The 57,671-nt window shown below is 39.9% G+C and carries 42 protein-coding genes and 1 pseudogene (1 of these 43 running past the window's edge); 20 read left to right on the plus strand and 23 right to left on the minus strand.

Annotated elements, in window-relative coordinates; all coding sequences use genetic code 11:
* Positions 1-400: 400 nt before the first annotated feature.
* Positions 401-567: pseudogene (locus Q0976_RS09005) on the minus strand (transposase); the annotation flags it as partial.
* A 223-nt stretch (positions 568-790) separates the two neighbouring features.
* Here Q0976_RS09005 and Q0976_RS09010 point away from each other — a divergent pair.
* A complete protein-coding gene (locus tag Q0976_RS09010; protein ID WP_299493168.1) occupies positions 791-1,090 on the plus strand; it encodes a hypothetical protein in 300 nt (99 codons plus the stop codon).
* 52 nt (positions 1,091-1,142) lie between these two features.
* Here Q0976_RS09010 and mutT read toward each other — a convergent pair whose 3' ends face one another.
* From mutT to Q0976_RS09050, 8 genes are all read right to left on the minus strand, one after another.
* Positions 1,143-1,550 (minus strand): 8-oxo-dGTP diphosphatase MutT, encoded by a 408-nt coding sequence (gene mutT / locus Q0976_RS09015; RefSeq protein ID WP_299493170.1) that lies wholly within the window; start codon positions 1,548-1,550, stop codon positions 1,143-1,145.
* 11 nt (positions 1,551-1,561) lie between these two features.
* Positions 1,562-1,774 (minus strand): DNA gyrase inhibitor YacG, encoded by a 213-nt coding sequence (yacG, locus tag Q0976_RS09020; protein ID WP_299493172.1) that lies wholly within the window; start codon positions 1,772-1,774, stop codon positions 1,562-1,564.
* A 138-nt stretch (positions 1,775-1,912) separates the two neighbouring features.
* Entirely contained in the window at positions 1,913-2,635 is a 723-nt protein-coding gene (gene zapD, locus Q0976_RS09025) for a cell division protein ZapD (RefSeq protein WP_299493173.1), read from the minus strand.
* On the minus strand, positions 2,632-3,249 hold the full coding sequence (gene coaE / locus Q0976_RS09030; RefSeq protein WP_299493175.1) for a dephospho-CoA kinase: 618 nt from the start codon (positions 3,247-3,249) through the stop codon (positions 2,632-2,634). The genes zapD and coaE overlap by 4 nt, the downstream gene beginning before the upstream one ends.
* Positions 3,250-3,273: 24 nt before the next feature.
* A complete protein-coding gene (locus Q0976_RS09035; protein WP_299493177.1) occupies positions 3,274-4,191 on the minus strand; it encodes an A24 family peptidase in 918 nt (305 codons plus the stop codon).
* Between the two features lie 57 nt (positions 4,192-4,248).
* On the minus strand, positions 4,249-5,505 hold the full coding sequence (locus Q0976_RS09040) for a type II secretion system F family protein (RefSeq protein ID WP_299493179.1): 1,257 nt from the start codon (positions 5,503-5,505) through the stop codon (positions 4,249-4,251).
* An 80-nt stretch (positions 5,506-5,585) separates the two neighbouring features.
* Positions 5,586-7,463 (minus strand): type IV-A pilus assembly ATPase PilB, encoded by a 1,878-nt coding sequence (gene pilB / locus Q0976_RS09045; RefSeq protein ID WP_299493181.1) that lies wholly within the window; start codon positions 7,461-7,463, stop codon positions 5,586-5,588.
* Positions 7,464-7,502: 39 nt separating this feature from the next.
* Positions 7,503-8,033, minus strand: coding sequence for a prepilin-type N-terminal cleavage/methylation domain-containing protein (locus Q0976_RS09050; RefSeq protein ID WP_299493183.1), 531 nt, complete (start codon positions 8,031-8,033; stop codon positions 7,503-7,505).
* 591 nt (positions 8,034-8,624) lie between these two features.
* Between Q0976_RS09050 and Q0976_RS09055 the strand changes: the two genes are divergently transcribed.
* Complete coding sequence (locus tag Q0976_RS09055) at positions 8,625-9,278, plus strand: outer membrane beta-barrel protein (RefSeq protein WP_299493185.1); 654 nt, start codon at positions 8,625-8,627, stop codon at positions 9,276-9,278.
* A 179-nt stretch (positions 9,279-9,457) separates the two neighbouring features.
* Entirely contained in the window at positions 9,458-10,147 is a 690-nt protein-coding gene (locus Q0976_RS09060) for an HAD family acid phosphatase (RefSeq protein WP_299493187.1), read from the plus strand.
* A 39-nt stretch (positions 10,148-10,186) separates the two neighbouring features.
* Here the strand turns inward: Q0976_RS09060 and nadC are convergent, their stop codons facing one another.
* Positions 10,187-11,089 (minus strand): carboxylating nicotinate-nucleotide diphosphorylase, encoded by a 903-nt coding sequence (gene nadC, locus Q0976_RS09065; RefSeq protein ID WP_299493189.1) that lies wholly within the window; start codon positions 11,087-11,089, stop codon positions 10,187-10,189.
* Positions 11,090-11,246: 157 nt separating this feature from the next.
* On the opposite strand from nadC, the gene ampD reads away from it, so the two are divergent.
* The 9 genes from ampD to Q0976_RS09110 all read left to right on the plus strand — a co-directional run bounded on the left by ampD (position 11,247) and on the right by Q0976_RS09110 (position 29,764).
* A complete protein-coding gene (ampD, locus tag Q0976_RS09070) occupies positions 11,247-11,843 on the plus strand; it encodes a 1,6-anhydro-N-acetylmuramyl-L-alanine amidase AmpD (protein ID WP_299493191.1) in 597 nt (198 codons plus the stop codon).
* Positions 11,844-11,965: 122 nt separating this feature from the next.
* Positions 11,966-12,817 carry a beta-lactamase regulator AmpE gene (gene ampE, locus Q0976_RS09075; protein ID WP_299493193.1) on the plus strand — a complete coding sequence of 284 codons (852 nt, stop codon included), beginning with the start codon at positions 11,966-11,968 and terminating at the stop codon, positions 12,815-12,817.
* Positions 12,818-13,127: 310 nt separating this feature from the next.
* Entirely contained in the window at positions 13,128-13,880 is a 753-nt protein-coding gene (pdhR, locus tag Q0976_RS09080) for a pyruvate dehydrogenase complex transcriptional repressor PdhR (protein WP_299493195.1), read from the plus strand.
* Positions 13,881-14,002: 122 nt separating this feature from the next.
* Positions 14,003-16,663: a pyruvate dehydrogenase (acetyl-transferring), homodimeric type gene (gene aceE / locus Q0976_RS09085; protein ID WP_299493197.1), complete on the plus strand. Its 2,661-nt coding sequence runs from the start codon at positions 14,003-14,005 to the stop codon at positions 16,661-16,663.
* A gap of 12 nt (positions 16,664-16,675) precedes the next feature.
* Entirely contained in the window at positions 16,676-18,571 is a 1,896-nt protein-coding gene (gene aceF, locus Q0976_RS09090) for a pyruvate dehydrogenase complex dihydrolipoyllysine-residue acetyltransferase (RefSeq protein WP_299493199.1), read from the plus strand.
* 166 nt (positions 18,572-18,737) lie between these two features.
* On the plus strand, positions 18,738-20,168 hold the full coding sequence (gene lpdA, locus Q0976_RS09095) for a dihydrolipoyl dehydrogenase (RefSeq protein ID WP_299493201.1): 1,431 nt from the start codon (positions 18,738-18,740) through the stop codon (positions 20,166-20,168).
* A gap of 686 nt (positions 20,169-20,854) precedes the next feature.
* The gene (locus Q0976_RS09100) at positions 20,855-25,255 is read left to right on the plus strand and encodes an EAL domain-containing protein (protein ID WP_299493203.1); all 4,401 of its coding nucleotides are present in this window, start codon (positions 20,855-20,857) and stop codon (positions 25,253-25,255) included.
* 34 nt (positions 25,256-25,289) lie between these two features.
* On the plus strand, positions 25,290-27,506 hold the full coding sequence (locus tag Q0976_RS09105) for a patatin-like phospholipase family protein (RefSeq protein ID WP_299493205.1): 2,217 nt from the start codon (positions 25,290-25,292) through the stop codon (positions 27,504-27,506).
* A gap of 197 nt (positions 27,507-27,703) precedes the next feature.
* Complete coding sequence (locus Q0976_RS09110) at positions 27,704-29,764, plus strand: M13-type metalloendopeptidase (protein WP_299493207.1); 2,061 nt, start codon at positions 27,704-27,706, stop codon at positions 29,762-29,764.
* Positions 29,765-29,841: 77 nt separating this feature from the next.
* On the opposite strand, the gene Q0976_RS09115 is transcribed toward Q0976_RS09110, so the two are convergent.
* The gene (locus Q0976_RS09115) at positions 29,842-31,341 is read right to left on the minus strand and encodes a glycine-rich protein (protein ID WP_299493209.1); all 1,500 of its coding nucleotides are present in this window, start codon (positions 31,339-31,341) and stop codon (positions 29,842-29,844) included.
* A gap of 453 nt (positions 31,342-31,794) precedes the next feature.
* On the minus strand, positions 31,795-33,024 hold the full coding sequence (locus Q0976_RS09120; RefSeq protein ID WP_299493211.1) for an SGNH/GDSL hydrolase family protein: 1,230 nt from the start codon (positions 33,022-33,024) through the stop codon (positions 31,795-31,797).
* Positions 33,025-33,389: 365 nt separating this feature from the next.
* Between Q0976_RS09120 and Q0976_RS09125 the strand changes: the two genes are divergently transcribed.
* Entirely contained in the window at positions 33,390-34,196 is an 807-nt protein-coding gene (locus Q0976_RS09125) for an enoyl-CoA hydratase-related protein (RefSeq protein WP_299493213.1), read from the plus strand.
* Positions 34,197-34,305: 109 nt separating this feature from the next.
* On the opposite strand, the gene Q0976_RS09130 is transcribed toward Q0976_RS09125, so the two are convergent.
* Complete coding sequence (locus Q0976_RS09130) at positions 34,306-35,883, minus strand: ATP-binding cassette domain-containing protein (RefSeq protein WP_299493215.1); 1,578 nt, start codon at positions 35,881-35,883, stop codon at positions 34,306-34,308.
* A 281-nt stretch (positions 35,884-36,164) separates the two neighbouring features.
* Between Q0976_RS09130 and Q0976_RS09135 the strand changes: the two genes are divergently transcribed.
* Entirely contained in the window at positions 36,165-37,316 is a 1,152-nt protein-coding gene (locus Q0976_RS09135) for a methionine aminotransferase (RefSeq protein WP_299493216.1), read from the plus strand.
* Positions 37,317-37,328: 12 nt separating this feature from the next.
* Here the strand turns inward: Q0976_RS09135 and Q0976_RS09140 are convergent, their stop codons facing one another.
* Together Q0976_RS09140 and Q0976_RS09145 are read right to left on the minus strand one after the other, a co-directional pair.
* Positions 37,329-38,027: an alpha/beta hydrolase gene (locus Q0976_RS09140; protein ID WP_299493217.1), complete on the minus strand. Its 699-nt coding sequence runs from the start codon at positions 38,025-38,027 to the stop codon at positions 37,329-37,331.
* 683 nt (positions 38,028-38,710) lie between these two features.
* Positions 38,711-39,127, minus strand: a complete 417-nt coding sequence (locus Q0976_RS09145; protein ID WP_299493218.1) for a hypothetical protein — start codon at positions 39,125-39,127, stop codon at positions 38,711-38,713.
* 682 nt (positions 39,128-39,809) lie between these two features.
* Between Q0976_RS09145 and acnB the strand changes: the two genes are divergently transcribed.
* Positions 39,810-42,407 (plus strand): bifunctional aconitate hydratase 2/2-methylisocitrate dehydratase, encoded by a 2,598-nt coding sequence (gene acnB / locus Q0976_RS09150; RefSeq protein WP_299493219.1) that lies wholly within the window; start codon positions 39,810-39,812, stop codon positions 42,405-42,407.
* 72 nt (positions 42,408-42,479) lie between these two features.
* Here the strand turns inward: acnB and rsd are convergent, their stop codons facing one another.
* On the minus strand, positions 42,480-42,947 hold the full coding sequence (gene rsd, locus Q0976_RS09155; protein ID WP_299493220.1) for a sigma D regulator: 468 nt from the start codon (positions 42,945-42,947) through the stop codon (positions 42,480-42,482).
* A gap of 480 nt (positions 42,948-43,427) precedes the next feature.
* Here rsd and hemE point away from each other — a divergent pair, with 480 nt between their 5' ends.
* Entirely contained in the window at positions 43,428-44,492 is a 1,065-nt protein-coding gene (hemE, locus tag Q0976_RS09160) for a uroporphyrinogen decarboxylase (protein ID WP_299493221.1), read from the plus strand.
* A gap of 101 nt (positions 44,493-44,593) precedes the next feature.
* Here hemE and Q0976_RS09165 read toward each other — a convergent pair whose 3' ends face one another.
* Positions 44,594-46,345 carry a hypothetical protein gene (locus Q0976_RS09165; protein ID WP_299493222.1) on the minus strand — a complete coding sequence of 584 codons (1,752 nt, stop codon included), beginning with the start codon at positions 46,343-46,345 and terminating at the stop codon, positions 44,594-44,596.
* Between the two features lie 136 nt (positions 46,346-46,481).
* Between Q0976_RS09165 and Q0976_RS09170 the strand changes: the two genes are divergently transcribed.
* On the plus strand, positions 46,482-46,883 hold the full coding sequence (locus Q0976_RS09170; protein WP_299493223.1) for a type III secretion system chaperone: 402 nt from the start codon (positions 46,482-46,484) through the stop codon (positions 46,881-46,883).
* Positions 46,884-47,167: 284 nt separating this feature from the next.
* Here Q0976_RS09170 and Q0976_RS09175 read toward each other — a convergent pair whose 3' ends face one another.
* The 5 genes from Q0976_RS09175 to purH form a co-directional block, all read right to left on the minus strand.
* Entirely contained in the window at positions 47,168-47,911 is a 744-nt protein-coding gene (locus Q0976_RS09175) for a response regulator transcription factor (RefSeq protein WP_299493224.1), read from the minus strand.
* Positions 47,912-48,042: 131 nt separating this feature from the next.
* Entirely contained in the window at positions 48,043-48,771 is a 729-nt protein-coding gene (locus Q0976_RS09180; protein ID WP_299493225.1) for a spondin domain-containing protein, read from the minus strand.
* 11 nt (positions 48,772-48,782) lie between these two features.
* Entirely contained in the window at positions 48,783-49,490 is a 708-nt protein-coding gene (locus tag Q0976_RS09185) for a spondin domain-containing protein (RefSeq protein ID WP_299493226.1), read from the minus strand.
* Between the two features lie 170 nt (positions 49,491-49,660).
* Positions 49,661-50,950, minus strand: coding sequence for a phosphoribosylamine--glycine ligase (purD, locus tag Q0976_RS09190; RefSeq protein ID WP_299493227.1), 1,290 nt, complete (start codon positions 50,948-50,950; stop codon positions 49,661-49,663).
* Between the two features lie 87 nt (positions 50,951-51,037).
* A complete protein-coding gene (gene purH, locus Q0976_RS09195; protein WP_299493228.1) occupies positions 51,038-52,627 on the minus strand; it encodes a bifunctional phosphoribosylaminoimidazolecarboxamide formyltransferase/IMP cyclohydrolase in 1,590 nt (529 codons plus the stop codon).
* 351 nt (positions 52,628-52,978) lie between these two features.
* On the opposite strand from purH, the gene zntR reads away from it, so the two are divergent.
* Together zntR and Q0976_RS09205 are read left to right on the plus strand one after the other, a co-directional pair.
* Positions 52,979-53,458 carry a Zn(2+)-responsive transcriptional regulator gene (zntR, locus tag Q0976_RS09200; RefSeq protein ID WP_299493434.1) on the plus strand — a complete coding sequence of 160 codons (480 nt, stop codon included), beginning with the start codon at positions 52,979-52,981 and terminating at the stop codon, positions 53,456-53,458.
* 44 nt (positions 53,459-53,502) lie between these two features.
* Positions 53,503-54,753, plus strand: coding sequence for an SO_0444 family Cu/Zn efflux transporter (locus tag Q0976_RS09205; protein WP_299493229.1), 1,251 nt, complete (start codon positions 53,503-53,505; stop codon positions 54,751-54,753).
* A gap of 86 nt (positions 54,754-54,839) precedes the next feature.
* On the opposite strand, the gene Q0976_RS09210 is transcribed toward Q0976_RS09205, so the two are convergent.
* The gene (locus Q0976_RS09210) at positions 54,840-55,046 is read right to left on the minus strand and encodes a cold-shock protein (RefSeq protein ID WP_299493230.1); all 207 of its coding nucleotides are present in this window, start codon (positions 55,044-55,046) and stop codon (positions 54,840-54,842) included.
* Positions 55,047-55,561: 515 nt separating this feature from the next.
* On the opposite strand from Q0976_RS09210, the gene Q0976_RS09215 reads away from it, so the two are divergent.
* On the plus strand, positions 55,562-57,671 hold the 5' portion of the coding sequence (locus Q0976_RS09215; protein ID WP_299493231.1) for a hypothetical protein. The gene runs 509 nt beyond the window's last position; 2,110 of the gene's 2,619 nt are visible here — the first part of the coding sequence; its start codon is at positions 55,562-55,564; its stop codon lies beyond the right edge, outside the window.

Below are 57,671 nucleotides of genomic sequence, written 5' to 3' on the forward strand. Positions count from 1 at the left end.
TTTTTAGGTTATCCATAACAAACCATAAAGCGAATGTAATAAATACAATTAGATCATATTTTTACTTAGATTGGTATGACCACTCGAACATGGGAAAATAGAGAGCTCGAACGTAGTGATACCAATCTGCATTAGAACTTGTCACTTTTGCCCAGTTTCTTGAGAATATGCTTTTAACCCTATAAGTACATTCAATAAATGTGTTCCATGCACGACAAACATTATACCAATCTGCACTCAAATATGATCTAATGTAGTACGATTTCATTTCGCTTTTCATTATGCAAAATTATTCTTCTGAACAACTTGTTGTCTTATCTAATACCAATTTGCATTAGAACTTGTTCACTTTTGCCCAGCTCTTTGAGCATATGCTTTTACATTCAATAAATGTGTTTCATGCACTGCAGCATGGTTCAACGATATCGTCATAATTTCTGAAGCATCGATTAGCTAAACAGTGTTGCCTTAACCATTGCCATACTTGCTCAATGGGGTTTAGTTTTTGTAAATAGAGAATGGGGAATAGGACGGGAGCTTTAATATTGATAAGTTATCGAATGATTCTGTTGTTTCATTCGTATGCCAAGCGGGCCATTAGTGATAACAATATTCAATAGATATCACACCAAAGTATATGAATTAAAATGATAATTTTTAATTTTTTTAGAATATTAAAAATAACCTGTCAGTTATCATAATGGTATAAACTTCATGCTTAATGGGATTCTTTTTCGAGTAATTTAGATGAAGAGTCGCTTTAAAAAACAAAGTATTTAACGTCAACTTTATGAAAAAATTAATTATTACTGCAATTTTACTATTACCATTAACTGTATTATCGGCAGCGCAAAATGAATGGTCTGCTGCTGATCAAGCATGTTCAGAGTTGGCAAGGTTTTATGATTACAATGGCTATTATAGTGATATAAAAGTGCAGGTTGCTAAGAAATACAAAAAAGACATTTATATGTGCAAATTCAGCGTGCACGATTTAGATGAAGAAAGAGTAGGACATTTATATCAAGATAAAAGCTCTTTTTATGCGATTTATGATATGGCGACAGGTACCCAAACTAAATTGGATTAAGGTAAAGACCAGTTGATTGAGGCGAGATCAACTGGATTGAAAATAAGATCCTTTAAACTGATATAGAAGAGTCTTCGAGGATCTTTTCGATAATAGGCTTGTTTGCGGCTGGAAAATTGTAGTTTAGCAGCTCATTTTTGTCTATCCAGATGATTTCTTGTGCTTCTAACCCCGTGGCAATACCTTCAAAGTCTTTTACCCAATGAATATCAAGTTGAACTTGTTTGTCTGGGTAATTATGATTAATCTCCATCAAGGGTTGTGTTTCGTTAATATCAATGCCGATTTCTTCTTTTAATTCTCGACTCAAAGCTTGAGTCACAGTTTCACCTTGCTCGACTTTTCCTCCTGGAAATTCCCATTTTCCACCTTGATGTAAATGTGCATGGCGTTTAGCGATTAAGATCTGTTGTGCTTCATTCACAATGACACCAACAGCAACATGTATTCTGTTATTCATATAATTTCGTTTTAGTCCTGTTTAAAAAAATCTGCTTCATCATACCCAAGATCGTCTAATGTCTCAGGATCAAACTCGGGCTTAACAGGGATAGCATGTTTTTCTGAAGCCCAATCACCTAAATCAATGAGTTTGCAACGTTCACTGCAAAATGGCTTGAAGGGAGAAGAGTCATTCCAATTGACAGTATCTTGGCAAGTTGGACAAGTAACGGTAAGTGGCATATTTGGTTAAACTCGATAATCGCAAAAGGACTTTATAAAGGTATTATACCTCAAAATGAGTGAATAGATGAAAAGTGTTGTCAGCTGTTCATCTCACTTTATTATGTTCTGTTAACGATTATCAAATTTTATTTTTTATCAGCAAGTCGCTAACTGAAAAGGTATATTTTCACTAGCATGCTTTTGATTATCAAATTGCATGAAATGAATGGCATAGCGATTTTTATGTCCACTGATTGTTGGATAACACTGATCGTTAGGATCCAGCTTAATGCGAACCAAAGAGAGTGGATGTTCACTGTGTGCTTGAAAAAAGCCATCGTGAGCAGAACACTCTTTATAATGACTAGCATGTCTCGTTAAAGTTAACAGCAATTTGATTGGCGTTAATAAATCAGAAAATTGCTCTTTCCAACCACGGTATTCCATTTGCCTTTGCTCCCAAGGTTTTTCAAGCCAAAAATGTAATTGTGGAAGATCGAAATTACAGCAAGCACCAGGCATATTGTATCGTTGTCGTAGCGTGCTTAAAAAACGATCATTTTTAATTTGTATTCCCGGACGTGGTGCAAGTTTAAGCTTGTTGCGGCTTTCTTTTAGTGAGGTAACGGGATCGGGGATAGAGTCAAGTGTTGGAGCATTGTTCATCGACCACTGGGCTAATTGCCTATCGAGATCTTTTAAGACTTCGCCTCTATAGTCACAACGCTCTGTTAGTTCACATAAAGAAAATAATGGATCAAAACAGCGAGCTTGATGATCTTCTGCTAAATTTTGCTCTAATTGTTGATCTAGGTATTCTAACCGTAAATAGCCACGGATCTTTTCATTTAATGGATGTTCAAAAATTAGTGTATTCATGATGTATGTTCTGCACTGTTTGCTAGCTTCAAATATGTTGCATGTAATTGTGCAACTTGCTCATTGAGTGCAGACTCAGTTCCTTGGTTGTTGATAACATCATGCGCTTTTGACAGCTTTTCAGTTCGACTCATTTGACTTGCGATGATATTGTCTATTTGTGTTTCACTTACATTATCTCGTAATTGGGTACGTTTTTTTTGTAACTCAGGGGGAAGATCGATAACTAAAGTACGATCTACTTTTTTATCTAGATCATTTTCAAATAGTAATGGTGCAACCATAATGACATAAGCTGAATTAGCGTGTTTTATTTGATGTTCCATTTCGCTGCGGATCATTGGATGCAACAAAGTATTCAACCACTGACGTTCAGGTGGATTATTGAAGATAGCGTCTCTTAATTTTCCTCGATTGAGATAGCCTGTCTCTAATAAAATATCATTACCAAAATGTGCACAGATCTCTGCCAATCCTATTGAACCTTTATCGACAACCTGCCTTGCAATAACATCAGCATCAATCAGGCAAATCCCTAAACGGGCAAACAGATTTGCTACAGTTGTTTTTCCACTTCCAATTCCACCAGTTAAACCTACTATAAATTTGGACATAATGAATATTCTTATTTTTATGTATTATGGGTATAAATAGGACAAGTATCTATTCAGTATTGGTGTGCCCCAGATCATGGTTATCCAGCCAGCAATTGCAAGGTAGGGGCCAAAAGGAATCGCTTGGCTATATTGTTTTTGCTTTGTTAGTACCATCATTATGCCCACGATAGCGCCCACAACAGATGATAAAATGAGGATAATGGGGAGCATTTGCCAGCCAACCCAAGCTCCTAATACAGCTAAGAGTTTAAAGTCACCATAGCCCATACCTTCTTTGTTGGTGAGTAATTTAAACCCCCAAAAGACTAGCCATAAGCTGAGGTATCCCGCAATTGCACCAATAATAGAGCTTGATAAAGAAACAAACCCCATGTTTATATTAACAATAATACCTAACCAAAGGAGTGGCAAGGTAATTTGATCTGGTAGTAGCATTTCGTCCAGATCAATCGCAGTTAATACGATTAAACAAAGTGTTAGAATCGCTGAAAAAATAAAGAGGTGAGTTGGACCATAATGCCAAGCGAGAAAGCCAATTAATATTGTACTGGTTAACTCAATAAGAGGATATCGAACAGCTATTGCCTTTTGGCATTGGGCGCATTGACCTTTTAGTATCAGCCAACTGAGAATAGGTATATTATGGTAAGGTTTGATACTGTTATGGCAATGTGGACAGCTAGAAGCTGGTACAGCTAAATTATAGCGTGCAGGGTATGTATCGATTGAGTGGGCTAAATCTTTTGAGTGTTCTTTGACAATATGGGGGAAATATTGGCTCAGGTACTCGTTGCACTCTTGTTGCCATTGCCTTTTCATCATGACGGGCAAGCGATGGATCACGACATTTAAAAAACTCCCTAAAATAGCCGCAAATAAGCAACTAATAGTAATGAAAAGCCATGGATATAGAGTAAGTTGTGTAACCAGTTCAGTCATTATTTTCTTATTTCTAGTTATTAAATTGTTATCAACAGTTCCTAAGAAAGTCTATTCTTAGCTGACAATTTTTCCCATCTGAAAAATAGGTAAGTACATCGCAACAATCAAGCCACCGACTAAGGTTCCGATGACAACCATCATGACAGGCTCTATTAGACTCGCTAGCCCATCAACAGCATCGTCGACTTGCATCTCATAAATATTGGCGACTTTATTAAGCATGTTATCCAAAGAGCCTGATTCTTCACCAATCATGACCATTTGAACCAGCATATCAGGAAATAACCCTGTGGTATGCATTGCTGTATTCATTTGCATACCTGAAACGACTTGTTCTCGCATTTTTAATACTGCATTACGGTATACTGCATTGCCAGATGCGCCTGCAGCAGACTCCAATCCATCGATTAATGGCACTCCTGCACCAAAAGTCGTTGCAAGCGTTCTCGCAAAACGGGCCATGGCCGCTTTATGAAGGATCGGACCAATGACAGGGATTTTTAATACTAAGGCATCTACTTTATCTCTAAAAAATAATGAATGACGATGCATTCGTATAAAAACGATTATACCGATAATAAAACCGACTGCCATGAAATGCCAAGATGCCTGTAGTCCCTTTGATATTTGGATAACGATTTGTGTAAAGCTAGGTAATTCAGCACCAAAGCCGTTAAATATTTCCTCAAACTGGGGAACGACAAATAATAGCAGCATTGAAGTGACGGCAATTGCGACTATGACAACAGTAATGGGATAAAATAAGGCTTTTTTTATTTTAGATTTTAATTGCTCAGCTTTTTCTTTATACAGTGCGATGCGATCAAATACCGTTTCAAGTGCACCAGCATGCTCACCTGCAGCCACTAAGTCGACAAATAAATCATCAAAATAAAGTCGATGAGCACGAAGTGCTTCAGAAAGGGGGGTTCCTGATTGGATATCTTCAAGAATTTGTCCAAGTAATTCGCGCATCTTTATTTTTTCATGACCTCGTGCAATCAGTTCAATACTTGTGACTAATGGCACGCCAGCAGTTAGCATAGTGGCTATTTGGCGCGTCATCATGGCTATATCCATGGCTGAGACTTTAGGTGGAGGAAGTTTAAAAAGAGGTTTTGATTGCCGATGAACGCGTTTAGGCCTTATGCCTTGAGATTTTAGTTTACTGCGGATCTCCGCCATGCTGGTGCCGCGCAGCTCTCCAGAGACTTTCTCACCTTGCTTATTGAGTCCTTGCCATTGATAAATGGTGATTTTAGGAGCAGGCTTGGCTTGACGTTTTGCACTAATACTATTACTTGCACTCATATGTCGTTGTACTCATGTGGCTTTGCTAACATCATTCATCACAGATTACCCATTTAACATGGCAGTTCATTTTAAAAAACTTACCATTGTGTGACTCGATTAATTTCGGCAAGGCTAGTGACCCCTTCGATGACTTTCAGTAATCCCGATAAGCGTAAATCTTGCATGCCCTGTTTTTTGGCCTGATTGGCAATATCGAGTGAATTGCCTCCTTGCATAATGGTGTTGGCAATGGTTTCAGACATAGGAAGCATTTCATAGATCCCAACCCGTCCTTTATATCCTCCCGAACATTGGTCGCAGCCAATAGGGTGAAAGCACTTTATGCCTTGCTTAATTTGCAGTTTATTAAAACCTAAACTCAATAATTCATCTTCTGGAATGGTCTCTTGTTGTTTACAGTGAGGGCACAGTCGCCGTGTGAGTCTCTGGGCAATGATAAGGGTCACAGAACTGGCAATATTATACCCAGGCACGCCCATATTCAGTAGGCGAGTCAATGTTTCAGCAGCAGAATTAGTGTGAAGTGTCGATAAGACTAAATGACCAGTTTGCGCGGCTTTTATTGCAATTTCTGCGGTTTCAAGGTCGCGGATCTCCCCCACCATGATAACATCTGGATCTTGACGCAAAAATGACTTTAAAGAAGAAGCAAAGGTGAGCCCGGCCTTGAGGTTGATATGGACCTGATTGATCCCTTCAAGGTTTATTTCGACAGGATCTTCGGCGGTGGAGATATTGCGCTCCTCGGTATTGAGTCGATTAAGACCTGTATAAAGCGACACGGTTTTACCTGAACCTGTAGGGCCGGTGACTAAGATCATCCCTTGAGGTTTGGCTAGCATGTCTTGGTATAATTGCTTTTGCTTTTGATCAAATCCGAGTTTTTCAATACCTAACTGAGCCGATGAAGAGTCGAGAATACGCATAACGATTTTCTCGCCCCATAGAGTCGGCAAGGTACTGACTCGAAAATCAATAGATTTAGGTTTAGGTTTAGTCTGATTCTTTTTTTGATTTAATGGCAGTTTAATACGGCCATCTTGCGGCAGGCGGCGTTCTGCAATATCGAGTTTTGCCATTACTTTTAAACGGGCTGCAATACGAGAGGCTAAAGCGATTGGCGGCTCGGCAATGAGGTGCAAAATACCATCAATACGAAATCGTATACGGTAACTGTGTTCATAGGGTTCAAAATGAAGATCGGAGGCGCCTCTGTGTATGGCTTTAGCGAGTGTATTATTGAGATAAACCACAATAGGCGCATCATCTTTAGCTTCATCTTTGATGTGATCATTTTCTTCTTGTTCTTGGTGACTACTATGATCATCAAAGGCATCTAAACTGAGTAAGGCTTCTTCATCGACTTGACTTAAGTAGCTGGTATCGGTATCCAGATCTAATAGGCGGTGGATGGCCTGAGTAAGCTTATCCTCCTCCACCAATATCGCTTCTGTATGCATACTCGCACTAAATTGAAAATCCTCTAATGCAGCTATGTTGGTGGGATCGGAGGTGGCGACATAAAGACGATTATTTTGTTTGTACAAAGGTAAGCAATTATGTCTTTCAATGAGTTTTTTATTGAGAATATCCTCATCTAAGCTATCGAGTTCAAGTTCATTAAGATCGTATAAAGTGGTGCCATACTCCTTATGTAACACTTGGGCAATATCATAAGCGCTAATTAACTCATGGTGTACAAGATGACTAATAATAGCTTGCTGTTGTGACTTGGCTTGCTGTTGTGCTTGAATGAGTGTGGATTCATCGCTTAGCTTATGGCGAGCAAACAATCCTACAAGACCGGAAAGAGAAGAAGTTGTTTTGATATTATTTGATGCATCAATTTGAGGTGAAGTATTAGTGTTTGGCGTTGAATTGAATGCAGAAGTGGGCATTGAAGAATACCTGTTATTTGGCAATTCATTTTTAATACTGGCTTGAAGATTACTCAAGCCAGTACTGCTTTATAAAAGATAAGAATATGTTTACTTTTATGCTGGGGTTGGTGCATCAGCGCCAGAACCTTCTTGGCATTGACCATCATCTGCAGCGGCATCTTCACTACTAGCAGTCGCTGTATAAGTTAATGTCCCATCATCAGCGATAATAGCGTTGACGCTACAAGTTCCTTCATCAAAAGTAAGTGTTCCACCACTGCCTTCAGCAAGAGTCGAGGATACGCTCATGGCATCGTTGTCACCGATTTCAGTTGCTAGTGATGTACAAGAAATTCCTGATTGAACACAGGTTACCGCTTTTGTTGTGTAGGATGCGACGCCTTTCATGGCGGCGGCACCGTGTGCTGAAGCGGTGTAATCCCGATAAGCAGGCAGAGCCACTGCGGCGAGAATACCGATAATGGCTACGACTATCATGAGTTCAATAAGCGTAAAACCTTTCTGGTGATGTGGTGGTGGATTAGCGCACTCATGCTCAATATCAGTGGCTATATCAGATGTCTTGAACGGGCGATATGAATGATCAGGTGTGATTTTCCTGTCATCCGTGACGTGTGTACTCATAATCGTCTCTCCAGTTACATTAGCTTCACTGTGTCAGTGAGCGGGTTATTCTGAATCAAGGTTTGGCTCGATATTTATGCTTGTGCTCGATTAAGGTAGGCGACAAGCACTTGAGATAGTATAAAGGTAGTACAAAAAGAGAAATATTGAGCAATTTTATTTATCTAATGATGTATTCAAAGTCTATTCATTGGCTTTTAAAACCAGTTGATAGGGGGATTTTTCGCTATTAGATTGAATTTATAATGAATAGTGATTTTTATACTGGTTAGGGGGGATTTATTACATCTTATTACCGCTTTTTATACCTTATTTGAGATTACCAGCTATTCACTGACTCATTAAAGTCATGTCAACTTGAATGAGTGTTCATTTTATTCATTATAGTTAACCTGAGAATATTTATATTTGTTAATTGATTGTAGTATTTACAGTTTTTTCTATATAAGATCATTAAAAGTAATATATAAAGGTTATTAATTAAACGAAAAATAATGAAGTAAAACGATTCAGAAATAGGTTTGAGTAGGGGAGGAGACAAAAAGTCGTTAAATTAGACGGCCAATATTCAAGAAAGAGAAGAATGGTGTAATGAAATTCAAATTGCTTGTCATGTTACTGCTGATGTGTGTTTCCCTGCCCACTATGGCGAAACCTAGAGGAGATAGCGTTTTGCCACATGGCCCGCACTATGGTCGACAGGTTGCCAATAAGAATACGGGTTTTTATATTGGTACTGAACTGGGTTATTCTAAAAATAGTCAAACCAATGCTTCTTATCAGAGTATTGATAACGCAGATTTAAATTTATGGGGTTCTGATAACCTTGGTGGGCGTTTATTTGCGGGGTATCAATTTACTCAGCATTATGCTTTTGAAGTGGGTTATAACAATACTGTCGATATGGATGGTAGCGCTAGTGTGGGCAATAACAGTGCTAGTTGGCATTATCAGGTTCAAGGTATTGATGGGAGTTTTATTTATTCTTACCCTTTAGCGAATAATTTTAATGTTTTTGCAAAAGCAGGGTTAGGGCTTTATCAAGCCGATGTACATGATGAATATGTGTATTCCGATATGGTTATCGATAAAAATCAAACCCGTATAGTGGGTATTGCGGGGACGGGTGTGGAATATCACTTTAGAAACCATGTTGGGCTAGGTTTATCTGCGACTTATCAAACGGAAAATGATTATATTCCCGCTAATACGCTCATTGGCGTGAGAGCCTCATATCGATTCTAGTTTGGATTAGTTGCACACTTATCTAATCTGAACTCTGGTTATTGAGACATAAAGCGCATTAAGATTAGATTATTAACGAGCTAGTCTTTTTGCTGTTTTTATCTAAGTTAACCCGCCTATGTATCAATTTCACTCTATAGTTTATTCATATCATGCAATCTATAGTCGGTGAATGCGAAATGAAATTTATGTGCCCTGCTTTTTTATCGTTAAGCTTTGTATTTATTTCTATTAACCTCGGTGCAGTGACTCCTGAAAATAGTCATGATTCAATAGCGGCTTTGGTTGAGTATCATGACTCTGGTCAGTACTTGTATGAATTAACGATGGTGGTAGAAAAAGCTGAAAAAAATTTACGAGAACAAATTGAGCAAAAGTACAGTATTTCAAAAAAATTAGCTGTTGTGTTTGATGTCGATGAAACCATGGTTTCAAATTATGACAATATTTATCAGTATTTAAGTGACTTTTCGTTAAATATGGGACTATTACATGACGGTAAAACCATCACCATGTCCTATAACAATAAGATAGCACCTCGTGTTATTCCACCTATTTTAAGGCTTTATAACTCTGTTAAAAATCATGGTATAACAATATTTATTATTACTGGCGATCAAGATACTTATCGCAAATTTGCCACTGAAAAATTAATGCGTTTAGGCTATAGTGGTTGGAAAACGTTATATATGAAACCCAGCGATTATGATAAACCGTCAGTGATCCCTTACAAATCAAAAATTCGCCAGCAAATATTCGATAAAGGATACCGAATTCTTTTTTCTATTGGTGATCAGTACAGTGATTTGTTAGGAGGTTATGCAGATAAAATATATAAATTGCCAAATCCGTATTATTTTATTCCGTAAAAAACCACTTGAAGAACAAGTGGTTTTTTATGTTGATAATTACTCGCTTTGAAGTCTCAGCGATAAATCTAATGCACGAATGTGCTTTGTGAGCGCCCCAACAGAGATATAATCTACCCCTGTTTTGGCAAAATTAGCAATGGTTTCTAAAGTCACATCTCCTGATACTTCTAGCTTTGCTCCTCGATAACTCGATGAATCATCAGTTTTATACTGGCTATTAATTTCAACGGCCTCTAGCATCATACTAATATCAAAATTATCCAGCATAATAATGTCAGCTTGGGCTGCTAATGCCTGACTGAGCTCGGCCATATTTTCAACTTCAACCTCAACCACTTTATCTTGATGTAAATGGCGGGCCGTCGTAACGGCATTCATAATATTACCGCAGGCCATGATGTGATTTTCTTTGATTAAAAAAGCATCATACAAACCAATTCGGTGATTAACCCCTCCGCCACAGGTGACAGCATATTTTTGTGCTGTTCTTAATCCTGGAAGAGTTTTACGTGTATCGAGTAATTGTGCATGGGTGCCTGCTAATTTATCGACATAAGTTTTAGTGAGAGTCGCAACACCTGATAGCGTTTGAATGAAGTTCATTGCCGTACGCTCACCCGTTAAAATGGTTCTAGCAGATCCTGATAATTCACAAAGCACTTGATTAGGGACTAATAAATCACCGTCATCCACGTGCCAAAGTAAAGCTACTTCACCACCTAATTGATTAAAAACTTGTTCTGCCCAAGCCTTGCCACAAAAGACGCCTTCTTCACGAGTGATGAGTTTTGCTTGCGCGTGTTTATCACTTGGGATCAGTTGCGCAGTAATGTCGGCTTGGCTACGGTGATGAGATGATTGATTGTGATGAGCATCTTGATGACCTAAGTCTTCGTCAAGTGCGGCTTTGACTGAAAGTCGAATGTCATTTTCAAGCATGATGGAATGTCCTTGCTGTATTCAAGCATTTGAAGGCGAAATATTGGCTTTAGAGTAGCATAGAATTGATTTGAGTTCAGGGAGATTTATTGTCCTTTTTGTTTTGTTTTGTGTCAGTATTATTGGTAGAGTAATTCAAAATCATTATGGTTTTTTTATGCCTTATTTAACTAAAACCGCCTCTCAGATATCTATTGTGGGCAATTCGATTCATGATAACGTGAAGCATGGCTGGGTGAGCTCTGCTCGGCATATTCATTCCCCTCACTTTAATACAAGACCTTGTGGCGAGGTGAGCTTATTGGTGATACATAATATTAGTTTACCAGCAGGATGTTTTGGCTTGCCCTATATTGATCACTTATTTATGGGATGCCTTAATTGTGAGGACGACCCTAGCTTTGCGGACTTAGATGGACTGACAGTGTCTGCCCATTTTCTTATTCGTCGAGACGGGGAGTTGATTCAATATGTTTCTTGTGACGATAGAGCGTGGCATGCTGGGGTGTCAAAGTTTGAAGCACGCGAAAACTGTAATGATTTTGCAATAGGAATTGAGTTGGAAGGCACAGATGATATTGCTTATACGGAAAAACAATATGGTACTTTGACTCATCTGAGCAACACATTAATGGGAGTTTATCCTAAACTCAATAAAGAACGGATTGTTGGCCATTGTGATATTGCACCTAAGCGAAAAACGGATCCTGGTAACAGCTTTGACTGGAAACGTTATCTAGCTGGTTTAATTTAACAATGAAGTGAACAGTTTATTTGAATCAATTTGCTCTACGGGTTAAATGAGGAATTGTGGATTGTTTAGCAATGTAAATTCAATAGCTCTTTTGACCGTAGTTTTATGGGATAGGTAGCGTTATGACACTATTTGTTTTACTAGTGGCAATTTTGATTGAACGGTTTCAAATTTTGCCTCCTTTTTGGCAGTTTAATCCTTTGATGTCACGATATCATGGAATGCTATTTGGCGATGAACAATTAAAGTCAAAAGTTATGCTCGCACTGGCAGTGATATTTCCAGCATTGGTGGTTGCCTTGATTAGTTGGTTGATCAGTGACTTTTTATGGGGAAGTTTAAACTTACTCTTATGGTTAGTTGTTGCTGTTATTTGCTTTAGTCATCAAGATCAAAGAAAGGCATTCAAAGCTTATATGCAGTCTGCTTGTAGAGACGATGTGCAAGGGTGCTTTCATCATGCTGAGGAGTTAGAGCCGACTCAAAGCTTAGACGCGGTGACTGAATATGAGCTAGGCGCAAAAGTCGGGCAAAGTGTCGCTTGGATTAATTATCGTTATTTTGGTGCGATTGCACTTTACCTTATTGTCTGTGGGCCTATTGGAGCATTATTTTATGGAACCGCAAGGTTTTATAGTGATTTAAATAAGCGAAATGGGCTTAATTTGCCATGGGTAGACTGTTTGTTATTCGTGTTAGATTGGATCCCAAGCCGTGTCTTTGCTTTTGGTTATGTGCTTAGTGGAAAGTTTAGTCAAGGGTTTGCAATGTGGCTTTCCACCACAATGGATGTTAAATGTTCAGCAAGAGATATGGTCACAAAGGTCGCTATGGCGGCAGAAACTGTGGCGTTAGAATCAAAAGAGTCCGTATGTGTTCAATCAACACTTTCGCTTTTACAGCTCAGTAAACGTAATTTTATATTATTAATTATTGTCGTGGCTTTGTTGACTATTTTTGGGGTGATTAAATAGCGCTTAACAATATATCTTGTATTAATGGGTATAGCTCCTATACCCATTTTTATATTTACTTATTATTTTGCTGACTGTTTTAAGCTAATTAAAGTTAAATTTATTCATTTATAATCAACAAGATAGGTGTGTTTATCACTGGTTAGCATAATGGTCGGGCCCCTTTCTTTGCTATAGTCAGTTATTCTTCTGTAATTGAGTGTATTTTCATCAACTCTTCACTCGCTGGACATCACAACCTTGATTTGCTAAAGTTTGCTCAATTCAATTAAATTGGTAAGACCAATTTACAATAGGAGCTGAAAGGCCGATGGCTTATAGTAAAATAAACCAGCCAAAAATTTCAGATGTGATCATGAGCCAGTTGGAGCAAATGATCTTGGAAGGAAGCATTCAACCTGGGCAAAAATTACCTCCTGAGCGAGAATTAGCATTGCAATTTGAAGTGTCTCGTCCTTCATTGCGAGAGGCAATTCAAAAGCTTGAGGCCAAAGGCTTGTTATTACGTCGCCAAGGTGGCGGTACTTACGTGAAGCAACAATTGTGGCAAAGCTTAGCCGATCCAATTGTTGAGCTGATGCATAATGACTCTGAAAGTCAGTATGATCTGCTAGAATTTCGTCATGCAACAGAAGGTATGATGGCATATTTTGCTGCATTACGCGGTACGGATGCCGATATGCAAAGTATTAAGCGATCAATTTTAAAGGTCGAAGCGGCTCAAGAAATCAGTGAGCAAGCTCAGGCCATCGTGCAGTTTCATCGCGCCGTTGCTGAAGCATCGCATAATGTGGCGATGTTGCACCTTATTTTAAGTTTAACGCCTGTACTGCATAAAAATGTGGAACAGAATTTGGCGTTGCTTCGTCGTAGAGAGGAAGCCTCGACGATGGCAAATGAACATAGGCGAGCCTTATTGGCTGCTATTGTTCGTCGCGATCCTGATGCAGCAAGAGCCGCTTCTAATGAGCATTTAAGCTACATTGAAGAAGTGATGCTCTCTGTGCGGGAAGAAGATAGTCGGTTGCAACGTAGTCTGCGCCGTTTAAAGAGCGAAAATTAGTTAATACTTAAGTTATTTGGAAATGTGGCTTCTGATTGAATGAAGTATTTCCAAAGGGTTTGGGTAAACCAAATTTAACTTATTTTCCAATGATAACTCTGTATATAGGAAAGGACAGTGTCATGTCTGAACATATGCTACAAGATTTAGATCCATCTGAGACCCAAGAATGGCTAGCGGCTTTAGAGTCAGTTGTTCGTGAAGAGGGTGTTGAACGTGCACAATATTTACTTGAGCAAGTACTTGATAAAGCACGCTTAGATGGTGTGGATATGCCTACAGGCATCACTACCAATTACATTAATACTATTCCAGCATCCCAAGAACCTGCTTACCCAGGGGATACTACATTAGAGCACAGCATTCGCTCTATTATTCGCTGGAATGCGATTATGATAGTATTACGCGCCTCAAAGAAAGATCTTGAACTGGGCGGGCATATGGCATCGTTTCAGTCATCGGCTGCGTTTTATGAGGTGTGTTTTAACCACTTTTTCCGTGCGCCAAATGAGGTTGATGGTGGAGATTTGGTCTATTATCAAGGTCATATCTCTCCTGGTATATATTCTCGGGCCTTTGTGGAAGGACGTTTAACTGAAGAACAGTTAGATAACTTCCGCCAAGAAGTAGACGGTAAAGGTATTCCATCTTACCCGCATCCTAAATTAATGCCTGAATTTTGGCAGTTCCCAACTGTTTCGATGGGATTAGGTCCTATTTCTGCTATTTATCAAGCGCGCTTCCTTAAGTACCTTGATGGGCGCGGTATGAAAGATACTAGTGCTCAACGTGTGTATGCCTTCTTAGGTGACGGTGAAATGGATGAGCCCGAATCACGTGGTGCGATTTCTTTTGCTGCACGTGAAAAGTTAGATAACCTATGTTTCCTTGTTAACTGTAACTTACAGCGTCTTGATGGCCCTGTTATGGGTAACGGTAAAATCATTCAAGAGCTTGAAGGCCTATTTAAAGGGGCTGGCTGGAATGTCGTTAAAGTTATCTGGGGTAACAACTGGGATTCATTGTTAGCTAAAGATAATTCAGGCAAGTTACTACAACTGATGAACGAAACCCTTGATGGTGATTATCAAACCTTCAAGTCAAAAGATGGCGCTTATGTGCGAGAGCATTTCTTTGGTAAATACCCTGAAACTGCAGCATTAGTGGCCGATATGACCGATGCCCAAATTTTTGCCCTTAAACGGGGTGGTCATCAGTCTTCTAAATTGTATTCTGCATTTAAAAATGCTCAAGATACCAAAGGTAAGCCAACGGTTATTCTTGCTAAAACCGTTAAAGGTTACGGTATGGGGGATGCGGCAGAAGGGAAAAATATTGCCCATCAAGTGAAAAAGATGGACATGACCCATGTGCGCCAATTGCGCTCTCGCCTTGGTTTAGCGCATTTAATCTCAGATGAAGATGTGGATAATTTGTCTTATGTGAAGCTTGAAGAAGGTTCAAAAGAGTACGAATATTTACATGCTCGTCGTCAAGCTTTGCATGGTTATACGCCGCAACGTTTGCCTAATTTCACTCAAGAACTGATTGTGCCTGAAGTGGAAGAGTTTAAGCCGTTATTAGACGCGCAAAAACGTGATATCTCCACGACGATGGCGTTTGTGAGAACGCTCAATATTTTGTTGAAGAACAAAAATATTGGTAAGAACGTGGTGCCTATTATTGCTGATGAGGCGCGTACTTTTGGTATGGAAGGCTTATTCCGTCAAATCGGTATTTATAATCCTCATGGCCAAGAATATACCCCTGAAGACAGAGGTGTAGTGTCCTATTATAAAGAGGCGACATCAGGTCAAGTGCTACAAGAAGGGATTAACGAATTAGGGGCAATGTCATCTTGGGTGGCTGCGGCAACGTCCTATAGTACTAACGATCTACCGATGATCCCATTCTATATTTATTACTCTATGTTTGGCTTCCAACGTGTGGGTGATATGGCATGGATGGCGGGCGATCAACAAGCACGCGGTTTCTTACTGGGGGCAACGGCTGGTCGTACAACCTTAAATGGTGAAGGTCTGCAACATGAAGACGGTCACAGTCATATTCTAGCCAATACTGTTCCTAATTGTATCTCTTATGATCCGACATTTGCTTATGAGGTGGCTGTCATTATGCAAGACGGTATTCGTCGTATGTATGGCGAACAAGAGAATGTCTTTTATTACTTAACCGTAATGAATGAAAACTACGCGATGCCTGCGATGCCAGAAGGCGCCGAAGAAGGGATCCGTAAAGGGATCTATAAACTTGAAACCTATGCAGGTGACAAACAAGTGCAGCTAATGAGCTCGGGTACTATCATGAATGAAGTACGTAAAGCTGCGCAAATTCTTAGCGAAGACTATGGTGTGGGTTCAGATCTTTATTCTGTCACTTCCTTTAACGAAATTACTCGTGAAGGGCAGGATGTTGAGCGTTATAACATGTTACACCCAACTGAGACGCCTAAAGTGTCATATCTTGCACAAGTCATGAATTCAGCGCCTGCGATTGCGGCGACCGACTACATGAAAAACTATGCTGAACAAGTTCGTGCTTTCGTGCCTGCGCAATCATTTAAAGTATTAGGTACCGATGGATTTGGCCGCTCAGATAGCCGCGAAAACCTGCGTCGCCACTTTGAAGTGAATGCGGGTTATGTTGTTGTTGCTGCATTATCTGAATTAGCGAAAACCGGTGAGATAGAAGCCAGTGTCGTTAGCGATGCTATCGCTAAATTTGATATTGATGCAGATAAGCGCAATCCCCTTTACGCATAAGAGGCAAAAAGAATGACAATCGAAATTAATGTACCGGACATAGGTACTGATGAGGTTGAAGTCACTGAGATTTTGGTTAATGTCGGTGATACTGTTGAGTTAGAGCAGGCGTTGATTTCTGTCGAAGGCGATAAAGCTGCGATGGAAGTGCCTGCACCGCAAGCGGGTGTTGTCAAAGAAATTAAAGTGGCTGTTGGCGATAAAGTCGAAACAGGCTCATTTATTATGGTGTTTGACGCTGATGCAGGATCACAAGAGGTTGCTGCTGCAACACCTGCTCCTCAAGTCGCTGCGACTGCACCTCAAGCGATTGCAGCTAGTGCACCTCAAGATATTCTTGTTCCCGATATTGGCGGCGATGAAGTTGAAGTGACTGAAATTTTAGTGGTTGTGGGTGAAACCGTTACTGAAGAACAAGCACTATTAACCGTTGAAGGTGATAAAGCGTCAATGGAAGTCCCGGCGCCGCAAGCGGGTGTCGTAAAAGAAATTAAAGTTAGCCAAGGCGATAAAGTATCGACAGGCTCTTTAATCATGGTGTTTGAAGTTGCTGGTGGTCAAAGCGTGCAAGTTGAAACGCCTGTTGCTGCAGCACCTGCTGCGCCAACAGCGCAAGCCGTTTCAGGTACCAAAGACGTTAATGTTCCAGATATCGGTGGTGATGAAGTTGAAGTCACTGAAATCATGGTTGCCATTGGTGATGTTGTTGAAGAAGAGCAAGCATTGCTCACCGTTGAGGGTGATAAAGCCTCAATGGAAGTACCAGCCCCTTTTGCTGGTAAAGTGACAGACATTAAAGTTGTAGTCGGTGATAAAGTCTCTACTGGATCGTTAATTATGGTCTTTGAAGTAGAAGGCGCAGCCCCAGCACCTCAAGCTGCTATAGCAACAACATCGGCGCCAGCATCAGCTGTTGTGCCAGTAGTATCGGCAATACAAAGTCAGGCTGCATCAAGCAGTGATTTTGTTGAAAATAAAGAATATGCCCATGCTTCACCGGTTATTCGTCGTTTAGCACGCGAGTTTGGTGTGAACCTTGCGAAAGTGAAAGGAACCGGCCGTAAAAATCGCGTGCTTAAAGAAGACGTGCAAAATTACGTTAAAGCAGCGGTTAAGCAAGTTGAATCAGGCAAAGCACCAGCCGGACAAGCTCAAGGTTCAGAATTAGGCTTATTGGCTTGGCCTAAAGTCAATTTTAGTAAGTTTGGTGAAACTGAAGTGAAGCCGCTGTCTAAAATTCAAAAAATATCCGGCGCGAACCTGCACCGTAACTGGGTAAAAATCCCTCATGTTACGCAGTGGGATAATGCCGATATTACAGAGTTAGAAGCTTTCCGTAAGGCACAAAATGCGGCGGAAGCGAAAAAAGACTCCGGCATGAAAATCACACCTCTTGTATTTATCATGAAAGCGGCGGCAAAGGCGCTGGAGGCCTTCCCTAATTTTAATTCTTCTCTATCGGAAGATGGTGAAAGCCTGATTTTGAAGAAGTACGTGAATATTGGTATTGCGGTTGATACACCTAATGGCCTCGTGGTACCTGTATTTAAAGATGTGAATAAGAAAGGTATTCATGAGCTGTCAGCTGAATTAATGGTGGTGTCTAAGAAAGCTCGCCAAGGTAAATTGACAGCGGCAGACATGCAAGGAGGGTGTTTTACTATTTCCAGTTTAGGTGGATTAGGTGGAACGGCCTTTACTCCGATTGTTAATGCACCTGAAGTGGCTATTTTAGGAGTGTCTAAATCTGAAATGAAACCCGTATGGAACGGCAGCGATTTCATTCCAAGGCTAATGTTACCATTATCACTGAGTTATGATCATCGTGTTATCGATGGTGCTGATGGTGCGCGTTTTGTTACATATTTAAATGGGTGTTTATCTGATATTCGCACCTTGATTTTATAGAAAAAAAGGCGTCTCTGTGCAGGACGCCTTTTTAATCATTAGTCAAAGATTGTGATCAGTGTCAAACACAGGTTAAAATGCGGCCACCCTACAAGATTTAGCAATATCTAAATGTCGATATCAGATCTTTGGTGCCGTCAACGTAATGAGAAGAATAGAGGAAAACATGAGTAACGAAATCAAAACTCAGGTAGTCGTACTAGGCGCAGGCCCAGGCGGTTATTCAGCAGCCTTTCGCGCAGCCGATTTAGGCCTAGAGACTGTTATAGTTGAGCGTTTTAGCACCTTAGGTGGTGTTTGCTTAAACGTTGGCTGTATCCCATCTAAAGCTTTATTACACATATCTAAAGTGATAGAAGAAGCGAAAGAAGTTGCTCATCACGGCGTATCTTTTGGTGAGCCAAAAATTGATTTAGATAAACTGCGTGGCTTTAAAGAAAAAGTGGTTGGACAGTTGACTGGCGGACTCGCTGGCATGTCTAAAATGCGCAAAGTGAATAATGTACAAGGCCTAGGTAAATTCACGGGGCCGAATACACTTGAAGTGACAGCTGAAGACGGTACTGTGACTGTTATTCAGTTTGAGAATGCCATTATTGCTGCAGGTTCTCGTCCTATTCAGTTACCTTTTATTCCTCATGAAGATCCGCGTATTTGGGATTCTACTGATGCGTTAGAACTGAAAGAAGTCCCTGGTAAGTTACTGATTATGGGTGGCGGTATTATTGGCCTTGAAATGGGCACTGTTTACTCGTCGCTAGGCAGTCAAATTGATGTCGTAGAGATGCTTGACCAGCTTATCCCTGCGGCAGATAAAGATATTGTTCGTAACTACACTAAGCAAGTTAAAGATAGATTTAACTTGATGCTACAAACTAAAGTGACTGCGGTTGAAGCAAAAGATGATGGTATCTATGTTTCTGTGGAAGGTAAAGGCGCACCTGCCGAGCCGATACGTTATGATGCGGTATTAGTGGCGATTGGCCGTACTCCAAATGGTAAATCATTGGATGCTGATAAAGCGGGCGTGAATGTTGATGAGCGTGGTTTCATCAATGTTGATAAGCAATTACGTACGAATGTACCGCATATTTTTGCAATTGGTGATATTGTGGGTCAACCTATGTTGGCACATAAAGCGGTTCATGAAGCCCATGTTGCTGCTGAAGTCATTTCTGGTCTGAAGCATTTCTTTGATCCAAAAGTTATTCCATCCATTGCTTACACTGCGCCTGAAGTGGCTTGGGTTGGCCTTACAGAGAAAGAAGCTAAAGAGCAAGGTATTGCTTATGAAACGGCTAACTTCCCGTGGGCAGCGAGTGGTCGCGCGATTGCATCAGATGCAAGCGAAGGCATGACTAAGCTAATCTTTGATAAAGAGACTCATCGCGTGATTGGTGGCGCCGTTGTTGGTGTGAACGGTGGTGAGCTATTAGGTGAGATTGGACTTGCGATTGAAATGGGTTGTGATGCTGAAGATTTAGCCTTAACGATTCATGCTCATCCTACATTACATGAGTCAGTGGGATTAGCTGCTGAAGTGTATGAAGGTTCCATTACTGATCTGCCTAACCCTAAGGCAAAAAAGAAAAAGTAATATTGAGTCATAGGAGTTGTTGACCTTTTCAGGTTAAATAGCACCTGACATATACTCGTGTTTTAATCACGGCGAGAGGAGTTGCGCTTTAGTCATTCTAACTCCTTTTTAAATAAAGGGTTTTCTTCGAAGGTCAACACCTTTAATAAAAAGCGCTCTTTGAGCGCTTTTTTCTTATCATATTTCCTTTAATCATTCGTTTTATAGACTATCTTTTGTTTGAAAAACAACCTTTGCTTGAGGATTAATTTTTGTTAACCTTAAAGTTAACTCATAAGATTTGTTAATTATTTGTTTGTTTTTTTTTACGTTGATTTATGTTTGATGCTAAAAATTCAAGTTTTATCATAAGATGACAAAAATTTACGTTGGTGTATTTTAAGGCTAGATAGATTGATTTTTTAGGCTGTTTTTTTTGATGGTAGAAAAATTAATTGAGTTCAAGATTTTGATTATATTACCTATATCCAAATTGTTGATGCGTGCCTTTTTTGAGTGATTATGAGTTTATGGCTGGATTATGCAGGCTTTTAATACTGACTCAATGTTTTTAAAATGTATCTCATATTTAATATAAAGGTGAATAAAGATCCTCTAAATGATACATTTACATAATAGTTAAATCTGCTGTCAGTTGTATGAAAAAAAGAATAATAAAAATAGCACTAAGTTTGATCTGCATTTTTATGGGTCTGCTTAATATTGTACAGGCTGACGATTTAGTGCAGCGAGTGTTTAGTGATCGTGATGGATTGAGCAGCACAACTGTTCGAGATATTAGTTTTGATGTGCACGGGTTTACTTGGCTTGCGACTGAGGAAGGTTTATATCGAGTTAGCAATACTAAGGTTAGGCGCATCGATAAGCGTGAAACAGGGTTAAACTTAGACAGGAATATTTTTTATTTAGTCGAACCATTAAATGAACAATATGTATTGGTGAGTACAGCTCATCAAGTGTATTTATATGATGTTATTCAAGATGGTTTTCTTCGTTTTGGCTCAAAGGCGTTGTTTCCAGAATATCAAGCTGACGGGGTTGTTGATTTTATTAAGCTGTCAGATGGCAGTTATTTATTATTAACCTATGATGGCGAGTTACTTAAATTTTCATGCCAAGATCTTTCCTTAGAGTTACTGAGCTATTTACCTTTTCATCCTGATATTCCTTGGCGTTATATGACGAGTATGGGAGAGAATATCGTTGTCGCGACAGAGCATAGTTTACAGGTCAGAGATAAGTTTGGGGCACGAGAAGCCCAAGTGGGCTGGGATGAGACTTTAGGGGCAATAAAGCAGCTCTTCACAGACTCCAAAGGTCAGGTTTGGATGGCGACAAGTCATGGCTTATATCAGTTTGATAGTCAAAACTACAGCGTTAAACCCATTACTCAGTTACCTTATTATGTGGCAAAAATTACTGAAGATAGCCAAGGTTATTTTTGGTTAGCAACGCGTGTTGGCCTATTAAAGTGGCATCCTAACCAAATCGAAGTTAAGACGTTTAAAGGAGAGTTAAAACAAGCCACTGATTTAGATTATATTTATGCCATTAATATTGATGCAAATGGCCTCATTTGGATTGGTGGCTCAGGTGATGGAGTGGCCATTTTAGCGGAAGCGCCAGACTTTTTATTGGATGTGGTATCCAGTGCGCCACCATATCAGCTATCTAATGAACTTATTTGGTCTATTTTATCCGACGATAGTGCGTTATGGCTTGGGACTGATGGCGGGTTAATTCGTGTTGATAAGCAAAAGCATTCCAGTACAAGAGTGATGCCTAAAGGTTTTAAGATCAGTAATAGTATTTATCAAATCCATAATTTTGTGGATGGACAATTGCTTTTATCGACCACCAATGGCCTATTTGTGGTGGATAAAAATGAGCAGGATAAAAAGAAGAGCCAATGGCAGGCACAGCGTCACTTTCTAGAAAATAAAGTGATTTATAGCACTTATCAAGATCCTTTATATCCTGACAAGTGGTGGATTGCGACGAGTACAGGGTTGTTTTTATGGCAACCCAAATTGACTAAACCGAAAAAAATTAAGTTAGGTTTGTCTGAAAATAATCAGGGACTCTATAAAGTTAATATTGTTTATCGAGATAACAATCGTTTATGGATTGGTGGAGATGATCTGTTTGGGTACTTGGATGAAAATAATGAATTTCATTCCTATTTGAATGAGATATCGATTAATAATATTCCCTCTAGTGTCGATGTTATTGAAGAAATAAGACCGGGTGTGTTGTGGTTAGGCACGGCGGTTAATGGCCTTATTGAATTTCAAGTGAATACCCATAAAGCCAGTTCATTAGAGAAATTATGGGGGGTTTCTTGCCAAAGCGTGTACTTCATTCAGCAAACTGACAAAGCGCGTATTATTGGGTGCTCTTCTTCTATTATTCGTCAAGATAAATCGACTCACGAAGTATTGGTCGTTAATGACAATGATGGCTTGATCAGTAATGAACTGAATCAAGGAGCTTATTTTTATGCCCCCAATGAAGGTTTATATGTGGGGACACCTAATGGCGCTATGCTATTAGATACTCAATTACTGAAAAATAGGGTGCAACAAAGTAGTGCACTAATAGAGTCAATAAATGTGCATTATGATAATCGTGTTCAGTTAAGTTTATTACCAGAGAAAGCGAATGTGATAGCCCCTGGTGCAAAACTGATTACTTTTCAATTGAGCCGTAGTGATTATTTAGATGACAGTTTAATGGTGCTTAAATACCGTTTGATGGAAGTCGGTACGAGTACAAATGGTCATTATTTACTGTTGGAAGGACAACCTCAACTTAATATTTTAGGGCTTAAAGCTGGCGATTATGTATTAGAAGTATTGGTTCAGCAAAATGGAATATGGGCAAGTCGGCCTTTGCTATTTTCTTTTACAGTTGAGGAGTTTTGGTGGCAATCGGCTTGGTTTACAGCGTTTGTGTTATGTATTTTATTGGGGGTCTGTTTAATTGGTTTTGGACTGCGTCGTCAGCACGGTTTAGCATTTAAAAGTGTCAATAATGCATTGCTCGAAAGTGAAGACAGATTACGTCAGTCCTTAAAGGGCAGTGATTCTGAGTTATGGGAATGGCGACGAGAAACAGATTTATTTAGGTTAGGAAATGAAAGTGGGGTGTTAGGGGTTGAACAGAAGCTTGTTTATTTAAAAGAAAGTGAGTTTCCGGTTCATAAAAAAGAAAAACACGCTGTTATTGATGCTTGGCATGATATGTTAGCAGGCAAAAAGGAACGTTTTGATTATGAGTATCGCTATCGGCGTCTTGATCGATCATGGGGGTGGATGAAAGTCCGCGGTCGTCCTGTCGAGTGGAATGAAGCCTCGGGTGAAATTACGCGTGTTGCAGGTATTTTTACCGATGTGACTCAGCAGCGAAAATTAGAAGATGATATAAAATTATTAGCCCAAGCTTTTGAAAATACTTCTGAAGGTGTATTAATTCTTGACAGCCATGAACAGGTTAAAGTCACCAATAAAGCGGCCAAGGAACTCATCGGTGCAGAAGAGTCATTAATGGGATGGTCTTTTTCAGAACTAGTTTTACTTTATAACGGACGATTTGGCACTATTGCAGAGTTGTTATCTCAAAATGTCACTTGGACGGGGGAATGTGAGTTAGTACGTGAGAATAACACTCCTTGTCCTATTTGGCTTAATATTTCAGCAATTATAGGCAGTGGGAATGAGGTAACGCATTTTGTGGCTGTCTTTTCAGATATCACTGAGAGAAAACGGGTAGAAGCAAATTTACGGCAGCTGGCGAATTTTGATATGTTGACAGGTTTGCCTAATCGCGCGTTATTTTCTAATCGATTATCTAAAGCGATTTATCGTGCGCAACGTAAAGATGAAAAATTGGCGTTATTGTTTTTAGATCTTGATCGTTTTAAGCATATTAATGACTCTTACGGTCATAGTATGGGAGATGCATTACTCATTGAAGCAGCCAAGCGATTACAAGCCTGCGTGCCTTCTGATGACTCACTATGTCGCTTTGGTGGAGATGAGTTTGTATTACTTCTGCCTAATATCACTCATATTGATGCGGTGAATCAATTATGCCAGCAACTGTTGAAGGCGATTGCAGCACCTTTTTCGTTGTATGGACGTGAATTTTATATTTCTACTAGCATTGGTGTGAGTTTATGGCCTGAAGATGCCAATCAAGCTGAAACGTTAATTAAAAATGCTGATCTTGCTATGTATCATGCAAAAGAAGAGGGAAGGGGAAATATTCAATATTATTCCGCTGAGCGCAATGATCAAGCACTTTATCATATGGGGTTAGAGATAGATTTGCGTAAGGCTATTGAGCGAAATGAGCTGGAGTTACATTACCAACCTCAGATAGATACAGCAAAAGGGGATAAATTAATCGGCATGGAGGCCTTGTTAAGATGGAAGCATCCTAAAGAGGGGTATATTCAACCAGAACTCTTCATTAAAGTAGCAGAAGGGTGTGGACTCATTATTGATATCGATCGCTGGGTGTTAACTCAAGCTTGTTTGCAATATAGGCGATGGGATAAAAAAGAAAATCACGATGTAAAATTGTCGATTAATATTTCAGGTATTCATTTTTTACAAAGTGATTTTATCGAGTCAGTAAAAGATATTTTTCAGAAAACGCAATCTAATCCATCAAATATTGTTTTTGAAATTACTGAGGGTGTACTGATGAAAGAGCTAAATGTTGCGAAAGCACACTTATCAGCATTAAGACAACTGGGTGTGAATGTGGCCATTGATGATTTTGGCACTGGATATTCATCATTAGCGTATTTACGTCATTTTGATGTCACAAGCCTTAAAATTGATCGTTCTTTTTTAAAGGATATCACCGTTAATAAAGCGGATCAGGCTATTGTGAGTAGTATTATTGAGTTGGCAAAAAATTTAAATTTGAATTTAATTGCCGAAGGAGTAGAAACTCACGAACAGTTACAACAAGTGCTAAGTCGAGGCTGTCATCAGATCCAAGGTTATTATTTTTCTAAACCCTTACCCGTGGATGCAATGCAGGCATATATTAAACAATTTGCATTAACTGCATAAAACTTATTATTTATCAATATTTAAAGACTAATTTATGGTTCTTCGTTTATTGTTGCTCATCGGTTTATTGCCCTATTCATTTTTGTTGTTTGCCCAAGATAGGCCGACAATTGGCTTAGTATTAAGTGGTGGAGGGGCAAAAGGGGCCGCGCATATTGGTGTGTTAAAGGTATTGGAGGCTAACCGCATTCCGGTTGACTATATTGCGGGCACCAGTATTGGTGCTTATGTCGGCGGGATGTATGCGCTGGGGTATAGCGCAGTAGAAATAGAATCGATTATGATGAATACGGATTGGACGAAGGGTTATTCGGATTCAATTCCAAGAGAAGAATTAAGCTATCGCAATAAAGGATTAAGGGATCTATATAATATTCCTATTAATATGGGATATAGTGATGATGAGGCTAAATTTCCTGCTGGTATTTTGCGTGGGCAGAGTATGTCGCAATTACTGAGACAATCAACGAATTTAGTGCAAGAGTTTACAAGTTTTGATGATTTATCTATTCCCTACCGTGCGGTGGCAACAAATCTTGAAACCAGCGATGCGGTGATCTTAAGCTCAGGCAGTATAGTGCAAGCAATGCAAGCGTCAGCTTCTGTGCCCGGCGCATTAGCACCAACAGTGATTGACGGTAAGTTACTTATTGATGGGGGAATTGCCAATAATTTGCCAGTCTCTGTCGCCCAAGCAATGGGGGCTGATATTATTATTGCTGTGGATATTGGCTCTCCTTTGGTGGGCAAGAAAGAGCTGAATAATACGATTGATGTGTTAAGTCAACTATCCACTATGTTAACCAACGCGAGCGCAGCAAGACAAAAGCAATTACTTACAGAAAAAGATATTCTTATTCGGCCTCAAATTGATGATTTGGGTACCGCCGATTTTTCCATAATGCCCACTGCATTATTATTAGGTCAAGAGGCTGCTCGAGGTGAGCTGCAGGATTTACTTGATTTACAAGTGCCAGAAAATGAATATCTCGCTTACGTTGATAATAAGAAGCAACGCAGTACTTTGTGGCGTAAAGAGCTACGTAAACCTGTGATCCGCATTGTGGTTGATAATAATGCACAAGTGAACGAGTCGCTTATTCGAGACACTTTTGATATTAAAATTGGGGAAGATATTACCACTGAACAATTAGATAAAGGTATTGAGCGTGTTTATGCTCTGGACTTATTTGAACGAGTGGATGCCGAATTCAGTGATACTGACGAAGGGCGAGTTTTAACCCTCATTACTCGCGATAAATCTTGGGGGCCAAATTATTTCCAACTGGGATTTAGTTGGGAAGATGACTTTAATAATGACTCCATCATTGAAGTTAATTTGGCGTATACCTTGACCAATTTGACCACGAATGGAGGTGAGTGGCGCAATGAATTGATGCTAGGGTATAACAAGATGTTTGCTTCAGAGTTTTATCAGCCTTTAGATCCTAAAGAGCGTTACTTTAGCCGAGCTCGATTGGAATTTTCATCGACAAATATCCAGTACTACCAAGATAACACTGTCTATTTGGAGTTGGTACAAAAAATCTATAGTGCTGAGATGGGATTGGGAGTTAACTACGCCAATGGTGGCAGTGTCGAGCTGGGTGGATTGGGTGAAATAGGCTCAGTGAGTAATGATACTGTTGATCCTTTTGAACTTGATTATTCCAGCTATGGTGCCTATTTAAAGTTTGGTTTTGATGATCTTGATAGCATTAACTTTCCGACTTCGGGTAACCGCTTTACCCTTGATATGTATTTACGCAAAGAAGATTATCAGCAAAGTTTTGTTGAAAATAATGAAGATTATTCATTTCAAATAGAAGCCAATTGGCGTGGTGCCATTAGGATCAAGAACCATGTTCTTATGGGAAAAGCCTCTTTTGCGACAGTGGATACTGATACCTTTTTTACCGTCAATACCTCATCTTTAGGGGGGTTTTTAAATTTATCGGGTTACCACCAAAATGCGCTAGTAGGGTCGCATAAAGTGTTTAGTGCGTTGGTTTATCAGTATGATCTAGGTCGAGATGTATTAGGCTTGACGCAATTTCCTCTTTATTTAGGGACCAGTTTAGAGTCGGGTAATGTCTGGCAGCAAAGAGATGCCATTGATTTTGGAGATTTAATTTATTCTGGAAGTTTATTTTTAGGGACAGATACCGGAATAGGGCCCACAGCGCTGGGTTTTGGCTTTACCAATACCGGTGAACAAAGTGCTTTCTTGTTTATGGGAAATACATGGTAATTTAATGCTATGTCTCTCCTTCGCCCTTTTTTTGTAAAGTTTTAGTTACATAACTGTAGTTGTTTATTGCATCGCTATGGAATAACATGCGAATAATTTTTTATATGGAAAATATGTATATTTAAGTGATTTAAAACTGATATTGTCAGGTAGCTTAAATATAAAATAGGTAATAGAACAATAAAATTGGGGATGGTATGAAAAAAGTAAGTCGTCTAGCAATATCTGTAGCGTTAAGCTTAGGATTGGTTGCTTGTGGAAGTAGTGGGTTATTCAACACCAGTACTGATAAAAATCAATCTAACTTGGCTTCTGGTATCGATAAAGCTAATTTCGATACCACTATTCGTCCTCAAGATGATTTTTACTATAGTGTTAATGGCACTTGGTTGGCCACGCATCCTGTTCCAGCAGATAAATCAAACTATGGTGCTTTTTCAGTGCTCTATGAGCAAAGCCAAGCTGCATTAAAGGACATTATTGAAAAAAGCGCTGCTAAAAAGAATAAGGTGCCTGGTTCTACTGAGCAAAAAATTGGCGATTTTTATGAAAGCTACATGAATACAGCTTTGATTGAAAATCTGGGTGTTATGCCGCTAAAAAGCTTACTTAAGCAAATCGATATGGCCAAAGATCATGATGCTGTTGCTGGCATTATGGGTGAACTTCTGACCAATGGCGTGACCATGCCCTTCAGCTTTTATGTGGGTAACGACGCGAAAAACTCTACCCAAAATGCCGTTTATTTAGGCCAGTCAGGGTTAACCTTGCCCGATCGGGATTATTATTTAAAAGACACGAAAAAATTCAAACAAAATAGAGCTGCGCTAAAACAATATGTAGAAGATATTATGGCGCAAGCAGGGTATGTTTATTCGGAACGTGCCAGTAAAAGTGTGTCAAAAATTGAAACGTTTATTGCCAAGAGCCAATGGAGCCGCGTGGAGTCTCGTGATGCCCATAAAACCTACAATAAAATGACGGCTAAACAGCTTAATGCTAAGCTCTCGGATTTTGATTTCCCTCAATTTGCTAAGGCCGTTGGATTTAATAAAGCAAAAGACATGATTGTTGAGCAGCCTTCTTATTTTGTCGATTTGGGTAAACACTTTGACTCATTTAGTGTGGAGGAGTGGAAAGACTATATGGCCTTTCATTTAGTGGATGCGTATGCTGAGCTACTGAGTAAAAACTTTGTCGATTTACATTTTGATTTTCATGGCAAAACCCTAATGGGTATCGAAGTGCAAAAACCACGCTGGAAAAAAGCAGTGGACGGTGAAGATGAAGTACTGGGTGAGCTCGTTGGGCAAGAATACGTACAACAGTATTTTAAGCCTGAAGCAAAAGCAAAAATGGAAGTGATGATCCAGAATTTGATCAAAGGCTTTGAAGTCAGTATCAATGAATTAGAATGGATGACGCCTGCAACAAAAGTGGCAGCGCAAGAAAAACTATCTAAATTCACTTATAAAATAGGCTATCCAGATAAGTGGAAAGATTACAGTAAACTGACCATTAAAGCAGATGACTTAGTCGGTAACTATGAGCGTTATGCTAAGTTCGAATACGCTAAAATGATCAGTAAATTGGGTAAGCCTATTGATCGCACTGAATGGCATATGACGCCACAAACAGTGAACGCTTATTACAATCCTGTGATGAATGAAATTGTCTTCCCTGCTGCTATTTTGCAGCCGCCTTTCTTTGACATGAACGCTGATGATGCGGTGAATTATGGCGGCATTGGTGCGGTAATTGGCCATGAAATTAGCCATGGATTTGACGATCAGGGCGCAAAATATGACGGTGATGGTAACCTGCGCGATTGGTGGTCAGATGAAGACAGAGCAGAGTTTAAAAAGCGTGCAGCCAAATTGGCAGCGCAATATTCAAAGTATGAAGCCTTGCCTGATGAATTTGTTAACGGTGAGCTGACATTAGGTGAGAATATTGGCGACTTAGGCGGTTTAACGGTTGCTGAGCGTTCATATCGTTTAAGCTTAAAGGGTGAGCCTTCACCTGTTATTGATGGGTTAACCGGCGAGCAACGCTTATTCATGGGCTGGTCACAAGTGTGGCGCCGTAATTACCGTGAAGAAGAGCTTAAACGTCGTTTGCTGGTGGATCCGCATTCACCGAGTCACTTCCGTGCCATGGGGACGCCAAGAAATATTCCTGCTTTTTATCAGGCCTTTGATGTGCAGCCCAGTGACAAAATGTACTTTCCAGAAGAGCAGAGAGTGAAAATCTGGTAGGCCTTGAAGAATGATTGTTAGGTAGAAAATAAAAAGCGCATTCAATGGAATGCGCTTTTTGCTTGTCAATCATTGGGTTAATTGTAAGCTCCTACTTTCAAGTAACTGTTTTGAATATTACCGTTAAACAGGTTGAACCCTTGGAAATGAAGTCTTTTTTCTAATGGGTCGTAGTCTATTTTATTAAAGTTAGTGACAATCAGGCTGCCAAATGCAGGGGTACAGGAAATAATCGGTGTAGCATTATTCTGTTCCACATCAGAGCGGTTCTCCATGATGAGCTCACCTTTTGCTTGGTATCGTACTACAGGGTTGTTACTGGTAACGATTTCTTCTGCTGCGTTGGTTGTTAATGCTATATCTGCAATTTCCACTTTTTCTGCACATTGAGAAATAATTTCTCTGTATTCATTGATCTGCTCTGGGTATTGCTCTTCACTGTGGTAGAGCATCATAATATCGTTTTCATGATCTAATAATAAATAATTCAGGTTAGTCAAATGGGCTTCTTTAAGAATATCGATATCTCCATTACCTTCTTCATTTGGACCTATAAGTACAGATAGATGACCTTGATCTAAAGTGATGAAGTCGTTGGCAGTTTCTATATTGGCCGATTGAATATGTAAAGGGAAATGCTCGTGCGTGTAATCATTGAATTTAGTATTTAAGAGTACAGATACGTGGCCTTGAGTGGTGGTGTGATCTTGTGAACCATCTTTTCTAACGGTGTTAATGGTGACGAAATCAGGATTAATATAGCTGCTGCCACCTTTACCTGAACCGTTGTTTTCCCTGCCAGACAGACCACCACAATAACCACCGCCACCACCTGAGTGGCAATTTAGACCTGTTACTGCACCACCGCCGCCAAAGCCAAAGCCGCCTTGAATGCGATTACCATCTTTTTGACCTTGACTGCCTGCAGGATAACCACCTAAGAAGCCCTCAACGGAACCGCCGTGTTCACCATATATAGGAATTGAACTACCATCTCGATGACTTAAATCTACGCGACAGACTCGTTGTTCACAGACCCCAAATTTACAGGATGCTTCCCATGCAACGCCATTACCGCCATGGTTTGAGCTTTTATTTGATGGGCCACCGGTTGCGCCGCCACCGCCACCCGCAACGGCAAGAATAATCCAATCTGGATCGGCAACATGTCTTTTCATCAGTAGTGCACTACCACCACCAGCTCCTCCACATGCCGTTCCGAGAGTATAGGCTCTTGAACTTCCCGCTGCTGCGGCAACTAATCGAAGAACGGAGCCTGGATTGATTTCATTATCTTGGTTACCGATGAAGAAGTGGGTTTCTATGGTTGCGCCACCACCACCTTTACCAAACTTACTTTTTATTCCAAAGTTGACGCCATAGCGATAGCCGCCATCTCCACCTCGAAGAGTAACAGTGAGCCCTTTTGCAGTTGTACTTTCCGGAACATAATAATCAACAGTCTTTTCTTGACTATAGAGGGTTAGTTCATCATCTACTAACAGTTTTACTTCATTTGCTTTTAAGCTCGTTGATATTGCAAATAACGCACAACAAGCCGTAATTAATTTAATCATGAGGGTTACCTCTTTAGCTTGGCAATTGATATTACAATGACGCTTGCCAAGCGTATATTGGGTTAATCTTTAGAGTAAAAACTTAATTTTTAGTGTTTAAACTCAATTACTTACCTTGTTAAGGTTTATTTGAGTGTTATTTAAGTCAGAGTGCTTTTCAATATTTTAATTTTGTTTCTAAATGTGTTTTTAAAAGTAAATTAAGCTTTTTTTTGTTAATAAATGATGTAAATTAGTGTTATTTAAGGTTGTTATTTTGTTGTTTTTGGTCAAATTAAATCGACATTAATGTATGTTCATTCAGGTTTTTGGCGGGAGGGGAAGAGAGTTTTATGGGGGTTTTTGTGAAAAAAGCGGTGATGATTGTATTGGGCAATAAGATAAAACAAGCTGATTATTGTTAATCAACTTGCTTTATCTTTTCTAGATTAGCGTTATTTATCTATTTTTTAATTAGAAGGTAAAGCTTTCTAATGCATTATTGAATACATCTTCAGCGATGATTTCATGAATTTTAGTTGTCGGGTGGCTAACGCCCCAAAAAAGGTAACTGTCTGAGCCATTAAGGGCACAATCATCTCTTAGTGCATGGGTTTGTAAATAATTAATAGAAGAGTTTTCATTAATATCTAAACAAGAATCGGTGACATTGTGCAATCCAAAGTTTTCTGGGGTAGTTATGATTTGTTCAAAGAAACTTTCGGTATCGTATAGACTAATGTTAAGTCCTTGTGCTTGAAGTTCGGGCACCAACTCATCAATAAACGTATTAAACTTTTCGATTCTTTTTTGTACTTTTTCAATATCCTCATCACTGGCATATTTAAATTGCGGGGCTGTGCTGGCATCAATAAGATTAAGGAATAGTACATTTTCTATGCCATTATCCATTAATAAATCGATAGCTTGTTCTAAATCTTCACTGACTGCGGCAACGGTGCGATCGTAACTGACAAAATCATTGAGGCCAACTTCTAGAGTGACGAGCGTATTTTGGGGTTGATAATTTTGAGCAACTTGCACTTGCTCTAGGTAAGTTTCAATTTGTCCTGTAATGCCTTTAATAATGACATATTGATCTTCACCCGCTGCACCACCAATGGCCCAAGTATATAAAGGGAGATCGAGAGATTTAGCTAAGTACTCGGTCCAAACAAACCCATTAGAAAAGTGTCCTAAAAACCAAGTACTGTCATTGGGGAAAATCTCTTGAGAGAAGTTATAAAAATTACCCGTGTCTGAAATACTGTCACCAAAGCTGACAATTTTATTAATACTATTTGATTGCTCCGCTGCTTCATTTGTCCAAACGTTATGGTTATGAGAGAAACTACTGTCTGCTGCAAAATATGTGATATCGGCAAAGGAAGCATCGAGGGCTAAGGTCGCTTCACAACGCTCTTGAATTTCACTCTTGGTTGTTTCGGTATAAAAAATATCATTCCAGTCATTAGCCGAGTACCAATAACCTTTTAACTTATAGTAGTTACCATTTTCTTTTAATGCCCATTCCCAATCTGTGGCTGCTTGATCATGGCTATCATCGGTTCTATACCAACATTTTACATAAGTTTTTGTTTCATCTTCTTGAATCGAAGTGATTTCTTTTGTAGATAGGATATTGGTATCTGCATTTGCATAAAAAGACAGACATAAGAGTGGCAGTAAAGAATACTTTTTCATTTATACACCTTCAATCTAACCGAGTTATTATTGGTAAGCCATCTGAGTGACTCTAATTGCCTTCGAAGAATAGGATCCTTGAAGTCATTGTGTGTTTTTTGTAAACACCTTGTTTTCTTTTAACACTAATAATACTTTTAGCGAAGGCTAAATTTAGGATTACTTATTTTATTAATTAGAGTTAACATTCTATAAATATAGAAATTAACATTTGTTAATCAAAGCCAACTTTGGTGGAACTTAATTGATTAAATTTGTTAACAATGTGTGTGGGTAATTGAAGAGGGTATTGTTTAGAGAGGATGATAGGCCTGTTTTTAGTGAGTTTGACTAACGCTATTATTTAAGATTTAAAGGAATATTTTATGGATGTTTTACCTAAGCTTGTTGATTCAATGTTATCGTTTGAAAATCATATACTCACTTTAACGTTCAATCGTGATGATGTGCGTAATGCACTGACTGGAACACATATCGTGGATGATATTGTGCAAGCCATTACTTGGGCTAATGCTTGTGAAGAAGTGGCGGTTATGATCATTACAGGTACTGGTTTAGCGTTTTCGTCGGGTGGCAATGTAAAAGATATGGCGGAGCGTCAGGGGGATTTTTCTGGTAATGTGAGTGAGCTTGAGGTGCGTTATCGACGAGGTATTCAGCGTCTCCCTTTAATGATGGAGCAGGCAGAAATGCCTGTGATTGCTGCGGTGAATGGTGCAGCCATTGGCGCTGGATTTGACTTGGCGAATATGTGTGATTTACGAGTGGCATCTAACAAAGCCAAGTTTGGTGAAACTTTTATTAATCTTGGGTTGATCCCAGGTGATGGTGGGGCTTGGTTTATGCAGCGCTTGATTGGTTATCAAAAAGCAGCGGAATTGACGATGACGGGAAGAATTATTGATGCTCAGGAAGCTAAGGCGTTAGGTATAGTATTAAAGGTTGTTGAATCAGACTCTTTATTGATTGAAGCCAATAAGTTGGCACAGGAAATGGCCAATAAGCCTGCGGCGGCGTTACGATTAACCAAACGGTTGATGAAAACGGCTCAACGCACCCAATTAGCAGATTTTTTGGATATATGTGCTGTTTATCAAGGCATGGCTCATCAAGAACCTGAACATTTAAATGCGGTAAATCTGCTTATTGATAAGATGAACAAATCAAGTTAAGTAATATAGCTAAATTCCTTTTTATGTTGGCTGAGACTCGTATTTAATATTGATACCCCTAAGTGAAATGAAGGTACAGGATAATGTAGGAATAGTGGCCTTTAGGAGGCTATAGATCCACTAATGTGAGTGTTTGTGTGATGCCACATTGTTTAACAAAAGCGTTATCGTGACTAATGAGCATAAAAGCACCTTTATAAGCGGCTAACATATTTGCCAGCATTTGTTTTGACTCAATATCGAGATGATTGTCAGGTTCATCGAGTAACATGAGTGGTTGACGGTCATTTAAGTTGACTGTGAGTAAGGCGAGTTTGACTCTTTCACCTCCACTTAATTGATGGACTGGGCGATAAACAGTGTCTCCTTTAAAACCGATCCCCGCTAAGAGGGTACGGTTTTGTGTTTCATTGTGACTGTGGTTATCGGCTTGAATATATTCTAAGATTGACTGGTTATTACTCATTAAATCAATATGTTGATCTAAAAAATAAAGCGCCGTGTTCATATGCAACTTGCCTTGTTTGAGGTTGATTTTTTTTAGTAATACATTAAATAATGTCGATTTTCCGCTGCCATTGGCGCCTTGTAGGTGAATTTTGTCATTGGAATAAAGACATAGCTGAATGGGGCGTATATCGCCGAAAGGTAATATCCCCCTTTCGATTCTAAGCAAGGAGGTCTTTTTATTTGATGTTTGGGGTAAAGGTAAGTGATGTTCTTGAGGCTGTGCTTGACGGGCATGAAGTTGATTGACTGCTTGTTGCAAAGACTTACTGTGGGATTGATACTGTTTGATGCGACTTGACGCTTTTGAGGTGGCTTTGTCTTTCATTGCATTGAGTAACATTTTTGATTGACTGCCTTTTTTACGGGTTTTATTTCCCATTGCGGCACGTTTATCGGCTTTTTCTTTATTTGATTGATACTGTTTTTGTTCTTTTTTTTGTTGTGTTTGAAGTTGAGATAACTGACGTTCAATCGCACCTTGATCTTGTGTTTTTTGGTTTACATAACAATCGTAATTACCGCCGTATTCAGTTAACCCCAATGAACTGAGTTCCCAAATATGTTCCATTTCTCTGAGTAATAAGCGGTCGTGGCTGATCAATAAAATATGCCCAGAAAAATGCTGTATTTGTTGTATTAACCATTTTTTTGCTTGTAAATCTAGATGATTACTAGGTTCATCCAAAATCAAGAGGCCTGCGTCGGATTGAAACAGTTTCCATAATCGTAAGAAGGAAAGTTGACCTCCACTGAGTTTTTGACACAGCATGCGCGTGTCGCTGGGGAGTTTGAGCTGTAACAGTAAATGTGAGATTTTTTCTTTCAATAGCCAGTTATCACCAATAATATCGAACCATTTTGTATCAATATGACCTTGTTCAATCATGTCGAGTGCATCAAGTATATGTTCTATCTCTAGGAATTGCGCGATGGTGAGGTGAGGTGAAATATCATCCAAGGCGTATTGATGGTAGCCTTGTACTTGAGTATTTAGTGTGACAGAACCTGTTGTTGGAATGCGCTTTTGTGATAATAACTCAGCAAGAATTGACTTGCCTGAGCCATTTCGTCCAATTAAGCCTGTTAGACGTGCCTGTAGACAGCAAGAAATATTGTTGAATAAATATACACCATTCTCAAATTGATAAGAAAGGTGAGTCGCGTGTAATAAAGGCATAGTAATCCTCTTAAATGAGAGAGGATGAGACGCTGACTGATAGGCTCAAATGTTGAGTAAGCATTGTCAGTAAGAGAGTGCTGATGGATAGCGATAAATGAGTGTACAGATCATCACGAAGCAGCGTCTAATCCTATTAGTCCAAATGAAAATTAAAAATGGATAATAGGGTTAGTTGTTCATGTTGGCGTCATCTGTATCGTGGAGTTATCGTTTATTTTAACGACTAACGCGGTTAAAAATCAACCCTAAACAGTGCGGGCATAGAATGGAGAGTTTGGATGGATTTATCACTGGCAAGTAAATTACCCCATGTGGGGCCGACGATTTTTTCTGTGATGACGCAATTAGCTAATGAGCATAATGCGATTAATTTGTCTCAAGGGTTTCCGGATTTTCAGTGTCCAAAGGCATTAATCGAAAGGGTTCATTTTTATATGAAACGGGGTGAGAATCAATATGCTCCGATGGCTGGAGTTCCTTTGTTACAACAACAAATTGCCGCGAAAGTTGACAATTTATATCAATTAAAAATAAGGGCTCAGGAAGAAGTAACAATTACTTCTGGTGCGACTGAAGCGTTATTTTGTGCGATTCAAACTGTGGTGAAACCCAGTGATGAAGTGATTGTTTTTGACCCTTGTTATGACTCCTATGAGCCTGCTATTTGCTTGGCGGGTGGAAAGGTGGTGCACTTAACGCTGGTGAGGCCTGATTATCATATTGATTGGGCGCGAGTGAGGGCATCAATTAATCATCGTACACGGTTAATTATTATCAACAGTCCTCATAATCCAACAGGGGCAATACTGACAGAAGAAGATTTACAACAGTTAGCTGACATTGTCGATGAACATGACTTATTTGTCATATCTGATGAGGTATATGAACATATTGTTTTTGAAGGAGAAGCTCATCAAAGTGTGCTGAGATATTCTAATTTATATCGACGTAGCTTTGCCATTTTCTCGTTTGGAAAAACGTATCATGTAACGGGATGGAAAGTGGGTTATTGTATTGCGCCGCCGATGCTGAGTAATGAGTTTAGAAAGGTACATCAATTTGTTACCTTTGATACTGCCACACCTTTACAATTTGCCTTAGCTGATTTTATGAAAAGCTCTCCGCAGCATTATTTAGCGCTTCCTCAGTTTTACCAGCAAAAAAGAGATTTATTCTGTCGACTATTAAAGGATTCTAAGTTCAAGTTAACGCCATCTAAAGGGACATTTTTTCAATTATTAGAATATAGTGGTATTACTGCAGAGCATGATGTGGATTATGCCAAGCGCTTGACAGTTGATACAGGTATCGCTGCGATTCCTATTTCTGTTTTTTCTCAGCAAGCAATAAAAGACAAGTACTTGCGTTTTTGTTTTGCAAAAGATGATGCGACATTAATTCGAGCGGCTGAAATATTGAATCAATTATAGTATCACTTGTGTTTAAGTGGGCTTAAGCCAATCCATTAAATGGTTGGATAATATTGAAGGTTCTTCCAAGGGAAGCATATGCCCAGATGATTCATTAGGGAGAAGCGTACAATTATGATAACTGTTAGCAAATTTGACTAACCATTCAGTGTTAATTAACGGATCTTGCGTATTGTAAAAAAAAGTAATATTGATTGATAGATCCGTTAGTGCTTCAAATAAGTCCTCTCTGTGTGTTGTCCATTTGAGCTGACTTTTAAGGGTTTTTTCACCTAATTCCATATCCATACGCATGATAGTATCGATAATTTCTTCGTTTTGAGCATGTGTATTTAACATGCTATTGGCCTTTTGACGAGTGATCCCTTTATAACCGTAGGTATTGATGTATTCGAGTGTTTCTTCTCGTCCGGTAATTTCATTGGCTGATAAAGGGCAGGGGCTATTTGAAATGATAAAAACCTTATTAACTCTATGGGGATATTTTGTAGAAAAGTAGGCTGCAATATATCCCCCCACTGAGAAACCCACAATATTGACTTTTTGTTCTTGAATGATTTCTTCTAATGAGTCGGTAATGCTGTCTAAATCGAGCCCACTCAGAATGGGAATATGGAATAAATCATATTCTTTACTCAATAAGCTTGAGAGCTTATCCCATAGTTTGGCATTACACATAGTACCAGGGAGTAAATAAATTTTTTCTTTCATTGAGCCGCCGTTCAAAAAATCTCTGATGTTGCGAGTGGTTATTTTACAATCAATTGGTTGCTTTTGTTAAGAGGTTAAGCGGAGTAAAACAACGCTTACTTGTTTTATCTTAGCAATATTTCATTAAATATGATCAAAATGTATCGATTTATGCACAGGAAAACAGCGTCTTTTAGTAGTAATAAATCATGATTTTATCTTTACTATATTCATGATGGATTTTATTTATTAGATTGAATTAGAAAGTTTTTTAAGATCGGGTGAGGCAGAAAGATAAATTGGATGCTTCTTTTTCATTATGTTATTCGTGATTATGACTAGAGCTTGGAGATCTTTCGTGAGTAAATGATGTTTGAGATAAACGTATTTTATGGCCCCCTTTATTAAAAAAAGGAGGCTTAGAAGACTAGGACGTTCTTAGCTTATTCAATTTTTTTCTAATCAATAAGTAAACAATAAAAGCAAACCAAGAAATAAAAATGATGGCTACAATCCAAGCAATTTTCTCAAATTTGGATAGTTTAGAAGAACAAGCGATAAAGAGAACAGGCGCAATCCATGCGATGATATAAATTAAGGTTAACATTCCAAGCCACTTACCTTGATAGGTTTCCTGTTAGATGATGATATTCCTCAAGCATGAGGAATATTGATTTTATTGAACTTTTATTAAAAAGAAAAGCTTATTTTTGTTTGGTATTTAAAAATAGTGTGATGAACGCGGGTAAATTGATTAACCAAATAAAAATAGTACCAAATGTATAGAGTGTGTTGGGGGAGTTTTCATGTTGGATCACATGAGTGAGATAAGTGTAGAGAATATTTTCAGACAGACAAAATAGACCGATAAATATCCAGCTATAAAAAGAGAATAGTCTTTTTTTGTAAGTATAACTAAATACCGAGAGCAATAAGGCGCTACTGGCTAGTGTATCTAAAATATCAATAAAGCGTGTTTCTTTTCCCATGAGCCCAATATAACCTAGAAATGTCATGCATAAAAAAGCAAAGAAATATACTTTCCAAGCAATGATTCGCTTATGTCCTTTTAAAAAAGAAATACCAGAGGATGACCGAGGTGAAATACGACTATCTAGCACGATAACCCCTTATAGTTATTGTTATATGGATTGATTCAAAAAAGCCGATGAAGCTTGTGCTCTAATTTAGAGTAATGATATCACATTTCGTGTCGACTTTTCATTTTTAGTTTAAATATCGACCATTTAAAGTCAGTCACTTTAGGTCTATGAATAACAAATGTTTAGCTTCTTGTCGTGCATGTGATGGTTAATGAAGTACAGATTAAATTTATTCTAACTGCGGAATATATTGATTTAGCTATCAGATCATATTATTAACGTTTGATTTTTTAACGTATTGGATTGTTAGTAAGAGACAGGGGGTTACATTCCTAGGTTATCTTCACTATAACTTTGGTGAATAGTAGGCTAAAGGGTAAGGGACTATATGTTGCTGATATTGTGTGTTTTTTGAATTCGATGTGTGAATAATAATTTCATTTCCATTTATGCTTCTGTTTTTTATGGTTTATTTTTATTTTGTTGTTACGATTTTTTTGTTTCCTTCATGTTGAACCTGTTCACTGTTTTTATTTACAGAGCTGATCTTCTCTTGAGACCCAAGCAATCCCTTTTCCGACTTTTTAAGTGGAATGTAGTATAATAGTCTCGAAAAGAGTACGAGCCTGTCCGAGTTGATAGAGAATATCAAAGATTACGCAGTATCGTTGTTCGAACGCCAAAAAAGAGGAATGTTGCCGTGCTAGAAGCATATCGCAAACACGTCGCAGAACGTGCTGAAGAGGGCGTAGTCCCTAAACCACTTGATGCTCAACAGGTATCTGAACTTGTTGAATTAGTGAAAAATCCCCCTGCAGGTGAAGAAGCGTTTATTCTTGATTTGCTTGAAAATAGGATCCCACCCGGAGTTGATGAAGCAGCTTATGTCAAAGCAGGTTTTCTTGATGCATTAGCCCGAGGCGATGCACAGTCATCAATCATATCTTCAGCGCGAGCAGTAGAACTGCTTGGCACAATGCAAGGTGGTTATAATATTGAACCATTGATTGCACAATTAGATAATGAAGCTCAAGCACCGCTAGCGGTAGCTGCCTTGTCACAAACACTGTTGATGTTTGATTCTTTCCATGATGTGGTAGAGAAAATGCAAGCCGGTAATGCAGCCGCTAAGCAAGTTGTCGAGTCTTGGGCTAATGCAGATTGGTTTTTAAATCGTCCTAAATTGGCTGAAAAAATTTCATTAACGGTTTTTAAAGTTTCTGGTGAAACTAATACTGATGATTTATCACCAGCACCAGATGCTTGGTCTCGCCCTGATATTCCATTACACGCCTTAGCCATGTTAAAAAATGCCCGCGATGGCATTGTGCCTGATGTCGCCGGTACAGTGGGTCCAATTAAAGAAATTGAAGCGTTAAAAGCGAAAGGTTTCCCATTAGTCTATGTGGGGGATGTTGTTGGAACAGGATCTTCTCGTAAATCTGCTACGAATTCAGTGTTATGGTTCATGGGAGATGATATCCCTAATGTGCCTAATAAACGTGGCGGTGGCTTCTGTTTTGGAGGTAAAATTGCACCTATTTTCTTCAATACAATGGAAGATGCTGGGGCATTACCGATTGAACTTGATGTAAGCCAAATGGAAATGGGGGATGTTGTTGATATTTACCCTTATGAAGGTAAAGTGAAGCGCCATGATTCTGATGAGGTTATTTCAGAGTTTGCATTGAAAACAGATGTATTAATGGATGAAGTGCGAGCCGGTGGCCGTATTCCTTTAATTATTGGTCGTGGTCTGACTGATCGTGCTCGTGAAGTATTAAATTTAGGTGCATCAACAGAGTTTGTTCGTCCTCAAGACGTTGCTGATACGGGCAAAGGTTTTACTCTTGCACAGAAAATGGTAGGTAAAGCTTGTGGTGTGACCGGTATCCGCCCAGGACAATACTGTGAACCTAAAATGACGTCTGTTGGCTCTCAAGATACGACAGGTCCTATGACGCGTGATGAATTAAAAGATCTCGCTTGTTTAGGTTTTAGCGCTGATTTGACTATGCAATCTTTCTGTCACACTGCTGCTTATCCGAAACCGATTGATGTTAATACCCATCATACATTGCCTGACTTTATTATGAATCGAGGAGGGGTGTCATTGCGCCCAGGTGATGGGGTTATCCATTCATGGTTAAACCGCATGTTATTGCCTGATACTGTCGGTACGGGTGGCGATTCACATACTCGTTTCCCAATTGGAATATCATTTCCTGCAGGATCGGGGTTAGTGGCATTTGCTGCGGCAACAGGGGTGATGCCTCTTGATATGCCTGAGTCGGTATTGGTACGTTTTAAAGGTGAAATGCAGCCTGGGATCACTTTACGTGATTTGGTACATGCCATTCCACATAAAGCCATTGAGCAAGGTTTATTGACCGTTGAGAAGAAAGGTAAAGTGAATTTCTTCTCGGGCCGAGTGCTTGAAATTGAAGGTCTTGAGCAATTAAAAGTTGAGCAAGCTTTTGAGTTGTCTGATGCATCTGCAGAGCGAAGTGCGGCAGGTTGTACCATTAAATTAGGTCAAGAACCTATTATTGAATACCTCAATTCAAATATTGTTATGTTGAAATGGATGATTGAGGAAGGTTATGGCGATCGCCGAACCATTGAGCGTCGTATTTTGGCTATGCAAGAGTGGTTAGCAGATCCTGAGTTAATGGAAGCTGATGCTGATGCTGAATATGCCGCTGTTATTGAGATTGATTTGAATGATATCAAAGAGCCAATTCTTTGTGCACCAAATGATCCTGATGATGCCGTGTTACTCTCTGACGTTGCGAATACGCAAATTGATGAGGTGTTTGTCGGTTCATGTATGACTAACATTGGTCATTTCAGAGCAACGGGGAAAATGTTGGATAAGTTTGCCACCAGTTTACCGACTCGCCTTTGGATTGCTCCACCAACAAAAATGGACAGAGATCAACTGACCGAAGAAGGTTATTATGCCATCTTTGGCCGTGTTGGGGCGAGAATTGAGATCCCTGGCTGTTCATTATGTATGGGTAACCAAGCACGTGTAGCAGAGGGAGCGACAGTGGTTTCAACTTCGACACGTAACTTCCCAAATCGTTTGGGTACGGGGGCCAATGTGTATTTGGCGTCAGCTGAGTTAGCTGCTGTTGCTGCATTATTAGGTCGTTTACCGACTACAGAGGAGTATCAAACTTATGCTAAAGAGTTAGATGCTACCGCTGCAGATACGTATCGATACCTTAACTTCGATCAATTACCTGCTTATACAGAAAAAGCCGGTAAAGTGATTTTTCAATCCGCAGTTTAATGTGATTGTGTGATGTAAAAAAGCCTGCTAAACGCAGGCTTTTTTTATGGGAAATCGCATAGACAGGTAAAACTAAGAATATTTTGTGTGTAATACTTCGAGTAATTTATCTTCTAATGCAAAGCGTGTTTCCATTGCATGCCCTAAGGAAGACAGATCCTTATCTAAATGATAAAGCACGTTATCATCTGCTGATTCTGTGTATTTATCATTAAAATCAAGTGCAGTATCGGTGGTTTCACTGATTTGAGGTACCAGTTGTTGGGCGAGGGCTTGGCTTGAAGTACCATTTTTTTCGCAAGCTGTGACGACTTGATCGAAAATTTCGAAATGTCCTTCAGAGACATAGTCCATTAAAAGATCACAAAAAGCTTTAATTGAACCGAAAGTGGGAAGAGTATTTTCAATGGGATCATAGGGAGGGAGGCCTGCAATTTGACAATAATTAATTAACAAATTTCGGCGGTTATTGAGCCATTGATCAATGAGTGAATTAGAACCACCCCATTTTTGTTGGGCTCTTTCGAGTTTTTTTAACATTTGATTTCCCATGACACACGGTTTCCATTAACTCTAATGTAGAGAGATCGGCAAGGTTTATCAACTGTTTTTTGCTGGTTTTTTAGTCGAAATTGTTATTGGAATTATATCGAAAAGTTATAGTCAGGGTGGGAAATAATAAAATGCCCAGAGGTAGCAAGCTATCTCTGGGCGAGTAAGTTTTGTACTGGCTCGATGTAACGAGCTCTTGATTGTTTTTGCTAGCGCAGAAAGTTTATATCAAAGCTGAGAGCTTCGTGCAACCTTTTTGTAATATTATTGTACATTGATTTAATATTGAGCATGTTCTAATTTAGTGCTTTTATGTGACTTGGAGGCTAAAGTTGGCTGGTCAATTTAACCAGATATGATTAATGGCTTGTTATCACATAAATACGCAGATAGAGGTTACTTTGTCTGCGTAAATGCTAAACTAGCCAACAAAGCTGATATCGATAACTAGTTTAGGAAGTGAGCCAAATGGCAGAATTAAAGAATGATCGTTACTTACGTGCTTTGCTAAAGCAGCCTGTAGACAGGACACCGGTATGGATGATGCGTCAAGCGGGTCGTTATCTTCCTGAATATAAAGCGACACGAGCACAAGCGGGCGATTTTATGTCTTTATGTCGAAATCAAGAATTAGCGTGTGAGGTAACATTACAGCCTTTGCGTCGTTATGATTTAGACGCGGCGATTTTATTTTCTGATATTTTAACGGTTCCTGATGCGATGGGATTAGGGCTTTATTTTGAAACGGGCGAAGGTCCGCGCTTTGAACGTCCAACCGATACCATCGAGTCGATTAAAAAATTAGCCATTCCCGATCCTGAAGATGAGTTAGGTTATGTGATGCGTGCGGTGAGCACCATCAGACGTGAGCTTAAAGGTGAAGTACCACTGATTGGTTTTTCTGGATCACCTTGGACACTGGCGACATACATGGTGGAAGGTGGATCGAGTAAGACATTTGAAAAAATTAAAAAAATGGCATACGCTGAGCCCGCGGCATTACATATGTTACTCGATAAGTTAGCTGATTCTGTTATCTTGTATTTAAATGCCCAAGTGGCTAATGGTGCCCAATCGTTAATGATTTTTGACTCTTGGGGTGGTGCATTATCTCATCATGCTTATCGAGAGTTTTCACTGCGTTATATGCAAAAAATTGTCGATGGATTAACCCGTTTTGCTGATGGCCGACAAGTGCCAGTGACGTTATTTACTAAAGGTGGCGGCTTATGGCTTGAGTCTATGGCCGAAACCGGTTGTGATGCACTTGGACTTGATTGGACTGTGGATATTGGGGATGCCCGCCGCCGTGTTGGTCATAAAGTGGCGTTGCAAGGCAATATGGATCCGTCGATGCTTTATGCATCACCTGAGCGTATTGAGCAAGAAGTGGCTCAAATATTGGCGAGCTACGGTAGTGGTACGGGTCATGTGTTCAACTTAGGCCATGGTATACATCAACATGTGGATCCTGAGCATGCAGGCGCTTTTATTAAAGCCGTGAATCAGTTGTCAGGACAATACCATAAGTAAGTCTGATTAATTTGTGTAAATGGCTGTAGAATCATATGATTAAAGTCACAAACCATAGTGTATGGTTTGTGACTTATGTTTAAAAACGATACTAATAATAACTAATGTAAATTAATGAGTGATTTTGTTTGCGCTGTTGCTCTTGCTATATCCGCATTTTGTTGAGCGATATTCAGTTTGTCTTCCCATGAGGATATCTTTTCCAGTATAGAGTTAACTTTTTCTCTGCTTTTGAGTGTTTCTAGGTGTAATGCATCGAGGTTATTTTTTGTTAATTGTACTTCTACTTTTGCTTTTGAGTGTTTTGCAGCAAATACGGGGGAACTTTGGTCTGTTGTAACTGCTAGTTCATGCTCTTGCTCTAACCTTTGAAGTGCTTGTTTGGCATTGTTCCAGAATGTAATTGCCTTCTCTTCATTATTTTCAGCAAGATTTAAATTTTTTGTTTCAGCTACAAATTCTTTTTGAGCATACTCAAGTCGACTTTTAGGAAATTCAATGAGATCTTCAACTTCTCTTTGTTCGTATGCAAAAAGTAAACGCATTCTTGCTTCTTCAACTTCGTAATTTCTGCGTGCAGTATGGGATAATCCGGATATTTCATTAGTAAGTTCATTAAAAGCAGACACTTCATTACCGCCATTCCTGATTATGCGAGTGGCTAATTCAAATACATAAGCTCCACAACTTGAGCCTGTTTTATTTTGAATTTGTCCTTGCAGTACTTTAGTGGATAGTGAAATTTCTTTTGATTGTGGTGCCAGAGTTTTTATGGCATCCATCATATTTTGCATTGCTTTTGTATAACCTGAAGAAGTTGATAGCCCAGTAAATTCTATTTGATTACCAGTATGTTTTGCAGTAATTAACATCCAATGCCCTCCTTTACAAAACGGGAATTGTGCTGTTTGTCCGGGGGTTAATTCTTTTAAAGTCTTTTGAACAGCTGCTTTCTGTTTTGCCGAAGCACTGGCTCCGGGACTGTTATCAGGTTCATCTGGTGATTGCACGAGATCTAATGTGAGTGGATTAGAAAAGGATTTGACGTTGTCCTGATCTCTTAATGTTTCAAAGCTGGAACGTATCACCTCATGAGAAATCGTTTGTCCTGAAGTGACTGTTTCATGTTTAATATTATCTACTTTTGCATTTCTTATTGCTTCAGGCTTATAAGTTATAAAGGGGGTATATGCAGCAAGAAACTCTTTAATATCTGCTTTCCATTGAGATGCTTTCATACTACAAAAATTAAGCCCATCTCTAAGTAGATTAGAATTAGTAAAGCTAATGTTATCTTTTGAATTATAAGAATCTTTTATTGTGAGTTCTTGAAATTGATGCTGGGTTTGCAGTACTCGACTTGCGTTCAATAGAGAAGGGGTGGTTTTTTGTGTTTCATTTGCGCTTTGTACAGAGGCTTTTGCATGGCTTTGAATGCCCGGTTGTTGGCTTAAATGATTCGCTTTGGCCGCTTTAGCCATAGTACAAAGCCTGAGAATATCACCTTCTTTGAGGGGGGATGTTTTGCCACTTTGTTGATTGGTAATATTGCTAAAAAATTCATCTAATGGTTTTTGATCTAGCCCTGCTTTTGCATACAAGTTTGTAAAAGCAGTTTGAGTCGCTTTAAATGCGAGCGTAGCGCTTTCTTTGCTTAATGAACCTTGCTGACTAGGGTACAAACTGCCAGTTTTTGTTGTATCTCTAGCATATAAAACAATGGAATCTCCTTGTTGCTGACTAGCTAATTGAATATTGTGATTATTACTGGCCGAAGCAAGGTTTCTTACGCTCGAACTCAAATTATCAACATCATTCCAAGAGAATGATTGAGGTGTGAAGCTAACCGTCATTGAGTATTCCTTATCTTATCTGAAATATATTATGTTAAATTATTTTGGGTTGTTTTTTGATCAGTGAAAGACCTGATATTAGGCTCTAATTAATATTGCTATAGTAGTTGGAACTTGAAATGGTATGAGTGTGTGAATGTATAATGTAAAACAAATAGATATGATGTTTTCAGAGGTAGGTGCATTGATTGATGCGCAGAGCATTATTAAACTTGATGAGCAACACTGGAAAATTGTGTTTGCAGAAGGCAAGGAGGTTAATGTTATTCATACACCTGATTCTCACAAACTCACATTAGAGTCATCCATAGGGAGCAGTGCGGTAACTCTTAAAGAAGCCTTCTACACATTACTGCTAGAGTATAATTATTGTTGGCGTGATACAGGCGGGATCCGTATGGCGATGTATAATGATAATTTAATTCAACTATTTGATTTGTTTACTCAAGAGTTAAGTGTGAATATCTTAGTAGATGTATTATTGCGTTTTTCTGAGCGTTTAAACGTTTGGAGTGAAATGTTAAGTGAGTTTGATTAATATAGCCGGAATTCGGGCTAAGCAGTGCTGCTTAAGATCGCTATTTTTGCTTTCATCTGTGTCTTGCTATTAGATAGGAAATCCCGCCCTTGATATCGACAAAAATATCGACATTTATCAAAAAGTGAAATAAATAAAAATAAGTGAGTTAATTAACATATTAATTTTAAATGTAATTTAATCTCTATCTGACACCCGTTATCTGGAATTTAGCGATATCACAATACATTGGTTTATCGTTTTTAAATAATACCCAAGTTAGTTGGGTATTATTAATGTGGGTATTAATGTCGATTGGAGAGTAAGTTTTGGGGAGGGGAAAATTTATAGCCTACCCCCCACACTGTTTCAACTAAGTCTGCACAGCCATCTTGTTTGGGTAATTTAGCGCGTAATCGGTTTATATGGCTGTTTACGGTATGCTCGTAGCCAGAATGTGAATATCCCCATACGGCTTCTAATAATTGCATTCGGCTAAATACTTGCTTTGGATGCGTTGCGAGGTAAGCTAAGAGATCAAATTCTCGTGCCGTTAAGGTTAACACTTCCTCAAGTATGATGACTTCACGGGTTTGCTTATTAATTTTTATCCCGTTGTACGCTAATGCGTTTACCGAATGAGCTGCGTTAACACAGCGTCTTAATAGCGCTTTGACTCGAGCTCTAAATTCCAGAGCGCTAAAAGGCTTAGTGATGTAATCGTCGGCGCCTGAATCGAGCCCTAATACAATATCAGCTTCACTATCATGAGTGGTAAGTAACATGCAGGGGGTGGGGTTGCTCTTGCCACTTATTTTTTGACACAAAAAAATACCATCTCCGTCAGGAAGCTGTCTCTCCATAATAATGAGATCTATGTTATCTTGTGTTAATTGTAAATCCGCGTGGGCTAAATGAGTGCAATGGCTCACATGAACGTTAAGGGTTTGAAGGTTTAAAATAATCTGATTTGCAACCAGCTCATCTTGTTCAATAAGAAGAATATGTTTCTTTATCTGCTCTGAGAAATAAGGGGTCATTCCATTCATAATTCGCATCCAAAGTCGGTCCTAATAAATGAGACCTGTGTTTGTTGCTTTTTATTTCAGCAATAACCGTATTTTTTTAAAAGGGGATAATTAAGCCCGTGATGATTCCACAGGCTAATCATTGTTATTGTTTATTGTATACGTTCTATTTTGATATTGAGGCTGGGGTTATCAAATCTGTGATGAGCGGAAAGCACCGAGTTCATCAGGCCATCATCAGAGCTGATTATACCAGGGTGCAGGTGAACACGATCAATATCATCCCTCGTACTATTAAAGCCTTCGCCGCCATCAGCAGGCCCAGGTATGGTGCCTTGTTCTTCAGAATTGGCTTCAGTACCCGCATCATAGACTGAAGTTTGCCATTCCATGGTTTCATTGAGAGATAAATGGGTAAAGCTGACATCGGTAAAGCCGGTAAATGCATCATTGGTATTGACTAACATGGTTGCCAGTGATGCCGTAAGCTCAGTATCGTCAGACATACTCAAGGTAAAAGTTTCACTACCTCCAGGAAGGAGTATTGCTTCACCTGTTATATTGTATTCATTTCCTTCTAGTGCGAGGAGTTGACTGTTGTCGCCAGATTCAGCCATTGTCTCAATCGCTAGACTACTGGGCTGTCCTTGTTGCCATAACTTTGTATTTGCTTCATGTGTGATTAAAGCTAAGGGTGACATTGGTTGCGAAGATGTTAAATTGGTGACTGTCACCGTATATTGTTGTGTGCTTTCGGTTGGAGTATCATCCGTGTTTGGCAAGCTGTTATCGTCATCATCTGAACAAGCAGTTAAGCTTAAGCTCGCCAGAACTATACTGGTGAGCAGTACGGACTTCTTGGGGGGAAAAGACAAATTCATAAGGCTGTCCTCTATTTCACAATAACAGTGACTTGTGCGACGGGATTTAACCAACGGTGAACACGACTATCCAGATCGCTCATGCCACCATCAAGATCGGTATCGCCTAAAATACCTGGATGAATATGAACGGAATCATTGCTGCTCATATCCATAACCCCAGTTGCATTGCTACCTGCATCGCCTTGGGGAGCGGCAGGGATCCCTGGTGTGCCTAGTGCACCTCCACCATTAATGATTTCATCATTGATCTCAGTACCAGCATCATAGGCATTCAATGTAAAGGTATACGTACCTGCTGTGGAAGGAATTGCCCAGGAATCGAGCCCAATAAATGCATCATTGGTTGGCAACATCATGGCGGTAATAGAGAGGTGAGATTGATCTTGTGTATCAAACATTATTTGACTGATCTCAGCGCCAGGCGCTAATAGCCCTTCAGCAGGGTTAGTGATACTTAGACCATCATTAGCCATTACCATGGTATCTAGTTCACTAATATCGCCCCCTTCAGCCATTTTTTGAAGAGCCATATCGGCTTGAGTACCGACTTCAAATAAGTGGGTGTTGTTATCATGGGCAGCGATTAGCAAAGGGGTAAACGTTATGCCATGGGTTAAATTTTTAATGCTGATCTCTAATTCTTGTGCGTTGACACTCAAAGGCAGGCTTACGGCACCCGTCATTAATATTGCTGATGTGATCTGTGTTAATTTCATGATTAATCTCTTTGCTAAGTTGGTCAGCTAATTTTGACAAAGAATTATCATGTAAATAAAACGTAAGAATCACAAAAGTATAACGTTTCAGTTGCAAGAGAAAAAATGGGGGAGTGAAGGATAAAAGGTCACTTTATCGCCTATCGAGAAAGTGACCTTTTAAAAGCGAGTTAACTTTCTGTTTGTTCGCGTTCAATGGCACGGTAGCCAATATCGGTACGAAAATATACGTCGTCCCAATGAATGCTTTCAACGAGTTGATAAGCTTTGGTTTGTGCCTGTGTGACGGTATTGCCTAATGCGGTTGCACATAATACTCTACCACCTTTAGTCACAATTTGGCCGTCTTTAGAGGCTGTACCTGCATGGAAGACTTTAGCATTATCATTGCCTAAATTTAGACCTTGAATAACATCGCCTTGGCGATAAGCTTCTGGGTAACCTCCGGCAGCCAGTACAACACCGACTGCTGCGCGATCGTCATATTCTGCTGTGACGCTATCGAGTTCGCCTCGAGTCGCAGCTAAGCAAAGCGCCACTAAATCAGATTTTAGTCGCATCATAATGGGTTGAGTTTCAGGATCGCCAAAGCGGCAGTTGTATTCTAATACTTTGGCACTGCCATCAGGCGCAATCATGAGACCTGCATATAAAAAGCCTGTGTAAGTATGTCCTTCTGCAGCCATGCCATCGACAGTGGGGCGAATAACATGTTGTATGGTCCAATCGTGCACCGATTGAGTGACGACAGGTGCTGGTGAGTAGGCTCCCATGCCACCTGTGTTAGGCCCATTGTCACCATTATCGCGTGCCTTATGATCTTGGCTGGTGGCTAGAGGGAGAATGTTTTTACCATCCACCATCACGATGAAGCTGGCTTCTTCACCAACAAGAAACTCTTCAATGACGACGCGAGCGCCAGCTTCACCAAATTTATTGCCTTCAAGCATATCCTCAATGGCATTATCTGCTTCAGCTTGATTTTGAGCGATAATCACGCCTTTTCCTGCGGCTAATCCATCGGCTTTGATGACAATCGGGCAGCCCATTTCTTTGACAAAAGCCTTGGCTGGCGCTATCTCTGTGAAATTCTGATAAGCCGCCGTTGGAATGTGATGTCGAGCAAGAAAGTCTTTAGTGAAGGCTTTTGAGCCTTCTAATTGTGCCGCGCCTTTGGTTGGGCCAAAAATAGCAAGTTGTGCATCGTTAAAAGCATCCACTATGCCAGCAACCAATGGGGCCTCTGGGCCGACAATGGTTAGCGCGACTTCATTGTCTTTTGCAAATCGAATTAACGCATCGATATCATTATTATCGATGAGCACGTTTTTAATATTGGGTTCAAGTGCTGTACCTGCATTCCCTGGCGCCACATAAACAGTATCGACTTGCGTTGATTGCGCGGCTTTCCAAGCTAGAGCGTGTTCGCGGCCACCGCCACCAATGATTAATACTTTCATTCAATAACCTTATCGTTTAATCCCGATACATTTCAGCTTGAGCTAAGGCTAAAATAATAAGATTAGCCTTAGCGAGAGGGTATTTGGCTAATGACGGAAATGGCGCATACCAGTGAAGACCATAGCCATATTATGTTCATCGGCAGCTGCAATGATCTCTTCGTCGCGTATTGAGCCACCAGGTTGGATAATACAGCTTATTCCTGCATTCGCTGCAGCGTCAATACCATCACGAAAAGGGAAAAAAGCATCCGATGCCATGACGGAGTTTTCTACGATTAAACCTTCATCAGCCGCTTTAATATTGGCCACTTTTGCACTGTAAACGCGGCTCATTTGACCTGCACCGACACCAATAGTCATACCATCTTTGGCGTAGACAATGGCATTAGACTTAACAAATTTAGCGACTTTCCAGCAAAACAGCAGATCGTTCATTTCGCTTGCTGTGGGTTGGCGCTTAGACACGACTTTAACTTGATCAAGGTTGACCATCCCTTGATCTCTGTCTTGTATTAAAAGACCCCCATTGACACGTTTGTAATCTAAGCTGGTGGTTCTATGAGTCCATAAGCCACATTCAAGTACTCGCACATTCACTTTTGCATTGAGAACATCACGAGCTGCCTGACTAATTTGAGGGGCGATAATGACCTCGACAAATTGACGTTCAATAATGGCGCTGGCTGTGTCGGCATCCAATTCTTGGTTAAAGGCAATAATGCCCCCAAAGGCAGAGGTAGGATCGGTTTTAAAAGCACGATCATAAGCGTCAAGTAAATTATCACCTAATGCGACACCACAAGGGTTAGCGTGCTTGACGATAACACAAGCGGGTTGTTGGAATTCTTTGACACATTCTAAGGCTGCATCTGTATCGGCAATATTGTTGTAGGAAAGGGCCTTTCCTTGCAATTGTGTTGCGGTGGCCACAGAGGCTTCATCCACTTGTGTATCGACATAAAATGCCGCACTTTGATGACTATTTTCTCCGTAGCGCAAATCTTGTTTTTTAATTAACTGAGTGTTGTAACTGCGGGGAAATGTTGATTCGACGTCATTGTTATCTTGATGATGGGGAGGCACCATAGTGCCAAAATAATTGGCTATCATACCATCATAGGCTGCAGTATGCTCAAAAGCGGCAATGGCTAAATCGAAACGAGTGCTGGCATAGGTACTACCTTGGTTACTCGCCATTTCAGCCAGGACTTTTGCGTAATCTTTGCTATTAACGACAATGGTGACGTCTTTGTGGTTTTTAGCTGTTGCCCGCACCATGGTGGGCCCACCAATATCAATATTTTCAATGGCGTCTTCAAGGCTACAATTTTCTTTGGCGACGGTATCGGCAAAAGGGTATAAATTCACAACGACGAGATCGATAGGCTTGATATTATTTTCAGCCATTACGGTTTCATCGACACCACGTCGAGCCAAAATACCACCATGGATTTTCGGATGCAGTGTTTTGACTCTTCCATCCATGATTTCAGGGTGTCCTGTGTAATCAGACACTTCTGTAACAGGAATTCGATTTTCTGCGAGTAGGCGGGCCGTACCGCCAGTAGAAAGCAGTTCGACACCTTGAGCGTGAAGGGCTTGAGCGAACTCAAGGATCCCTGTTTTATCTGAAACACTTAATAGTGCTCGGCGGATCGGTTTGACATCATTCATTGGGATAGAAGTCCAGTGGTTATTTTTTAAGGATCTTTAGGAAAAAAAGCATCAAGGCGCGAGGCTAGCCTCTCATCTCGTTTTCCAAAAGTCCCTCAAATGAATATTAACCGCTTAATAATGATGAGCTTCATGTATTCAATACTAACTTAGCACTGTGTGCATTCGATGAAATGCGCGCGTATTTTATCGTAAAATGGGCGTAATAACTGTCTTTTATATGAGTATTCACAATACGCAAAACAGAACAGCGAAAGTTAGATACCTTGGCAGTTAAAACGGTATCGATTCGCATCTTTAATTGGCTTGAGTATAATGAGTTTATCTCTTGGATTAAAGAATGGGTTAGATATGTACCGAATTGGTGAGTTAGCCAAGATGTGTGAAGTGAAAACCGATACGTTACGTTTTTATGAAAAGCATGGTTTATTATCGCCTTCATTTCGAAGTACAGCGGGTTATCGTATGTATACTGAACCCGATGCTGAGCGTTTACGGTTTATTTTAAGGGCGAAAGCGGTTGGTTTCAGTTTATCGGAAATCATTGACTTATTATCCATTGAGCTGGATAAATCCAATTGGGCATGTGTTGATGTAAAAGCATTGGTAGATGATAAATTGGAAAATGTGAATAATAAAATTAATGAATTACAGCACTTTCAGTTATCGTTACAACGATTATCCAATGCCTGTTGTGGTGGACCTGAAAGTGCGGAGCATTGTTCAATTCTTGAGGCATTAGAATCGAGTAGTACCACGATACAATGCGAGAATACTGAGCATCATCATGATGCGAAACAATATACTAAACATTGTAATACTCATAAATAGTGTGAGTTATTTTTAATGGGTTGTATCTTAAGTGAGATATTAGAATGTTATTTACCAATTTTATCGATTTATTTTTAGAATCTGCGCCTTGGCTGTTATTGGGACTCGTGTTGGCGGGGATGTTGAAAATGTTTGTTCCCATGTCTTGGATGCAAAAGCAGTTAGGAGGACATGGATTTAAAGCTACGGTTAAGGCGGCTTTATTGGGCGCACCTTTACCTTTATGCTCATGCGGTGTCATTCCTGCCGCTGTTGGGCTCAGACGCTCTGGTGCATCAAAAGCGGCCACAACCTCTTTTCTGGTGTCCACCCCAGAAACAGGAGTGGACTCTGTCACTGTCTCTTATGTATTACTGGGTCCTTTTATGGCGGTTGTGAGGCCTATTGCAGCCATAACCAGTGCGATAGTGGCGGGAATGCTTGTTGGCAGAGATGAGGATACAGTTCACTCGACAAGTGATATTTCAGAAAAGACCGTTAAATCAAATTGCTGTGATAAAGAAATGCCACCAATCACATCATGTTGTGATCCCCAAGTGAAAGGTGTTTCGATGCCTAAAAACGAGACCTCTTGTTGTCCTAGTGTAAAAACTGACACGGTCAAAAAAACGTGCTGTGACGGTGATATCTCTGCTGAGCAAAGTACAAATGTAGACAGCGTGGTCCAAGAGGGGGCGTGTTGCGATAAGGACAGTAATGCCCAAGCTGATTTACCGTCAGACAGCATATTACTTCGTATTGCTAAAGGCTTACATTATGCTGCTACTGACTTAGTGCGGGATACAACAGTATGGTTATTAATAGGATTATTATTTGCCGCATTGGTGCAAACCTATGTGCCTAGTGATTTTCTCGTGCAATGGGGAGACGGTATATTGGCGATGTTAGTGATGGTGGTCATTTCTATTCCTATGTATATTTGTGCGACGGCTTCAACACCGATAGCAGCAGGATTATTATTAGCGGGCTTGTCACCTGGAGCGGTGCTGGTGTTTATGTTGGCAGGTCCTGCAACCAATATTGCGACCTTAGGCGTTGTGAGCAAAGAGCTTGGAAAGCGAGCATTGTTTGGGTATTTAGGCGGAGTGTTAGGTGTCGCTTTAATCTTTGGCATGTTAACCAATGAGTTGGTTGATAATTTTGGTTTTGTTGTGGCTCCCCAAATTGGAGAGCATTATGCTTTATTACCGAGTTGGGTCGTTTATAGCTCGGGCATTATTTTAGCTGGGTTAATGTTAAAGGTATTATTTGAAAAATTACCGAAAAATTGGTGGCGACGAGATTGTTGTTCTTAAAATATAAGTGAAATGAGCAATGAAATAAACGCCATCGATATCTATTTTTAATAATGAATTCATCGGTGGCGTGACATTATATTTCGTTAGACTGCAACAACATTGTTTGCACAGGGGCCTTTTTGCCCTTGGCCGACTTCAAACTCAACGGCCTGGCCGTCATTTAAAGTTGCATAACCACCACCGTTTTTGATTTCTGAATGGTGTACAAAAAGGTCTTTTGTGCCATCTTCTGGTGTGATGAATCCAAACCCTTTATCTGCATTGAACCACTTCACTGTGCCTTTACTCATAGTTTACTCTTCAAATTAGTTAATGATTGATTGCCACTTACGGCAGAATAAGAAATAGCAGCTTATATGCGTTTTTGTAAATATAGTTTTACTAAAATAATGACCTTATACGAATGATTTCTATTTTGTAATTAACCCTTAAGGATTAATTACAACTTTTTCTATAGAAAAGTCATATTAATTTTATAACAATGAGTTAGAGTGGTTGATCCCAAAAATGAAAAATGACTGCTTATTTTTCATTGGCCCCTATGTTTTATGTTTTAGCAAGATTAACCAGTTTTATGTCTCTCTTATTAAGTCATCTGCTCGTTGCGTTCGCGGCAATATGTTGAAGGATGATAATTAGCCATTACTAATGTTAGATCGCTTACGATTAAGGTCATCTTTTTAATACTATAAAACTCATTGATAATGTTAATTAAATTTACATTTTAATGAGGGTAATACCGTTTTCATTATAATTCAACGAATTGAGTTATAGCGTGAGGATAGGTTTTTATCAATGGATGATTATGAAATATAAAAAATGGTGCCAATATCGCCAAATCAGCGTTGCGATAGTGACGAGCCTTCTGAGTGCTTGTGGTGGCTCGAGTGATAATACGACTAAAGCCGCTATTTCTGAGACGGCTCCCATTTCACAAGCTAAACAAACCCAAGTGTTAGTCATGAGCCCTTATGTGCCGACATCGACAGGCTCAGGTAGTAGTGATGTCAGCGGCGAAAATATACTACAGCAGGATTGCGCAGGCTTGTGGCAAGCACTGACTAAGCATCAGCAACGTGCTGGCATTGATGACACCTTATTAGCCCAAATAAACTGGGCCAAGTCCCACAAGATGGACTTGCCTGATTTGGTTAAACCCCAATTATTGTCGACTCAAGAGGTCAATGTTTATTGGCAACCCAATGAGGCGATGGCTTACCGTTATGGTATTGCGCAAGTGGACAGTGAGCTTTGGCAAAACAGTGTTAATAAAAACAATGCTCATCAAAACAAGGCCAAACAAACGATTGCACCAGAACAAGTGCAATGGACTGGCCGATGCAGTGTGCCCCAAGGTGTGGCAGTATTAAATGCCGATTTTACTGTGGCTGTGCCCGATGGCATGGCACAATGGCAGAATGATGCGGCCAAGGCCAATCAACGGGCGTTTGCACAAACTGCTCAGCCCATTCTGCAGGGGCAATACGGTAAAGATGGCCTCGGCTTTGGTGAGCATGTAAAAGCGGGCGTGAGTCTCAGCCATGAAAAATTAATCACGCCTAACTATGTTAGCAGTCATTTTGGCCTGCAATGGAAAGTTGATCAGCTCGATAAAAAGGCGCTTTTGGCCTTAGTCAAGCCTGAGTTTCCAGATGCCATCAAGGTGAGTGCGCTGCCATCATGGCAAAGTTGTGATGGAGTGCAATTACGTGTCAGCAGCAATGATCAGTTTACGGATCCCAGTCTCTGGCTCGCCTTTAGCGATGATTGCAGCAATAGTAATGATGATGAACCATTGGGTGTGTTTACGGGCACAGATGCTTTAATGAGCGCCTTAAAGGTTGACAATTTAACGCAAGTCAAACGAAATAGCCTGATTGCTCAGCATGTGAAGCAATATAACAATCTGGCCGATCGTGTACAGCCTTTGGGTGACAATGGGGCTGAGCTTGCTTGCCAACGCCAAGATTTATTGAGCTCAAAAGGGTGTCGCCACCAAACATTAAGGAGCTGGTTACCGCTGCTCACTCAGTACCTATCCGGTGAGCAGGTCTTGTATATGCAAGTGGTCTTTGCAGATAAAATGCAAAAAACCTATGTGTTGAATGATGACGGTCAAGTGCAAGAGCTAGCGTCTCAGCTGTTGCTAAATAGCTTGAGTGCTATCAGTGATGCTGATGGCAGTTCAGATGACAATGGCTCAGATGATGACGGCTCGAGCGATGATAGCTCAGATGACAATGACTCAGGTGATAATGGCTCTGGCAATAATGGCAGTGCAGGCGAGTCAGACGATACGCTGGAGATCATGTTTGCCACGCAAACGCCTCTCGATGGAGAATATCTCGCCAGTGATTGTGGCGCCGTGTTAAGCGCGATTCAAGCTCAGTCTATACAGCTATTGCTGGATGAAGCGAGCATGAATACCTCAGCGGAGCATGACAAGATGCGCTTTGCATCCCAGTTAAGCCAAGCGGACAATTGGACTTTGCAAGTGAATGAGCAGTCCTTGTACGTGAAGCCCACTCAGTCAGTGCGTTATGCCTATGGCATGGCCACAGTCAATAAGGCTGATTGGCAAGCCAATAAAATCGATATTCGAGCATTGAGCGCAGAGGATAACTTGTCGATGCAAGCCACTTGTGATGTGCCACAGGAGGTGGCTGTGATGAGTCCTGAGTTAGTGGTATCCACGGCGCCAGCATTGCAGCATTGGGTGTCAGCAGAAGCGCAAGAGAATCAAGCTAAATATGATGCTGCCACTTCAGATCGAGTGCGTTACGGTACTCATAATGTGGGCTATGGCAATTATTTATTAGGTGGTTTAGGTTTTAATTATATTAGGAACTATTCTACTGATCCTGAGAATGTTTACTCTGATCTTTATTTATTTTGGAACGTAAAAGAGTTAAGTT

The organism is uncultured Shewanella sp., from assembly GCF_947501665.1.
In the GTDB taxonomy this organism is placed as follows: domain Bacteria; phylum Pseudomonadota; class Gammaproteobacteria; order Enterobacterales; family Shewanellaceae; genus Shewanella.

Excerpts from the sequence above, each read along its gene's own strand:
- Q0976_RS09035 (WP_299493177.1), bottom strand. The coding sequence starts at position 4,191 with ATGACTGAACTGGTTACACAACTTACTCTATATCCATGGCTTTTCATT.
- purH (WP_299493228.1), bottom strand. The coding sequence starts at position 52,627 with ATGAATGATGTCAAACCGATCCGCCGAGCACTATTAAGTGTTTCAGAT.
- Q0976_RS09010 (WP_299493168.1), top strand. The coding sequence starts at position 791 with ATGAAAAAATTAATTATTACTGCAATTTTACTATTACCATTAACTGTA.
- Q0976_RS09165 (WP_299493222.1), bottom strand. The coding sequence starts at position 46,345 with ATGACGGTTAGCTTCACACCTCAATCATTCTCTTGGAATGATGTTGAT.
- Q0976_RS09205 (WP_299493229.1), top strand. The coding sequence starts at position 53,503 with ATGTTATTTACCAATTTTATCGATTTATTTTTAGAATCTGCGCCTTGG.
- Q0976_RS09115 (WP_299493209.1), bottom strand. The coding sequence starts at position 31,341 with ATGATTAAATTAATTACGGCTTGTTGTGCGTTATTTGCAATATCAACG.
- nadC (WP_299493189.1), bottom strand. The coding sequence starts at position 11,089 with ATGCTTGAAAATGACATTCGACTTTCAGTCAAAGCCGCACTTGACGAA.
- Q0976_RS09140 (WP_299493217.1), bottom strand. The coding sequence starts at position 38,027 with ATGAAAGAAAAAATTTATTTACTCCCTGGTACTATGTGTAATGCCAAA.
- Q0976_RS09130 (WP_299493215.1), bottom strand. The coding sequence starts at position 35,883 with ATGCCTTTATTACACGCGACTCACCTTTCTTATCAATTTGAGAATGGT.
- lpdA (WP_299493201.1), top strand. The coding sequence starts at position 18,738 with ATGAGTAACGAAATCAAAACTCAGGTAGTCGTACTAGGCGCAGGCCCA.
- coaE (WP_299493175.1), bottom strand. The coding sequence starts at position 3,249 with ATGTCCAAATTTATAGTAGGTTTAACTGGTGGAATTGGAAGTGGAAAA.
- Q0976_RS09170 (WP_299493223.1), top strand. The coding sequence starts at position 46,482 with ATGTATAATGTAAAACAAATAGATATGATGTTTTCAGAGGTAGGTGCA.
- mutT (WP_299493170.1), bottom strand. The coding sequence starts at position 1,550 with ATGAATAACAGAATACATGTTGCTGTTGGTGTCATTGTGAATGAAGCA.
- zapD (WP_299493173.1), bottom strand. The coding sequence starts at position 2,635 with ATGAATACACTAATTTTTGAACATCCATTAAATGAAAAGATCCGTGGC.
- rsd (WP_299493220.1), bottom strand. The coding sequence starts at position 42,947 with ATGTTAAAAAAACTCGAAAGAGCCCAACAAAAATGGGGTGGTTCTAAT.
- Q0976_RS09210 (WP_299493230.1), bottom strand. The coding sequence starts at position 55,046 with ATGAGTAAAGGCACAGTGAAGTGGTTCAATGCAGATAAAGGGTTTGGA.
- aceE (WP_299493197.1), top strand. The coding sequence starts at position 14,003 with ATGTCTGAACATATGCTACAAGATTTAGATCCATCTGAGACCCAAGAA.
- Q0976_RS09180 (WP_299493225.1), bottom strand. The coding sequence starts at position 48,771 with ATGAATTTGTCTTTTCCCCCCAAGAAGTCCGTACTGCTCACCAGTATA.
- yacG (WP_299493172.1), bottom strand. The coding sequence starts at position 1,774 with ATGCCACTTACCGTTACTTGTCCAACTTGCCAAGATACTGTCAATTGG.
- Q0976_RS09175 (WP_299493224.1), bottom strand. The coding sequence starts at position 47,911 with ATGAATGGAATGACCCCTTATTTCTCAGAGCAGATAAAGAAACATATT.
- ampE (WP_299493193.1), top strand. The coding sequence starts at position 11,966 with ATGACACTATTTGTTTTACTAGTGGCAATTTTGATTGAACGGTTTCAA.
- Q0976_RS09105 (WP_299493205.1), top strand. The coding sequence starts at position 25,290 with ATGGTTCTTCGTTTATTGTTGCTCATCGGTTTATTGCCCTATTCATTT.
- purD (WP_299493227.1), bottom strand. The coding sequence starts at position 50,950 with ATGAAAGTATTAATCATTGGTGGCGGTGGCCGCGAACACGCTCTAGCT.
- Q0976_RS09100 (WP_299493203.1), top strand. The coding sequence starts at position 20,855 with ATGGGTCTGCTTAATATTGTACAGGCTGACGATTTAGTGCAGCGAGTG.
- Q0976_RS09110 (WP_299493207.1), top strand. The coding sequence starts at position 27,704 with ATGAAAAAAGTAAGTCGTCTAGCAATATCTGTAGCGTTAAGCTTAGGA.
- ampD (WP_299493191.1), top strand. The coding sequence starts at position 11,247 with ATGCCTTATTTAACTAAAACCGCCTCTCAGATATCTATTGTGGGCAAT.
- aceF (WP_299493199.1), top strand. The coding sequence starts at position 16,676 with ATGACAATCGAAATTAATGTACCGGACATAGGTACTGATGAGGTTGAA.
- Q0976_RS09055 (WP_299493185.1), top strand. The coding sequence starts at position 8,625 with ATGAAATTCAAATTGCTTGTCATGTTACTGCTGATGTGTGTTTCCCTG.
- Q0976_RS09125 (WP_299493213.1), top strand. The coding sequence starts at position 33,390 with ATGGATGTTTTACCTAAGCTTGTTGATTCAATGTTATCGTTTGAAAAT.
- Q0976_RS09040 (WP_299493179.1), bottom strand. The coding sequence starts at position 5,505 with ATGAGTGCAAGTAATAGTATTAGTGCAAAACGTCAAGCCAAGCCTGCT.
- Q0976_RS09185 (WP_299493226.1), bottom strand. The coding sequence starts at position 49,490 with ATGAAATTAACACAGATCACATCAGCAATATTAATGACGGGTGCCGTA.
- Q0976_RS09120 (WP_299493211.1), bottom strand. The coding sequence starts at position 33,024 with ATGAAAAAGTATTCTTTACTGCCACTCTTATGTCTGTCTTTTTATGCA.
- Q0976_RS09050 (WP_299493183.1), bottom strand. The coding sequence starts at position 8,033 with ATGAGTACACACGTCACGGATGACAGGAAAATCACACCTGATCATTCA.
- Q0976_RS09060 (WP_299493187.1), top strand. The coding sequence starts at position 9,458 with ATGAAATTTATGTGCCCTGCTTTTTTATCGTTAAGCTTTGTATTTATT.
- hemE (WP_299493221.1), top strand. The coding sequence starts at position 43,428 with ATGGCAGAATTAAAGAATGATCGTTACTTACGTGCTTTGCTAAAGCAG.
- Q0976_RS09135 (WP_299493216.1), top strand. The coding sequence starts at position 36,165 with ATGGATTTATCACTGGCAAGTAAATTACCCCATGTGGGGCCGACGATT.
- pdhR (WP_299493195.1), top strand. The coding sequence starts at position 13,128 with ATGGCTTATAGTAAAATAAACCAGCCAAAAATTTCAGATGTGATCATG.
- zntR (WP_299493434.1), top strand. The coding sequence starts at position 52,979 with ATGTACCGAATTGGTGAGTTAGCCAAGATGTGTGAAGTGAAAACCGAT.